53 protein-coding genes and 2 tRNA genes (2 of these 55 running past the window's edge) are annotated in these 57,671 nt (G+C 43.6%); 39 read left to right on the top strand and 16 right to left on the bottom strand.

Translation table 11 applies throughout. The annotated features are described in order from the left end of the window. On the bottom strand, nt 1-168 hold the start of the coding sequence (locus tag QWZ04_RS14230) for a porin (protein ID WP_290328935.1). Its footprint begins 837 nt before the window's first position; 168 of the gene's 1,005 nt are visible here — the first part of the coding sequence; its start codon is at nt 166-168; its stop codon lies beyond the left edge, outside the window. A gap of 561 nt (nt 169-729) precedes the next feature. On the opposite strand from QWZ04_RS14230, the gene greA reads away from it, so the two are divergent. Then, nucleotides 730-1,203: a transcription elongation factor GreA gene (gene greA / locus QWZ04_RS14225; protein WP_102522215.1), complete on the top strand. Its 474-nt coding sequence runs from the start codon at nt 730-732 to the stop codon at nt 1,201-1,203. A gap of 221 nt (nt 1,204-1,424) precedes the next feature. On the opposite strand, the gene yhbY is transcribed toward greA, so the two are convergent. Next, nucleotides 1,425-1,721: a ribosome assembly RNA-binding protein YhbY gene (gene yhbY, locus QWZ04_RS14220; RefSeq protein WP_102523932.1), complete on the bottom strand. Its 297-nt coding sequence runs from the start codon at nt 1,719-1,721 to the stop codon at nt 1,425-1,427. Between the two features lie 113 nt (nt 1,722-1,834). Here yhbY and rlmE point away from each other — a divergent pair, with 113 nt between their 5' ends. The 15 genes from rlmE (at nt 1,835) to nlpI (ending at nt 18,334) form a co-directional block, all read left to right on the top strand. Continuing rightward, nucleotides 1,835-2,464 (top strand): 23S rRNA (uridine(2552)-2'-O)-methyltransferase RlmE, encoded by a 630-nt coding sequence (rlmE, locus tag QWZ04_RS14215; protein ID WP_290328934.1) that lies wholly within the window; start codon nt 1,835-1,837, stop codon nt 2,462-2,464. Nucleotides 2,465-2,590: 126 nt separating this feature from the next. Continuing rightward, nucleotides 2,591-4,591: an ATP-dependent zinc metalloprotease FtsH gene (ftsH, locus tag QWZ04_RS14210; protein WP_290328933.1), complete on the top strand. Its 2,001-nt coding sequence runs from the start codon at nt 2,591-2,593 to the stop codon at nt 4,589-4,591. A 92-nt stretch (nt 4,592-4,683) separates the two neighbouring features. Then, the gene (folP, locus tag QWZ04_RS14205; RefSeq protein ID WP_435433619.1) at nt 4,684-5,517 is read left to right on the top strand and encodes a dihydropteroate synthase; all 834 of its coding nucleotides are present in this window, start codon (nt 4,684-4,686) and stop codon (nt 5,515-5,517) included. A 25-nt stretch (nt 5,518-5,542) separates the two neighbouring features. Next, nucleotides 5,543-6,880, top strand: a complete 1,338-nt coding sequence (gene glmM / locus QWZ04_RS14200; RefSeq protein ID WP_290328932.1) for a phosphoglucosamine mutase — start codon at nt 5,543-5,545, stop codon at nt 6,878-6,880. Nucleotides 6,881-7,149: 269 nt separating this feature from the next. Continuing rightward, nucleotides 7,150-7,485: a preprotein translocase subunit SecG gene (gene secG, locus QWZ04_RS14195; RefSeq protein WP_290328931.1), complete on the top strand. Its 336-nt coding sequence runs from the start codon at nt 7,150-7,152 to the stop codon at nt 7,483-7,485. Nucleotides 7,486-7,495: 10 nt separating this feature from the next. Then, nucleotides 7,496-7,580: transfer RNA gene (locus tag QWZ04_RS14190), tRNA-Leu, on the top strand. 54 nt (nt 7,581-7,634) lie between these two features. After that, nucleotides 7,635-7,711 (top strand) — tRNA-Met (locus QWZ04_RS14185). Between the two features lie 260 nt (nt 7,712-7,971). After that, nucleotides 7,972-8,427 (top strand): ribosome maturation factor RimP, encoded by a 456-nt coding sequence (gene rimP / locus QWZ04_RS14180; protein ID WP_290328930.1) that lies wholly within the window; start codon nt 7,972-7,974, stop codon nt 8,425-8,427. Nucleotides 8,428-8,462: 35 nt separating this feature from the next. Beyond that, nucleotides 8,463-9,950 (top strand): transcription termination factor NusA, encoded by a 1,488-nt coding sequence (nusA, locus tag QWZ04_RS14175; RefSeq protein WP_290328929.1) that lies wholly within the window; start codon nt 8,463-8,465, stop codon nt 9,948-9,950. 23 nt (nt 9,951-9,973) lie between these two features. Beyond that, complete coding sequence (gene infB / locus QWZ04_RS14170) at nt 9,974-12,670, top strand: translation initiation factor IF-2 (protein WP_290328928.1); 2,697 nt, start codon at nt 9,974-9,976, stop codon at nt 12,668-12,670. A 97-nt stretch (nt 12,671-12,767) separates the two neighbouring features. After that, nucleotides 12,768-13,163, top strand: coding sequence for a 30S ribosome-binding factor RbfA (rbfA, locus tag QWZ04_RS14165; RefSeq protein WP_290328927.1), 396 nt, complete (start codon nt 12,768-12,770; stop codon nt 13,161-13,163). Continuing rightward, nucleotides 13,163-14,131, top strand: coding sequence for a tRNA pseudouridine(55) synthase TruB (gene truB, locus QWZ04_RS14160; RefSeq protein ID WP_290328926.1), 969 nt, complete (start codon nt 13,163-13,165; stop codon nt 14,129-14,131). The genes rbfA and truB overlap by 1 nt, the downstream gene beginning before the upstream one ends. Nucleotides 14,132-14,473: 342 nt before the next feature. Then, nucleotides 14,474-14,743: a 30S ribosomal protein S15 gene (gene rpsO / locus QWZ04_RS14155; RefSeq protein ID WP_102522204.1), complete on the top strand. Its 270-nt coding sequence runs from the start codon at nt 14,474-14,476 to the stop codon at nt 14,741-14,743. A 425-nt stretch (nt 14,744-15,168) separates the two neighbouring features. After that, a complete protein-coding gene (gene pnp / locus QWZ04_RS14150) occupies nt 15,169-17,301 on the top strand; it encodes a polyribonucleotide nucleotidyltransferase (protein WP_290328925.1) in 2,133 nt (710 codons plus the stop codon). A gap of 136 nt (nt 17,302-17,437) precedes the next feature. Then, a complete protein-coding gene (gene nlpI, locus QWZ04_RS14145) occupies nt 17,438-18,334 on the top strand; it encodes a lipoprotein NlpI (protein WP_290328924.1) in 897 nt (298 codons plus the stop codon). 100 nt (nt 18,335-18,434) lie between these two features. Here the strand turns inward: nlpI and QWZ04_RS14140 are convergent, their stop codons facing one another. The 3 genes from QWZ04_RS14140 to QWZ04_RS14130 all read right to left on the bottom strand — a co-directional run bounded on the left by QWZ04_RS14140 (nt 18,435) and on the right by QWZ04_RS14130 (nt 22,665). After that, nucleotides 18,435-19,307 carry a U32 family peptidase gene (locus QWZ04_RS14140; RefSeq protein ID WP_290328923.1) on the bottom strand — a complete coding sequence of 291 codons (873 nt, stop codon included), beginning with the start codon at nt 19,305-19,307 and terminating at the stop codon, nt 18,435-18,437. Between the two features lie 12 nt (nt 19,308-19,319). Continuing rightward, the gene (ubiU, locus tag QWZ04_RS14135; protein WP_290328922.1) at nt 19,320-20,333 is read right to left on the bottom strand and encodes a ubiquinone anaerobic biosynthesis protein UbiU; all 1,014 of its coding nucleotides are present in this window, start codon (nt 20,331-20,333) and stop codon (nt 19,320-19,322) included. Nucleotides 20,334-20,625: 292 nt separating this feature from the next. Continuing rightward, complete coding sequence (locus QWZ04_RS14130) at nt 20,626-22,665, bottom strand: EAL domain-containing protein (RefSeq protein WP_290328921.1); 2,040 nt, start codon at nt 22,663-22,665, stop codon at nt 20,626-20,628. Nucleotides 22,666-22,863: 198 nt separating this feature from the next. On the opposite strand from QWZ04_RS14130, the gene ubiT reads away from it, so the two are divergent. From ubiT to rimI, 4 genes are all read left to right on the top strand, one after another. Further along, nucleotides 22,864-23,391 (top strand): ubiquinone anaerobic biosynthesis accessory factor UbiT, encoded by a 528-nt coding sequence (ubiT, locus tag QWZ04_RS14125; protein WP_290328920.1) that lies wholly within the window; start codon nt 22,864-22,866, stop codon nt 23,389-23,391. Then, complete coding sequence (locus QWZ04_RS14120) at nt 23,375-23,881, top strand: GNAT family N-acetyltransferase (protein WP_290328919.1); 507 nt, start codon at nt 23,375-23,377, stop codon at nt 23,879-23,881. The genes ubiT and QWZ04_RS14120 overlap by 17 nt, the downstream gene beginning before the upstream one ends. A gap of 166 nt (nt 23,882-24,047) precedes the next feature. Then, a complete protein-coding gene (locus tag QWZ04_RS14115; protein WP_290328918.1) occupies nt 24,048-24,470 on the top strand; it encodes a DNA polymerase III subunit psi in 423 nt (140 codons plus the stop codon). Beyond that, entirely contained in the window at nt 24,463-24,909 is a 447-nt protein-coding gene (gene rimI / locus QWZ04_RS14110; protein WP_290328917.1) for a ribosomal protein S18-alanine N-acetyltransferase, read from the top strand. Before QWZ04_RS14115 ends, rimI begins: the two co-directional genes overlap by 8 nt. Nucleotides 24,910-24,950: 41 nt before the next feature. On the opposite strand, the gene QWZ04_RS14105 is transcribed toward rimI, so the two are convergent. Continuing rightward, on the bottom strand, nt 24,951-27,368 hold the full coding sequence (locus QWZ04_RS14105; protein ID WP_290328916.1) for an EAL domain-containing protein: 2,418 nt from the start codon (nt 27,366-27,368) through the stop codon (nt 24,951-24,953). A gap of 9 nt (nt 27,369-27,377) precedes the next feature. Beyond that, the gene (locus QWZ04_RS14100) at nt 27,378-28,118 is read right to left on the bottom strand and encodes a transporter substrate-binding domain-containing protein (RefSeq protein WP_290328915.1); all 741 of its coding nucleotides are present in this window, start codon (nt 28,116-28,118) and stop codon (nt 27,378-27,380) included. A gap of 456 nt (nt 28,119-28,574) precedes the next feature. Between QWZ04_RS14100 and prfC the strand changes: the two genes are divergently transcribed. From prfC to deoD, 9 genes are all read left to right on the top strand, one after another. Continuing rightward, the gene (gene prfC / locus QWZ04_RS14095) at nt 28,575-30,164 is read left to right on the top strand and encodes a peptide chain release factor 3 (RefSeq protein WP_290328914.1); all 1,590 of its coding nucleotides are present in this window, start codon (nt 28,575-28,577) and stop codon (nt 30,162-30,164) included. Between the two features lie 156 nt (nt 30,165-30,320). Beyond that, a complete protein-coding gene (locus QWZ04_RS14090; RefSeq protein WP_290328913.1) occupies nt 30,321-30,473 on the top strand; it encodes a DUF5363 family protein in 153 nt (50 codons plus the stop codon). Continuing rightward, the gene (locus QWZ04_RS14085; protein ID WP_290328912.1) at nt 30,466-31,251 is read left to right on the top strand and encodes a TatD family hydrolase; all 786 of its coding nucleotides are present in this window, start codon (nt 30,466-30,468) and stop codon (nt 31,249-31,251) included. Before QWZ04_RS14090 ends, QWZ04_RS14085 begins: the two co-directional genes overlap by 8 nt. 206 nt (nt 31,252-31,457) lie before the next feature. Continuing rightward, a complete protein-coding gene (locus tag QWZ04_RS14080) occupies nt 31,458-32,720 on the top strand; it encodes a NupC/NupG family nucleoside CNT transporter (RefSeq protein ID WP_290328911.1) in 1,263 nt (420 codons plus the stop codon). A gap of 349 nt (nt 32,721-33,069) precedes the next feature. Then, nucleotides 33,070-33,240: a XapX domain-containing protein gene (locus tag QWZ04_RS14075; protein ID WP_290328910.1), complete on the top strand. Its 171-nt coding sequence runs from the start codon at nt 33,070-33,072 to the stop codon at nt 33,238-33,240. A 266-nt stretch (nt 33,241-33,506) separates the two neighbouring features. Beyond that, nucleotides 33,507-34,283, top strand: coding sequence for a deoxyribose-phosphate aldolase (gene deoC, locus QWZ04_RS14070; protein WP_290328909.1), 777 nt, complete (start codon nt 33,507-33,509; stop codon nt 34,281-34,283). 92 nt (nt 34,284-34,375) lie between these two features. Beyond that, nucleotides 34,376-35,722, top strand: a complete 1,347-nt coding sequence (gene deoA, locus QWZ04_RS14065) for a thymidine phosphorylase (protein WP_290328908.1) — start codon at nt 34,376-34,378, stop codon at nt 35,720-35,722. Nucleotides 35,723-35,740: 18 nt separating this feature from the next. Next, complete coding sequence (locus QWZ04_RS14060) at nt 35,741-36,961, top strand: phosphopentomutase (RefSeq protein WP_290328907.1); 1,221 nt, start codon at nt 35,741-35,743, stop codon at nt 36,959-36,961. A 93-nt stretch (nt 36,962-37,054) separates the two neighbouring features. Continuing rightward, nucleotides 37,055-37,768 (top strand): purine-nucleoside phosphorylase, encoded by a 714-nt coding sequence (gene deoD, locus QWZ04_RS14055; RefSeq protein WP_290328906.1) that lies wholly within the window; start codon nt 37,055-37,057, stop codon nt 37,766-37,768. A 126-nt stretch (nt 37,769-37,894) separates the two neighbouring features. Here deoD and QWZ04_RS14050 read toward each other — a convergent pair whose 3' ends face one another. The 5 genes from QWZ04_RS14050 to QWZ04_RS14030 form a co-directional block, all read right to left on the bottom strand. Further along, the gene (locus QWZ04_RS14050; protein WP_290328905.1) at nt 37,895-38,629 is read right to left on the bottom strand and encodes a thioredoxin domain-containing protein; all 735 of its coding nucleotides are present in this window, start codon (nt 38,627-38,629) and stop codon (nt 37,895-37,897) included. Between the two features lie 68 nt (nt 38,630-38,697). Continuing rightward, nucleotides 38,698-39,222 (bottom strand): protein disulfide oxidoreductase, encoded by a 525-nt coding sequence (locus QWZ04_RS14045; RefSeq protein WP_290328904.1) that lies wholly within the window; start codon nt 39,220-39,222, stop codon nt 38,698-38,700. Further along, nucleotides 39,215-41,335, bottom strand: a complete 2,121-nt coding sequence (locus QWZ04_RS14040; protein WP_290329177.1) for a protein-disulfide reductase DsbD family protein — start codon at nt 41,333-41,335, stop codon at nt 39,215-39,217. Before QWZ04_RS14040 ends, QWZ04_RS14045 begins: the two co-directional genes overlap by 8 nt. Nucleotides 41,336-41,410: 75 nt before the next feature. Continuing rightward, the gene (locus tag QWZ04_RS14035) at nt 41,411-41,857 is read right to left on the bottom strand and encodes a hypothetical protein (protein WP_290328903.1); all 447 of its coding nucleotides are present in this window, start codon (nt 41,855-41,857) and stop codon (nt 41,411-41,413) included. Between the two features lie 215 nt (nt 41,858-42,072). After that, nucleotides 42,073-42,684 (bottom strand): YtjB family periplasmic protein, encoded by a 612-nt coding sequence (locus QWZ04_RS14030; RefSeq protein WP_290328902.1) that lies wholly within the window; start codon nt 42,682-42,684, stop codon nt 42,073-42,075. 124 nt (nt 42,685-42,808) lie between these two features. Here QWZ04_RS14030 and serB point away from each other — a divergent pair, with 124 nt between their 5' ends. Next, nucleotides 42,809-43,768: a phosphoserine phosphatase gene (serB, locus tag QWZ04_RS14025; protein ID WP_290329176.1), complete on the top strand. Its 960-nt coding sequence runs from the start codon at nt 42,809-42,811 to the stop codon at nt 43,766-43,768. A 69-nt stretch (nt 43,769-43,837) separates the two neighbouring features. Here serB and QWZ04_RS14020 read toward each other — a convergent pair whose 3' ends face one another. Then, nucleotides 43,838-46,180 (bottom strand): PilZ domain-containing protein, encoded by a 2,343-nt coding sequence (locus QWZ04_RS14020; RefSeq protein WP_290328901.1) that lies wholly within the window; start codon nt 46,178-46,180, stop codon nt 43,838-43,840. A gap of 122 nt (nt 46,181-46,302) precedes the next feature. On the opposite strand from QWZ04_RS14020, the gene radA reads away from it, so the two are divergent. Both radA and fusA read left to right on the top strand, forming a co-directional pair. After that, nucleotides 46,303-47,682 carry a DNA repair protein RadA gene (gene radA, locus QWZ04_RS14015; protein ID WP_290328900.1) on the top strand — a complete coding sequence of 460 codons (1,380 nt, stop codon included), beginning with the start codon at nt 46,303-46,305 and terminating at the stop codon, nt 47,680-47,682. Between the two features lie 295 nt (nt 47,683-47,977). Continuing rightward, nucleotides 47,978-50,062 carry an elongation factor G gene (gene fusA / locus QWZ04_RS14010; protein ID WP_290328899.1) on the top strand — a complete coding sequence of 695 codons (2,085 nt, stop codon included), beginning with the start codon at nt 47,978-47,980 and terminating at the stop codon, nt 50,060-50,062. 167 nt (nt 50,063-50,229) lie between these two features. Here the strand turns inward: fusA and QWZ04_RS14005 are convergent, their stop codons facing one another. Both QWZ04_RS14005 and QWZ04_RS14000 read right to left on the bottom strand, forming a co-directional pair. Next, entirely contained in the window at nt 50,230-50,442 is a 213-nt protein-coding gene (locus tag QWZ04_RS14005) for a VF530 family protein (protein WP_102522176.1), read from the bottom strand. A gap of 66 nt (nt 50,443-50,508) precedes the next feature. After that, a complete protein-coding gene (locus QWZ04_RS14000) occupies nt 50,509-51,444 on the bottom strand; it encodes a LysR substrate-binding domain-containing protein (RefSeq protein WP_290328898.1) in 936 nt (311 codons plus the stop codon). 99 nt (nt 51,445-51,543) lie between these two features. Between QWZ04_RS14000 and QWZ04_RS13995 the strand changes: the two genes are divergently transcribed. After that, complete coding sequence (locus tag QWZ04_RS13995; protein ID WP_290328897.1) at nt 51,544-51,756, top strand: DUF1127 domain-containing protein; 213 nt, start codon at nt 51,544-51,546, stop codon at nt 51,754-51,756. 67 nt (nt 51,757-51,823) lie between these two features. Here QWZ04_RS13995 and QWZ04_RS13990 read toward each other — a convergent pair whose 3' ends face one another. Next, a complete protein-coding gene (locus QWZ04_RS13990; RefSeq protein WP_290328896.1) occupies nt 51,824-53,509 on the bottom strand; it encodes an AMP-binding protein in 1,686 nt (561 codons plus the stop codon). 562 nt (nt 53,510-54,071) lie between these two features. On the opposite strand from QWZ04_RS13990, the gene QWZ04_RS13985 reads away from it, so the two are divergent. The 6 genes in view from QWZ04_RS13985 to QWZ04_RS13965 are tightly spaced (at most 33 nt apart) and all read left to right on the top strand, a layout consistent with a single transcriptional unit that may run on beyond the window. Beyond that, a complete protein-coding gene (locus tag QWZ04_RS13985; protein WP_290328895.1) occupies nt 54,072-54,266 on the top strand; it encodes a Flp family type IVb pilin in 195 nt (64 codons plus the stop codon). Between the two features lie 33 nt (nt 54,267-54,299). After that, nucleotides 54,300-54,728 carry a prepilin peptidase gene (locus QWZ04_RS23495; protein WP_353958861.1) on the top strand — a complete coding sequence of 143 codons (429 nt, stop codon included), beginning with the start codon at nt 54,300-54,302 and terminating at the stop codon, nt 54,726-54,728. 14 nt (nt 54,729-54,742) lie between these two features. Then, the gene (gene cpaB / locus QWZ04_RS13980; RefSeq protein ID WP_290328894.1) at nt 54,743-55,540 is read left to right on the top strand and encodes a Flp pilus assembly protein CpaB; all 798 of its coding nucleotides are present in this window, start codon (nt 54,743-54,745) and stop codon (nt 55,538-55,540) included. Nucleotides 55,541-55,563: 23 nt separating this feature from the next. Further along, nucleotides 55,564-56,883 carry a type II and III secretion system protein family protein gene (locus tag QWZ04_RS13975; protein WP_290328893.1) on the top strand — a complete coding sequence of 440 codons (1,320 nt, stop codon included), beginning with the start codon at nt 55,564-55,566 and terminating at the stop codon, nt 56,881-56,883. Beyond that, on the top strand, nt 56,880-57,377 hold the full coding sequence (locus tag QWZ04_RS13970; RefSeq protein WP_290328892.1) for a hypothetical protein: 498 nt from the start codon (nt 56,880-56,882) through the stop codon (nt 57,375-57,377). Before QWZ04_RS13975 ends, QWZ04_RS13970 begins: the two co-directional genes overlap by 4 nt. A 7-nt stretch (nt 57,378-57,384) precedes the next feature. Further along, nucleotides 57,385-57,671: the 5' end (the start) of a CpaE/TadZ family protein gene (locus tag QWZ04_RS13965; RefSeq protein ID WP_290328891.1), read on the top strand. 949 nt of this gene lie beyond the right edge of the window; the window shows 287 of its 1,236 coding nt (coding positions 1-287); it begins with the start codon at nt 57,385-57,387; its stop codon lies beyond the right edge, outside the window.

Below are 57,671 nucleotides of genomic sequence, written 5' to 3'. Positions count from 1 at the left end.
ACGAACGCGAGACTGATCTTCAGTTTTGCCGTCTTGGATAGCTAGACGCGCTTCAACACGGCCGCCCATTTCTAGAGAAGAAGTGTCGTTTTTTGCGATTTCAGCAGCTGATGCGCCAGTAGCGGTTGCAGCAGCAGCGATTGCTAGAGCGATAAATTTCTTGTTCATTGGTTTCTAAGTCCTAATTTATAGTCCATAACAAGCAGTAGAGGGTGGTTCCTCACTACTTATAGATGCGAATGATATCAGTGGCAGTGGACTGCGTGATGTCTCTCGCATTTCAAGGTGGTTATGTTGTACCTCTAAAGTTCACTCTTCAGGTAGTAAAATGATATAAAAATATCAACTGCACACTGTTTTATTGTGTTGTTTTATGTTTAATTTTTAATTAAAACAGTGCTTTGCTTATTTTTGTGAACTATTGATGACAAAAATGTTTTATATCTTTTTATGTTGATTTTGAGAGTGATTCGTTGTTTTGTGCGAATTTATATTTTTTTTATGTGTTGGGTGTTGACGAGATAAATCATTGACTAGATGGGAAATGTGATCACGATCTAGGTTTTTAGATGACCTATTTGGTTAGTTTGATTACACTAGAACAAATGTTGAAATCCCCCTTACTTCGATGAATCGCATCGGAGTGGGGTTGTATTGTCTGAATGTAGTTAAAAGCACAAAGCCCACCTAACCGGTTAACTCTGCCTGCTTTTACGTTAGAGGTTTAAAATGGAAAAAGTCCCTATGACTGCGCGTGGCGAAGAAAAGCTACGTGAAGAACTTGATGTGTTGATTAAGCGTCGTCCTATTATTTCACAAGCTATCGGTGAAGCTCGTGAGTTGGGTGACCTAAAAGAAAACGCAGAGTACCATGCAGCACGTGAAGAGCAGGGTGTATGTGAAGCGCAGATCCGAGATATCGAATACAAGTTGTCTGTTGCTCAGGTTATTGATGTCACTAAAATGGAAAATACGGGTAAAGTGATTTTCGGCACAACCGTAACCTTGATTGATATCGATACTGATAAAGAAGTGACTTACCAAATTGTTGGTGAAGATGAAGCCGAGATTCGCGCTGGCAAAATCTCAGTAAGCTCGCCAATTGCTCGTGGTTTGATTGGTAAACTAGAAGGCGACGAAGTTTCTATCAGCACCCCTGGTGGTGATAAAGACTACGAGATTGATAAAGTAGCGTATGTTTAGAGTACTAAAAGCTAAGTACTAAAAGCTAAGTAGAAGAGCAAGAGCACCATCGCTGTTGCTCTTTTCTTTTATAGTCTCTAGTAGCAAAGCGCTCTAGTTTTTAGAAAGGTGCTTCTGAGCGTTCTGTACTCTGGCTTAAAAAACAAAAAAGGTCGCAATTTAAATTGCGACCTTTTTTTGCATTGTAAGCAGACAGTTGTCTATGCTTACTAGCGAGTATCCTACTTGCGAGGGATTTCGATTTTACGCGCTTCTGATTGGCGGAAAAGTACCAGTGTTTTACCAATGGTTTGTACTTTTTCTGCTTTGGTTTCGCGAACAATTGCATCGATAATCAATTGTTTAGTATCACGGTCTTCTGATGCAACTTTAATTTTGATCAGTTCGTGATGGTCGAGTGCTAACTCTATTTCCGCTAGCACAGCCTCAGTTAATCCGTTTGCGCCCATTAGCACGACAGGTTTTAAACTGTGAGCTAGGCCTTTGAGATGCTGTTTTTGTTTTGTGCTTAGGTTCATTACGCGGCCAATTTTATTTATCATAGGGTTGAAAAGAAGACATTCTACCGCCATCTAATCCCGAAGACTATAGTTTATTGGGTAACGATAATTACCGTTTAGTTAGGAATCGAATGAGCAAGCAAAAGCACTCGGCCAGTTCAGGTCGTTGGTTGAAAGAACATTTTGATGATAAATACGTGAAAGAAGCCCAAAAACGCGGCTATCGTTCTCGTGCCATTTTTAAAATAAAAGAGATTCAAGAAAAAGATAAGCTACTTAAACCTGGCATGACGGTTGTCGATTTAGGGGCCGCGCCTGGTGGCTGGTCTCAATACGCGACAAAAATCGTCGGTGATGAGGGGCAAGTGATTGCTTGTGATATCTTACCGATGGACCCAATTTCAGGGGTTTCGTTCTTGCAGGGTGATTTCCGTGAAGAAGCGGTATTAGATGCATTGCTTGAGCGCATTCAACCGAATATGGTTGATGTGGTGATGTCTGATATGGCGCCAAACATGGCGGGTAACCAATCTGTGGATCAACCTCGCGCGATGTACTTGATTGAGTTAGCGCTGGATATGTGTCGACAAGTCTTGATACCTGGCGGTAGTTTTACTGTGAAAGTGTTTCAGGGCGAAAGTTTTGAGCAATACGTAAAAGAAGTTCGTGCTATGTTCAAAGTAGTGAAAATTCGCAAGCCAGATTCCTCACGAGCCCGCTCACGAGAAGTCTATATTGTAGCAACTGGTTACAAAGGCTAGCAGTTAGTCACTAAAGAGTGAAGTACAGCAACAATGAGCAAGTTAACACTGTAGCTACAGGTTTTAAACTGTAGTACCCTACCTTTAATTACAATCAGTTATCGAGAGGCTGCCACCTTGAGTGATATGGCAAAAAATCTAATATTGTGGCTAGTAATCGCAGTAGTCTTGATGTCGGTTTTCCAGAGCTTTGGCCCTGGAGAAAGCAACGGAAAAGCTGTGGATTACACCACATTCGTACAGGAAGTTGGCCAAGGCCAGATTCGAGAAGCGCAGTTTAACGATAGAGAAATTACATTCTATCGTCGTGATAACTCACGTTACGTGACGTACATGCCTGTCTATGACAGCAAATTACTGGACGATTTGATCAATCAAAACGTAAAAGTAATGGGTACGCCACCGGAAGAGCAAAGTCTACTCGGTACTATCTTTATCTCATGGTTCCCAATGATCTTGTTGATCGGTGTATGGATATTCTTCATGCGTCAGATGCAAGGCGGCGGTGGCGGTAAAGGCGCAATGTCATTTGGCAAAAGCAAAGCCCGCATGATGAGTGAAGAGCAGATAAAAACTACTTTTGGCGACGTCGCAGGCTGTGATGAAGCAAAAGAAGATGTAAAAGAGCTCGTTGATTACTTACGTGACCCAAGCCGTTTCCAAAAATTGGGTGGTAAAATTCCAACGGGTGTCTTGTTAGTCGGTCCTCCGGGTACGGGTAAAACCTTGCTAGCGAAAGCCATTGCTGGTGAAGCAAAAGTACCATTCTTTACTATTTCAGGTTCTGATTTCGTTGAAATGTTCGTTGGTGTTGGTGCATCTCGTGTGCGTGACATGTTTGAACAAGCGAAAAAAGCCTCACCATGTATCATCTTTATTGATGAAATCGATGCCGTAGGTCGCCAACGTGGCGCTGGTGTTGGTGGTGGTCACGATGAACGTGAGCAAACATTGAACCAAATGCTGGTTGAAATGGATGGTTTTGAAGGTAACGAAGGTATCATTGTTATTGCTGCGACTAACCGTCCAGACGTACTTGACCCGGCGCTACTTCGTCCTGGACGTTTTGACCGCCAAGTTGTTGTAGGTCTACCGGATGTTCGTGGTCGTGAGCAGATCTTGAAAGTTCATATGCGTAAAGTTCCGCTGTCGGGTGATGTTGAACCATCTCTGATTGCACGTGGTACACCTGGCTTCTCTGGTGCAGATCTTGCCAACCTAGTTAACGAAGCTGCATTGTTCGCCGCTCGTGGCAATAAGCGCAACGTCTCCATGGTTGAGTTTGAACTTGCTAAAGATAAAATCATGATGGGCGCAGAGCGTCGTTCAATGGTGCTATCTGAAGATACTAAAGAGTCAACGGCATACCATGAAGCGGGTCATGCCATTGTTGGTCGCCTTGTTCCTGAGCATGATCCAGTTTACAAAGTGTCTATCATCCCGCGTGGACGTGCACTTGGTGTGACTATGTACTTGCCAGAACAAGATCGCGTTAGCATGAACAGACAACACTTAGAGTCTATGATTTCTAGCCTATACGGTGGCCGTTTGGCCGAAGAAATCATCTATGGCGTAGATAAAGTGTCGACGGGTGCATCAAACGATATTGAACGAGCAACGGATATCGCGCGTAAAATGGTTACGCAATGGGGTTTCTCTGAAAAGCTAGGTCCATTGTTATACGCAGAAGACGAAGGAGAGGTTTTCCTTGGTCGTAGCGTAACGCAGACTAAGCATGTGTCTAACGATACGGCGAAGCTGATTGATGAAGAAGTACGTATCATCATCGACCGTAACTATGACCGTGCACGTAAAATCTTGGAAGAAAATATCGACATCATGCACACCATGAAAGATGCATTGGTTAAGTTTGAAACTATCGATGCAGGTCAAATTGATGATTTGATGGAACGAAAAGAAGACATCCGTGATCCTGCAGGCTGGGGTGACCACTCAGCTGCGCAAGAAGCTTCGAATGCGAAAGCTGAAGAATCTGCTAAAGCGGATGCTCAAAAAGACGATGAATCTAAAGCTACTTCGCAAGAAGTTCAGGATGAAGCGTCAAAATCGGATGATCAAAAATCTGATGATGTAGCAGAAGAAAAGAAAAACAAAGACGCAGAGTAATTATCGTCGTTGTTTCAAGCCCCGAGGAAACTCGGGGTTTTTCTGTTTCAGAAAGTAAATAATTTTAGTCGAATAAACGTAAGTGTTTAATTATGCTCGAAGCCAATGGTAAAAAGTTAAGTCTAGAGACTCCACAAGTCATGGGCATACTCAATGTCACTCCGGATTCCTTTTCTGACGGTGGTCGTTTTTGTGCGGTTGAAGATGCAATAAAGCAAGCACAAGCCATGATCAAGGCGGGTGCAACAATCATTGATATTGGTGGTGAATCAACCAGGCCGGGAGCACCTGATGTTCAATTAGAAGAAGAACTCGCAAGAGTCGTTCCTGTAATTGAAGCATTGCGAAGTATATCGGATGTTTGGATATCTATTGATACCAGTAAAGCTGAAGTGATGCGCCAAGCGGTACAAGCCGGCGCAGATATCATCAATGATGTCAGAGCCCTGCAAGAGCCTCATGCCCTAGAGGTTGCTGCGAGTGCGAACGTTCCTGTTTGTCTTATGCACATGCAAGGCCAGCCCAGAACGATGCAGTCGGCACCAAGTTACGAGAACCTGCTGCAAGATGTCTCAAATTTTTTAGCTGACCGAACTCAAGCGTGTGAAGCGGCAGGCATCGATAAAAGTAAACTTATCTTAGACCCTGGGTTTGGCTTTGGTAAAACGTTGGAACACAATTATCAGCTGCTGGCTAACTTGGAATATTTCCATCAATTTGGATTGCCTATTCTTGCCGGAATGTCACGAAAGTCGATGATATTTAAGTTACTTGATAAAGCCCCTGCTGATTCTGTTATTGGCAGCGTTACCTGTGCCAGTATTGCTGCACTAAAAGGCGCTCAGATTATTCGAGTCCACGACGTAGAAGAAACCGTCGATGCGATAAAAATAATCAAGATGATCAGCGCCAATCAAATTAATTAAATCTAATAATTAGAAAGGAAATTCTATGTCTACAAGACGTTATTTTGGTACCGACGGTGTGCGCGGTAAAGTTGGCCAATACCCAATTACCCCAGACTTCGTATTAAAATTAGGCTGGGCTGCTGGTCGTGTTTTAGCTAAGCAGGGCACCAAAAAAGTTATTATCGGTAAAGATACGCGCATCTCTGGTTACATGCTGGAATCTGCACTGGAAGCCGGTTTGGCCGCTGCAGGTCTTAAAGCGACCTTTACTGGCCCAATGCCAACACCAGCTGTTGCGTATTTGACACAAACTTTCCGTGCCGAAGCCGGTATCGTGATTTCTGCCTCTCACAATCCTTATTACGATAACGGCATTAAATTCTTCTCTTCAGAGGGCACTAAGCTTTCAGATGAAATTGAATTAGCCATTGAAGCTGAACTTGATAAAGATATTGAGTGTGTTGAATCCGCAGATCTCGGTAAAGCAGTTCGCCTTGATGATGCTGCTGGTCGTTACATTGAATTTTGTAAAGGCACATTCCCAAGTGAACTTAGCTTAGCTGGCATGAAAATCGTTATCGATTGTGCGCATGGTGCAACTTACCATATTGCACCGAGCGTATTCAGTGAGCTAGGGGCGGATGTTGTTGCGATGGGCTGTGAGCCAAACGGTACTAATATCAACCATGAAGTGGGTGCCACCGATGTGCGCGCACTGCAGAAGCGTGTTGTAGAAGAGAAAGCTGCACTCGGCTTAGCCTTTGATGGTGACGGTGACCGTATCATCATGGTTGATGAACTTGGCAACAAAGTTGATGGTGACCAAATTGCTTACATCATTGCTCGTGACGCGCTTCGTCGTGGAGAGCTAAAAGGCGGCGTTGTTGGTACATTGATGACTAACTTAGGTATGGAAAATGGCCTTAAGCAATTAGGTATCCCATTCGTACGTGCATCTGTTGGTGACCGCTACGTAATGGAACAGTTGATAGCAAAAGGTTGGAAGATCGGTGCAGAAAACTCAGGTCACGTTATCTTACTTGATAAAGTCACCACTGGTGATGCTATCGTCGCTGCTCTACAGGTACTTGCTTCTGTCATTGGTAGTGAAATGACCCTGAATGAGTTATCACAAGGTATGACGCTTTACCCACAAGTATTAATTAATGTGAGATTTAGTGGTGACTCAAATCCTTTGGACTCTGAAGCAGTAAAAGCGGCGGTTCAAGCGGTGGAAGCGAATTTGGGCGATAAAGGCCGAGTATTATTACGTAAGTCAGGCACCGAGCCGTTACTTCGAGTGATGGTTGAAGGTGAAGATGGCGAGTTAGTACAGCAATCGGCGACTGATATTGCCGAGGCGGTAAAAGCCAGCTGTTAAAGGAGTCGGCAGCAGGGGAGGGCTAACTCTTCTGCTGTGAGTTCTTTCTATTCGTATTTAAAATAACCTTCTTTGTGCTATTTTTAGCCAAACGCGCTTAAAAGGTTACATTTTCTTGAATTTTTACTTGTCAGCGCATAAGGCTTTCGCTAGTATTGCTCGGCCTTCAGGAATGAAGGTGCGCTAGCCTTGTCTCTCGAATCTAATTTTATGTAGATTAGTTCAATACGACGGCGCTGGCTCAACAATTTTGAACATAGGTGGAAGGCATGTATACAGTTCTACTTGTGATTTACCTGTTGGCAGCGGTTGGTGTAATTGGCCTAGTGTTGATTCAACAAGGTAAAGGCGCAGACATGGGAGCTTCGTTCGGAGCGGGTGCATCAAATACAGTATTTGGCGCCGGTGGCTCAGGAAATTTCCTAACCCGAACAACTGCAATTCTTGCAACAGTATTTTTCATCGCTAGCTTAGCGTTAGGTCGTATGTCTACGCACACGACTGAGTCTCAATGGATTGACCCAACTTTAGGTCAAACTGTTGAACAAGCTACTGATGTATTGAGTGAGTTACCCGCTGAGAAAAGCGACGAGATTCCTCAGTAATAGAATAGATGCCGAGATGGTGAAATTGGTAGACACGCTAGCATGAGGTGCTAGTGCCTTAGGGTGTGGGGGTTCAAGTCCCCCTCTCGGCACCATGATTTACAAACTTGTAAAAAACTTGTTCGAGCGTATAATGCTCGACAGTCGGACGCGGGATGGAGCAGTTTGGTAGCTCGTCGGGCTCATAACCCGAAGGTCGTCGGTTCAAATCCGGCTCCCGCAACCAATTCTCAACTTGGTTTATCTGAGTTTGAGTAATGGATGCAAGTTTGCGCGATACGTTAATACTATATGTTGATAACGGATTGCGAGCTAAGTGAAATCGTCGCTTAGCAATATCAGGGTCCAGCAGCAAAAACCCCGACTAATTCGGGGTTTTTTGTTATCTGTATTTTAGTTTTTTTAAAGTACAGGGTGCGCTTGGTAAAATCGATAGGGCTATATGCCCTTTTTTTGTTTCTAGAGTGGTTATCTAAGGGTGGTATCATGACTGGTTTAGAGAGACAACTAACAGAATTACTTGAGGCGCCAGTGGCTGCTTCAGGTTATGAATTGGTTGGATTAGAGTTTATCCGTGCGGGTGAACACTCAACGCTTCGTGTCTTTATTGATCACGAAAATGGCATCTTTGTTGATGATTGTGCGGAAGTAAGCCGTCAGGTTAGCGCAGTGATGGACGTTGAAGACCCAATTACCGTTGCTTATAACCTAGAGGTCTCATCACCTGGTTTAGAGCGACCACTTTTCAAAGTAGAGCATTACGAACAATTTATTGGTCACGAGGTCAATCTTGTTTTGAAAATGGCTATGAGCAACCGTCGCAAGTGGAAAGGTGTGATTGAAACCGTAGAAGGTGAGACAATTACACTAACAGTAGATGGTGAGAAAGAAGAATTTGCTCTTAGCAATATTTCGAAAGCTAACCTGATCCCTAAATTTTAGTTCTCATAGAGAAAAGAGCTTAAGAGGCTAGATTAATGAACAGAGAAATTTTAGCGGTTGTAGAGGCTGTTTCAAACGAAAAAGCAGTACCTCGTGAGCGTATTTTTGAAGCGCTTGAAATCGCATTAGCGACAGCTACAAAGAAAAAACACGAATTAGAAATCGAAGTACGCGTCGAGATCGATCGCAAAACAGGTAACTTCGATACATTCCGTCGTTGGTTGATTGTTGAGGAAGTAGAAAGCCCAACAAACGAAATCTCAATTGAAGCGGCGCAATACGAAGACCCTGAATTGCAACTGGGCGACTACGTTGAAGATGACATCGATTCAGTAACGTTTGACCGAATTACGACTCAAACAGCTAAGCAAGTTATCGTACAGAAAGTACGTGAAGCTGAGCGTGCACAAATCGTTGAGCAGTTTATTGACAACGAAGGTGACCTAGTTACTGGCGTTGTTAAAAAAGTGAACCGCGATACCGTTATCCTTGATTTAGGTAATAATGCAGAGTCCGTTATCCTACGTGATGACCAACTTCCGCGTGAAAACTTCCGTCCGGGTGACCGTGTTCGTGGTCTTCTTTACAAAGTTGCTCCTGAAGCGCGTGGTTTCCAACTGTTCATCACACGTTCTAAGCCTGAAATGCTTTCTGAGCTTTTCCGTGTTGAAGTGCCAGAAATTGCAGAAGAGCTTATCGAATTAAAAGCGGCAGCTCGCGATCCAGGCTCACGTGCTAAAATTGCAGTTAAGACTAACGACAAACGTATTGACCCTGTTGGTGCTTGTGTTGGTATGCGTGGTGCACGTGTACAAGCAGTTTCAAGCGAACTTGGCGGTGAGCGTATTGATATCGTGCTTTGGGATGATAACCCAGCACAATTCGTTATCAATGCAATGGCTCCTGCTGATGTAGCATCTATCATTGTCGATGAAGACGCGCACTCAATGGACATCGCAGTAGAAGCAGATAATCTTGCTCAAGCGATCGGCCGTGCTGGTCAAAACGTTCGTCTAGCGTCTCAGCTTACTGGCTGGGAATTGAACGTAATGACTGTTGCTGACCTTGAGAAGAAGCACCAAGAAGAATCTGTTGCTGCTATTGAAAACTTCATGAAGTACCTAGACATCGAGCAAGACTTTGCTGAGTTGTTGGTTGAAGAAGGTTTCTCTACGCTTGAAGAAGTGGCTTACGTGCCAGTGAACGAGTTGATGGAAGTTGATGGCTTGAACGAAGAAATGGTAGAAGAGCTTCGCCAACGTGCGAAAGATGCGCTTACTACTCTTGCTCTTGCTCAAGAAGAAACATTCGACGGCGTTGAGCCAGCTGAAGACCTACTAGGTCTGGAAGGTTTAGAGCGTGAAATGGCGTTCAAACTTGCAGCAAAAGGTGTTGCAACGTTAGAAGACCTTGCTGACCAAGGTGTTGACGAATTAGAAGGTATTGAAGGATTGACCGAAGAACGTGCTGGTGAGCTTATCATGGCTGCACGTAACATCTGTTGGTTCGGCGACGAAGAATAATTGATTCAGCAAGGAGTAGCGGCATGACAGAATTGACAGTTAAAGCACTGAGTGAAGAAATTGGTACGCCAGTGGACCGCTTGATTGAACAACTTGCTGACGCAGGCATGAAGAAATCGGGTCAAGACCAAGTTAACGATGACGAGAAGCAACAGCTTCTTACTCATCTTAAAAAAGAGCACGGTGATACCTCTGGTGAAACAGAGCCTACTCGCCTAACTCTACAGCGTAAAACCCGCAGCACGCTTAGCGTAAATGCAGGTGGTGGTAAGAGTAAAAATGTTCAAGTAGAGGTGCGTAAGAAACGTACCTACGTAAAACGCAGTGCAATTGACGATGAAGCCAAACGCGAAGCTGAGGAAGCAGCGAAACGTGACGCCGAAGAGCTAGCAAAGCGCGAAGCTGAAGAGCTAGCAAAACGTGACGCTGCAGAGAAAGCACAACGCGAAGCCGACGATAAAGCAAAACGTGACGCTGAGGATACAGCAAAACGTGAAGCCGATGAGAAAGCGAAACGCGTACAAGCTGAAAAGGCTAAAAAAGACATGAACACGAAGAATTCAGATGTAAACGCACAAGCGAAAAAAGATGCTGACGAACTTAAACGCCGTCAGGAAGAAGAAGCGCAACGTAAAGCTGAACAAGAAGCTGCAAAGCTTGTTGAAGAAGCACGTAAGCTAGCGGAAGAAAACCAAGAGCGCTGGACTGAAGAAGAGAAGAAGAAGAAAGCCATGGAGAACTCAGATTACCATGTGACTACTTCTACTTATGCTCGTGAAGCTGAAGATGCTGCGGATAAGAAAGATGAGAAAGCTCCTCGTCGCCGTAAGAAGAAAGCTGCGCCAGCGGGTCAAACTGCTAACAATAGCCGTGGTGGTCGTAACCAACGTGGTCGTGGTGGTAAAGGCAAACTTGCTAAACCAACTTCAATGCAACATGGCTTTGACAAGAGCGCATCGGTTGCAAAATCTGACGTAGCAATCGGCGAAACAATCGTAGTTTCTGAGCTTGCTAACAAAATGTCAGTTAAAGCGACTGAAGTTATCAAAGTAATGATGAAGATGGGTGCTATGGCAACCATTAACCAAGTGATCGACCAAGAAACTGCTTCACTAGTAGCAGAAGAAATGGGCCACAAGGTTATTCTTCGCAAAGAAAACGAATTAGAAGAAGCGGTACTGTCTGACCGTGATAACGATTCAGCTGTAGAGCCTCGTGCTCCAGTTGTTACTATCATGGGTCACGTTGACCACGGTAAAACGTCTACTCTTGATTACATCCGTAAAGCACACGTTGCATCGGGTGAAGCGGGCGGTATTACACAGCACATCGGTGCTTACCACGTTGACACTGACAACGGCATGATCACTTTCCTTGATACTCCAGGACACGCCGCGTTTACCGCAATGCGTGCTCGTGGTGCTCAAGCGACGGATATCGTTGTTCTTGTTGTTGCGGCAGACGATGGCGTAATGCCACAAACAATCGAAGCAATCCAGCACGCGAAAGCGGCCGGTGTTCCTCTGATTGTTGCTGTGAACAAGATTGATAAAGAAGATGCGAACCCAGATAACGTTAAGAATGAGCTAGCTCAATACGACGTTATTCCAGAGGAGTGGGGCGGTGAGAACATCTTCGTTCACATCTCTGCGAAACAAGGTACTAACATCGATGGTCTACTTGAAGCTATCTTGCTTCAGTCTGAAGTTCTTGAACTAACGGCTGTTAAAGAGGGCATGGCCTCTGGTGTTGTTGTTGAATCTCGTCTTGATAAAGGTCGCGGTCCTGTTGCAACAGTACTTGTACAGTCTGGTACACTTAACAAGGGCGATATTGTTCTTTGTGGTCAAGAGTACGGACGTGTTCGTGCAATGCGTGATGAAAATGGTCAAGACATTGTTACTGCTGGCCCATCTATCCCAGTAGAGATTCTTGGTCTATCAGGTGTTCCTGCTTCTGGTGATGAAGCAACGGTTGTACGTGATGAGCGTAAAGCACGTGAAGTAGCTAACTACCGTCAGGGTAAATTCCGTGATGTTAAACTGGCTCGCCAACAAAAATCGAAACTAGAGAACATGTTCGCGAACATGACCGCTGGTGAAGTTGCTGAGTGTAACGTAGTACTTAAAGCAGACGTTCAAGGTTCTGTTGAAGCTATCGCTGATTCTCTACGTAAGCTTTCTACTGAAGAAGTTAAAGTGAACATCATCGGTTCTGGTGTTGGTGGTATTACTGAAACTGACGCAGTTCTTGCAGCCGCTTCTAACGCTATCATCCTTGGTTTCAACGTTCGTGCTGATGCGACGGCTCGTCGTACTATCGAAAACGAAAACCTAGACCTTCGTTACTACTCAATCATTTACCAATTGATTGACGAAGTGAAACAAGCGATGGGCGGTATGCTTGCTCCTGAGTTCAAGCAAGAGATCATTGGTCTTGCTCAAGTACGTGACGTATTTAAGTCGCCTAAACTTGGTGCTATCGCAGGTTGTATGGTTACTGAAGGTACTATTAAGCGTAATAACCCAATTCGCGTTCTTCGTGAAAACGTGGTTATTTACGAAGGTGAGCTAGAATCACTTCGTCGCTTTAAAGATGACGTACAAGAAGTTAAGAACGGCTACGAGTGTGGTATCGGCGTTAAGAACTACAATGATGTTCGCGTTGGTGACCAAATCGAAGTATTCGAAATCGTTGAAATCAAACGTACTCTCGACTAATTGACTAACATTACTGAGTCTTAATAGACGGTAATGGGTTGTTGAATACACCATGGGGGGCTTTTGCCCCCCATTCTTTCTATAGTGAGAAAAGAAAATGGCAAAAGAATTTAGCCGCACACAACGTGTGTCGCAACAGCTGCAAAAAGAGCTGGCGTTGATCCTACAACGTGAGGTTCGTGATTCTCGTATCGGTATGGTAACCATCTCTGATGTTGAAGTGTCTCGTGATCTTGCATACGCAAAAGTATTCGTTACTTTCCTTTGTATTGGTGAGCAAACACCTGAATCGTGCTTAGCTGCTCTTAAAGAGCATGAAGTACCGGTTCGTATGGCGTTAGGTAAGCGTATTCGTCACCGCCTAACTCCTGAAGTTCGCTTTACTTACGATGATACACTGGTTGAAGGTATGCGCATGTCTAACTTAGTGAGTGAAGTGCTTAGTAACGACAAGCAGAAAAAACAAGAAGCAGGTCGCGAGGACGAAGAGTAATGGCTCGCCGTCGTAAAGGTCGTCCAATTAATGGTGTTTTGCTACTTGATAAACCAACGGGCATTTCGTCAAACGATGCTTTGCAAAAAGTAAAGCGCATTTACTTTGCTCAAAAAGCAGGTCATACAGGTGCACTTGATCCTTTAGCGACAGGGATGCTGCCCATTTGTCTTGGTGAAGCAACGAAGTTCTCTCAGTTCTTGCTCGACTCTGATAAACGTTATGTTGTAATTGCCAAACTTGGCGAGCGCACTAACACGTCAGATTCCGATGGCGAAGTGGTTGAAACACGTGATGTCAATGTGACTCAAGAACAGCTTGAAGAATGCATTGCCAAATTTCGTGGTACGACGGACCAAATCCCTTCAATGTTCTCTGCACTCAAGTACCAAGGTCGCCCTTTGTACGAATATGCTCGAGAGGGCATTGAAGTGCCTCGTGAATCAAGAAAGATCACCGTTTACTCTATCAAACTTCTTCGCTTTGAAGGTGACGAAGTCGAGATGGAAGTGCACTGCTCTAAAGGCACTTACATCCGAACCATCACTGATGATTTGGGTGAAATGTTAGGTTGCGGTGCGCACGTAACGTATTTACGCCGTACTGGTGTTGCTAAGTACCCGTATGAGCGCATGGTAACTCTTGAGCAATTGAACGAGCTTGTTGAGCATGCCAATGATCAAGGCCTCGCGCCGAAAGACTTGTTAGATGCATTGCTACTACCAATGGATACCGCGGTTGAGGATTTACCAGAAGTAAATCTTGATGCTGAGCTCACCGATTTGGTACAGCATGGTCAGCCGGTGCAAGTTTCCGGTGCGCCAACTGAAGGCACCGTTCGCATGACCAGTGGAGAAGAAAAACTCTTCATTGGTGTTGCTGATATGGATGATTCAGGACGCGTAGCGCCAAAGCGTTTGGTTGTCTTTAGAGACGAAGAAGCCGAACTGGAAAGCGTGAAAGGCTAAGTGCGAAGTACTAAAAGCGAAGTTAGAGATTTAGGAGCAAAAGCGGGTGTCGCTTTTGCTCTTTTTTATTTATAGCACTGAGGCGATTTAGTTTGGCCTTTCGAGAAGAAGCCCAGATACTCCCGTAACCCGTAACCCGTAACCCGTAACCCGTAACCCGTAACCCGTAACCCGTAACCCGTAACCTTCATTCTCATGACTCGGGCGAACGCTTTATATATTCCTTCTTTTAAACCGCTTGTGTTTACTAAATACTCCCGTATAATTCGCGCTTCACGTGTCGGCTGAATCAGAGATTGGCTGACACACTTTTAAAAACCTAACTCTTATTAGGAGAGATATATGTCTCTGAATGCAGAAACTAAAGCAGCAATCGTTGCAGAATACGCGCAAGTAGAAGGCGACACTGGTTCACCTGAAGTACAAGTAGCACTACTTACTGCTTCTATCAACCACCTACAAGGTCACTTCAAATCGCACATCCACGATCACCACAGCCGTCGTGGTCTGTTACGTATGGTTTCTCGCCGTCGTAAGCTTCTTGATTACTTGAAAGGCAAAAACCTTTCTCGTTACCAAGACCTAATCAAACGTCTAGGCCTACGTCGCTAAGATCTGTTTGTACAAAAAAGGGGCTATATGCCCCTTTTTTGCTATCTAAATTTTGCTAGCAATAGCAATCCCTCGATTAAGTAGTTTATACTACGTCCCATTAAAGTAACTTCGGTTATTTTAATCGCATACTACCTTTGCATTACAGTCACCGATGTCGACCAAAAGGTCGCGGCTATTAAAAGCGGGCTTGCGCTAAGAGCGAAGTACTAAGAGCTAAGTACTAAAAGCTAAAAGCTAAAAGCTAAAAGCGAAGTAAGAGAAGATAAGTGCTTAGCGTAGAAAGTGATGCTTTTAGCTCTTAACACTTAGAGCTTAGCACTTAGCTTTTCGTACCTCCTAAGCCCTTTTTTACTAGTCGCGATTCGTAATGTTTTGGTTATTTTAACTCCAATCTAGGGCCTCCCTAGACGAAAGGAAATACAATGTTCGAAAAACCAGTTGTTAAGTCGTTTAAATACGGCAACCACACCGTTACTCTAGAAACAGGCGTTATGGCTCGCCAAGCGACTGCAGCAGTTATGGCTAGCATGGACGATACATCAGTATTCGTTTCTGTTGTTGCTAAAAAAGCGGCTGTAGAAGGTCAAGACTTCTTCCCGCTAACAGTTAACTACCAAGAGCGTACTTACGCTGCTGGTAAAATCCCTGGTGGTTTCTTCAAGCGTGAAGGTCGTCCTTCTGAAGCTGAAACACTAACGGCTCGTCTTATCGACCGTCCAATCCGTCCACTTTTCCCAAGTGCTTTCAAAAACGAAGTACAGGTAATTGCAACGGTTGTTTCTATCAACCCTGAAGTTAATCCAGACATGATCACTATGATCGCTACGTCTGCGGCGCTGTCTATCGCTGGTGTTCCATTCAATGGTCCTATCGGTGCAGCACGTGTTGGTCACATCGATGGCGAACTAGTACTTAACCCTTCAAACACTGAGCTTGAAAGCTCTAAACTAGACCTAGTTGTGTCTGGTACTGAAGGCGCGGTACTTATGGTTGAATCTGAAGCAGACAACCTGTCTGAAGAAGAGATGCTAGCAGCGGTTGTTTACGGTCACGATCAACAACAAGTAGTTATCCAAGCAATCAATGAGTTTGCAGCTGAAGTTGCTACTCCGTCTTGGAACTGGGAAGCACCTGCAGTAAACACTGAGCTTAAAGCTCTTGTTGCTGAAAAAGCAGAAACTCGTCTTTCTGAAGCTTACCAAATCACTGAAAAAATGGCTCGTTACGAGCAAGTTGGCGCAATCAAAAATGAAGTGGTTGCTGAGCTTCTAGCGTCTGACGAAACTCTGGATGAGCGCGAAGTTCGCGGTATGCTAGGTTCTCTTGAGAAAAACGTTGTACGTGGCCGCATCATTGCTGGTAACCCACGTATCGATGGTCGTGAAAAAGACATGGTTCGTGCACTTGATGTTCGTACTGGCGTTCTTCCGCGTACTCACGGTTCTTCTTTGTTCACTCGTGGTGAAACTCAAGCCCTTGTTACAGCAACGCTTGGTACGCAACGTGATGCTCAAATCATCGACAGCCTAATGGGTGAGAAGAAAGATCACTTCCTTCTACACTACAACTTCCCTCCATACTGTGTAGGTGAAACTGGTTTTGTTGGTTCTCCTAAGCGTCGTGAAATTGGTCACGGTAAGCTTGCTAAACGTGGTATTGCTGCAGTAATGCCTTCTATTGAAGAATTCCCATACACAGTTCGTGTTGTATCGGAAATCACAGAATCTAACGGTTCTTCTTCAATGGCTTCTGTATGTGGTACGTCTCTAGCTCTTATGGATGCTGGTGTTCCAATTAAAGCATCTGTTGCTGGTATCGCGATGGGTCTAGTTAAAGAAGGTGACGACTTCGTTGTTCTTTCTGACATCCTAGGCGACGAAGATCACCTTGGCGACATGGACTTTAAAGTAGCAGGTACTAACGAAGGTATTACTGCTCTTCAAATGGACATCAAAATCGAAGGTATCACTAAAGAGATCATGCAAATCGCTCTTAACCAAGCTCAAGGTGCGCGTAAGCACATCCTTACAGTGATGGATGAAGCAATTTCTGGTGCTCGTGAAGATATCTCTGAGTTCGCTCCACGTATCCACACGATGAAGATCAACACTGATAAGATCCGTGACGTAATCGGTAAAGGCGGCGCTGTGATCCGTTCTCTTTGTGAAGAGACTGGTACTACGATCGAAATCGAAGACGACGGTACAGTTAAGATTGCTGCAACTTCTGGTGAGCAAGCTGAAGATGCGATCAACCGCATTAAAGCACTAACTGCTGAAGTTGAAGTAGGTACTATCTACATGGGTAAAGTTGCGCGTCTTGCTGATTTCGGTGCATTCGTAACGATTCTTCCTGGTAAAGATGGTCTAGTACACATCTCTCAAATCGCTGATAAGCGTGTAGAGAAAGTATCTGACTACCTAACAGAAGGCCAAGAAGTACCTGTTAAAGTACTTGAAATTGACCGTCAAGGCCGTGTACGTTTGAGCATGAAAGAAGCAGTAGAAAAGCCAGCTGAAGAAGCGGCATCTAGTGACGAAGCAAGCGCTGAATAACGAATACTGAATAAGTAACTCGCTTACGCAATTAAGCAAAAGCATGTTATAAAGGGAGGAGCGAATAAGCTCCTCCCTTTTTTTATACAAAAAATACGTCAAATCAATGAGGCGAGGAGAAAACAGGAGAATCAGTTTGGTTAAATGGTTAAAAATAGCAGGAGTTAGTGCGCTTCTACTGCTGACAGGATGTGCATCTAACAATAGCCAATGGGTTTATCCACCTATGGCCGTTCCGCTTCAACCTAGCTTGCAACAAGAAGTTCAAATTGCTCGCCTTTCTCAGTTACTCACTCGTCAAGATTTGAACAACGATGTCCGTGCAAAAATGTATTACGAACGCGGCAATTATTACGATAGTGTTGGTTTGCGCGATTTAGCTCGATTGGACTTTGAACGTTCACTTAAGCTGAATCCTCGTCAACCGGATGTCTACAATCTGCTAGGGGTTTATTTCACAGAGAAACGTGAATTTGATGCCGCTTATGAATCCTTCGACTCTACTTTAGAGCTTGACCCAGGAAACGAATACGCGGAGCGTAACCGCGCTATTGCTCTTTATTACGGTGGCCGCTACGAGCTCGCCTTTGAAGAAATGAGTAAGCACTATTCAGATGATAGCCAAGACCCATTTAGAGCGCTGTGGCTCTATGTGATAGAACTTGAAATTGATCCTGTAGCCGCTGCGAATAAACTTAAACAGCGTTACGACGAAAGAGGGGATCGCTGGGGTTGGTTAATGGTTGCCATTATGTTGGAAGAAATCAGTGAAGAACAGGCTTACAAAGCCATTGTTGATGGATCCACAGGTAATGAAATCCTAGCTCAACGTTTAACAGAGATTTATTTCTACTTAGGTAAACGTCACCAACTGAAGGGAGACTATGCAAATGCGATCTCACTTTATAAGTTGTCTTTAGCATTCAATGTTTTTGAGTACGTAGAGCACCGATATTCTTATCTCGAGCTTGGCAATATGTACACAATTCTTCGAGAAGCAAGGCAGAACGAGCTAGGGCAAGATCAGAAGTAAGCTTAAACGCTGAATTCAAGCGGTTAGCGCTAGATAAAACAATAAAGTCACTCATGTTATGGGTGACTTTTTGTTATTAAGGAAACCGACCTATTTGAATTTACTTTACTTCTAAACCGGCTAATTGGTGCCAGAAGCCATTACATTGGCGGCTTTCTAGTTTGATTGGGTTCAACCCTTGTTCGTTGGCTTTAAATTGATCTATATGCGAGAACGTCTCTAACCCTAGAGGGCTCAGTCGCACAACGTCAACCAATCCTTCCATGCTGGTCAAGTCATTGACTAGGTTATAGCAATACCCTGATTGTGTTTGAATTCCATTGAGGTTAAAGACTTCTTGACCCTCTTGGCTTTCCACTTTTAACCCTGTTGGGTAGCGAATGCAGCACGTTTCACATTCGTCTTTTGGTTTATTTTCTGCACGAGCGGTAAAGCAACGTGCTGAATATGCCAATGGCAAATAGCCGTGGCTAAACACTTCGACTTCAAATTGGTTGCGGATGCCAAGTTGCTCGCACTGAGTCATCACTTGTAATAGCCACTCTCGCGATAATTCAACAGGCATACACCAACGAATCATCCCTTGTTTTAAAAACAATTGCAGTGTTTGGGCGTTATAAGCATTGACTGCAGGGCCAACAACAAACGGAACTTTGCTGTCACTGGCAAGTTGAATGGCCGAAACATCATTGGCTTCGATGGTGAAATCACCATTATCAATGTACTTCTTCATGACATTGACTTCACTTGCCGCCTCTAACAAAGCCATGGTTGAAAGCACCACCTGCTTACCATCGGCTGCGAGTTGTTTAGCAACTTCAAACCAATGTGCAGGCTTCATCTCACGCCTTTTTGAACAAACACTTTCACCAAGGTAAATGATATCTGCTTGGCTGTTTGCCGCTTGTTGATAAAAACTCTCAACATCATGTTTTGGCCAAAAGTAAAGAAGAGGGCCTAGTGCGTATTTCATATCAATCTCTCTTTATTGCCATTTACGGTGATAAGCACCCAAAGTGGTTTGTGTACCCTCAGAAACGTTTGCCAACGCGGCATCCCATTGCTTGGCAACTTGATATTGCTCGGGGTTAGCTAAGTAGTGGTCGATCGCTTCACGCCATGTTCGAGTGACCTGCTCAACATAGGCGGGGCTACGCTGACGGCCCTCGATTTTTACTGAAGCCACATTAGCGGCAAATAAATCGGGCAGCATTGAGAGGGTATTCAGGCTGGTTGGCTCTTCAAGTGCGTGATAACGCTTTTGTTCGCCATCAATGTTCACATCAAAGCGGCCTTTACATAATGTAGGGTAGCCAGCGTTTTCACCTTCCGCGTATCTATCTATCAAAATCTCGTTCAATCTTGATTCCAGGCCATTTTCAGTTTCTTGCCAGCGAACATATTTCGCGGGAGAGCAAGCACCTACCGTGTTTGGCGATTCACCAGTCATATAAGATGATAAGTAACAGCGGCCTTCAGCCATGATGCATAAACTGCCAAAAGCAAATACCTCAAGCTCCACACCTTGTGGAATGTTGCGAGACAGTTGTTTTACTTGATGAATTGACAGTACGCGAGGCAATACCACCCGCTTAACATTGAAATTATTGGTATAAAACTGGATGGCAGCGACATTGGTTGCCGATGCCTGTACAGAGAGGTGTAACTCCATCTCTGGGTACTTAGTTGCGGCGTAGTCTAATACAGCAATGTCAGCCACAATCAATGCGTCAACGCCGATAGCCGCCGCGTTATCCACAGCATTGGTCCAGCGTTCAAACCCATTAGGGTGTGCAAACGTATTCAATGCAACATGAATTTTTTTATTGTGGTCATGAACATACTGCACCGCTTTATCGAGCTTCTTCCCCGTAAAATTGAGGCCTGCAAAATGGCGAGCATTAGTATCATCTTTGAATCCGATGTATACCGCATCAGCGCCACAATCGATTGCAGTTTTTAGAGCAGGTAAGTTACCAGCTGGGCAAAGGAGTTCCATGCGCTTGTTACCTAGTTGTTATTATTTGTAGGCAGCATTTTATGAACAATTATGAATGCTGAGTTTGATACAAGGCAGGTTTTTGTTGATTAGGTTGAGGGAAGTGCTAAAGGCGAGGTGCTAAAAGCGAAGTACTAGAGGCGAGGTACTAAAGGCTAAGTACTAAAAGCGAAGTACTAAAAGCGAAGTACTAAAAGCGAAGTACTAAATTTTACTTAGGGAAGCTTAGAGTTAAAGATTTATGGACGACAGAATCGGCAGAACAAAAAAGAGCTCACGGGGAGCTCTAATTTTAGTTTTTGTGTCTTCTATTTTGCACTAATAATTCTTCCACTTCTTGTTTTGGCTGTGGTCGGTAAAAGTGAAAACCTTGAATTGAATGGCAATCTAGATTGGATAATAACGTGGCTTGGTGGCGTGTTTCTACCCCTTCAGCAACGACGGTTAAATTCAGCGATTTACCAAGATTGATGATGTTTTCAATGACCGTGATTTGTTTGGGGAGTGTGTCGATATCGGTGATGAATGCTCGGTCGATTTTTAACTCATCAAGAGGAAAACGAGCAAGGTAAGATAACGACGAATAGCCAGTGCCGAAGTCATCTATCGACAAAGCAAAGCCAAGTTTCTTGATGGCATTTAGCATTTGTAGCGTGTGGTCACTGTTACTCATTACCGCACTTTCAGTGAGTTCGAAGGTGATGCAGCTCGGGTCGAGTTCTGTGGTATGAAGTAACTTCTCCATGTAATTAATGAGCTTTGGATTACCAAATTGTTCCGGAGATAAGTTGATGGCGACACGACCGGGTAAAATACCTTGTACCTTCCAGCGTTTAACTGTTGAAAATACCTCTCGCATCACCACTCGGCCAAGTTGTTCAATGAGCCCTGCCTTTTCAGCAACAGGAATAAATGCGCCTGGGCTAATGTAGCCTTCAACAGGATGTTTCCAGCGAACTAAAGCTTCAGCGCCATTAATACTGAAGTCTTTGGCGTTTACTTTTGGTTGATACCAAACTTCTAAACCATTTTGTTGCAGTGCTTTTTGAAGTTCAATTTCAAGCCAAAGTCGCATGCGCGCTTCTTTGTTCATTTGATCATTGAACTTGATTAAGCGGTTACGTCCGCGGTCTTTGGCTTCGTACATCGCGGTATCGGCATTTTGCAGCAAGATACGCGCATCTTGGCCGTCACCCGGAAAGCCGACGCTACCGATAGAACACGCCAAGCGCTTGCTGAAATGGTGGAGATCGAATGGCTGGTTGATCAAAGAAATGATCCGCTCTCCTAAAAGATCCACCGTTCTGTTGTGATCAGGGTCGGGCAGAATTATACCAAACTCATCACCACCCAGGTGGCTCAATACTGCCTGAGAGGGCAATAGTCGCTGCAGTCTTTCCGAGACTTCTTTAATGACTTTGTCGCCAATATGGTGGCCCAAAGAGTCATTAATGTTTTTGAAGTTATCTATGTCGAGGTACAACATGACTAAAGGCGTTTCATTTTGAATGAATTGCTCTAGTCGTTTTGTAAAGCCAAACCGATTGTACAGGTTAGTGAATGAATCGATATGAGCATCTTCGCCGCGGATTTGAGAGCTACTCAGATCAGTTTCGGTTAAATCCTCAATTAAGATGATATGAGATTGGCTACCAAGAATGCTGGTGGCTTCTGACTTAAGCTTAACGCGTCTTTCTATACCGCAACGAGCACCGGTTAAACAGTGGATGCTGGTTTCAGAGAGTAGGTGGATCAACTGAGAGCCAAAAGTGCGTTTGCTTTTTTCGTCGACAAATAGTCGAGAGAACTCTTCGCCTAACAACTCGGCGGGGCTATTAAAGCCCAAAAGTTGCGATGACGCTTGATTGGCTGAGATGATGCAACCATCTTCCACCAATAACAAGCCATTTGGCAATAATTCCGTTAGCCGAGCAAACTTGTTTTCAGACTCTTCTAGTGAGCGAACGAGAATCTGTTTTTCGGAGGTATCAATCGCATGGAAAGTAATGAACTCCACCGCGCCCTTGCTGATGATGGGCGATATACTGAAGTGTAAGCTCGTTTCTAAACTGTGATCGTTAAGCGTAATTTCAGCTTCAACGGTTTCGCCATTAAAAGCGCGTTGGTAGTAAGGTTGCAGGTTTTTATAAAACAGCTCACCAAGGATCTGTTTGTCACACATGCCTATCATTTCGGTTTTATCTAGCCCCGAAATTTCACAATAGCGATCATTCACCATGCGATAGTTGTGCGCGTTGTCCAATATTGCAAAGAAAAACGGGCTATTATCCGTTAGCTTTGAAAACCAGAGTTGTAGTTGTTCTGTTGGCATCAATATTTTACCGAAATGTCTGCAATCGCTCTGCATGTACTTAGAATGCGTGATCTCAATAACTATAACCTTGAAAACTCAGATGTAAAAGGTCTCGAAAGTCTAGCGATGATTTTTTTGACGCATAACATGATTTGAGTCCGAGAATCCTCTACTATGGGCACTAGAAAACCAACCATTAACTGAAGAGATTTTAGCGTGTTAAACAAGATTCGTGCCCAGCTGGTACACAATGCAGCATCAATTTTGAGATCTCCAGTCCATTTACTTCCTCATGCGCTGCAAAAACGAGCGCTGCTTGAAGCGCTAAAACAGGTATTCAAAGAAGCGTTGGAAGATGGAGACTTTGAGTTCTTAGAAGGTAAATGGTTGAAAGTAAAAATTAGTGACATGGACTTGGCTTGGTACATAAGTTATCAAGACGAAGCGCTTATTGTTGCCGACTCTCCAAAGGAATCCGATGTTAGTTTTAGCGGTCAGCTGAACGATTTAGTTTTAATTGCTGGTCGCAAAGAAGATCCGGATACGTTGTTTTTTCAACGTCGCTTGAGTATTGAAGGTGATACAGAACTTGGCTTAGAAGTTAAAAACTTGATGGACAGTGTCGATTTAGATGCTCTACCAAGTGCGATGAAAACCATGCTAGATCAACTTGCGGATTTTGTTCAAAAAGGCCTGCAAACTCAGACTGAAACTCAAGAGGTTACTAATGCTTATTCGAACTGAGGCTCCTGCCGACATATTACCGATTCAACGTCTTCTCGATGAGGTGTTTCCCGATAGTGGGGAAGCAGCCCTAGTGATGCAATTGCGAGAGAATGGCCAAAGAACCTTGTCTCTTGTTGCATGTAACGATGAGGGGGAATTGGTAGGGCATGCTATGTTTAGCCCGGTAATGGTTGGTGATGCTGATTTGAATTGGCAAGGGCTTGCTCCTGTGTCTGTTCGAAAAGACTATCGTAATAGTGGAATTGGCTCTCAACTCATCCGTGAGGGGCTAGAATCATTAGCTGAGTTGGGGTATCCAGTGTGTGTTGTGTTAGGCGATCCTAATTTCTATGGCCGTTTTGGCTTTGGGTCCGCAACTGACCATCAATTGAATTGTCAGTGGGAAGTACCCGAGGGTGCGTTCCAAGTAATGTCATTATTAGACGGTGAATTAAACGGACACACTGGCTTGGTGAAATACAGCGAAGAGTTTCTAGCTCTTACCTAATGTGAGTGGTTCTGGTTCTGGTTTTGGTTTTGGTTTTGGTTTATTGCATGCAGATGACCAAACTTGATACTCATATGAAGTGCAGTGGAAGTGATGTATTTGCACTGCGCTAGATTTACCATTATTCTCACCTCCTCGCTTTTTATCTACTCTTTAAGAGCTTTCCATGTCGCAGCAGCACTCATACCTTGAAGAAATGCAAATAGATCAGTGGCTCGTGCATCGGCCAGATAATTTGGTCTATGGAAAACAGCAAGATGCTATCTCTTTATCTAACGATTGCCGCTTGTTGCTGGTTGCAACGAAACTTCCTGTTGGTAGTGATGCGGCGTTTTTCGCTAAAGTGGTGCAAAGCTTTGGTGTCACGCTTACTCAAACTCTGTTTATTGAGGAATGTACATTAGGCAATGTTGAAATGAATGAAGAGACAGAATGGATTTGGTTAACGGATATGTCAGAAACAGCGACAGAGGCGGTAAAGCAGCGTTGGCCAAACAAGAAAATTTTATCATCATTGCCGTTAAATCAAATCAATGGCAACAATATAGAGCGTCGAGCTTTATGGCAGCAGATTAAATCCTATGAGTAATCACTTAGTACCGATTGACGCCTCTTTTTTAGACCGTATTTGGCAAATTGAAAACCAGGCCCATACTCACCCTTGGAAAGAGTCCATGATTCGTGATTTGGCCTCCCGAGGTGCATGTCATTACATGTTGCTCAAAGAGAATCAAGTCGTGGGGTATTTTTATGCCCAGAACATCGTCGGTGAAATGACACTATTGAACTTTGCTATTGATCCTGAAGTTCAAGGTCAGGGGTATGGTCGTCAATTGTTGGACGGGTTTCTAGAGGTTTGCCAGAGTAATAAAGCTGAGTCAGCTTGGCTTGAAGTAAGAGAAAGCAATCAAACCGCATTTAACCTGTATGAGACAGGAGGGTTTAATGAAGTGGATAGGCGCCGTAATTACTACCCAACAACCAATGGCAAAGAAGACGCCATTGTGATGAGTTACTTCTTTTTCTAACGGCCTATTGGTTTTAACGACTTGCAAGCGTAAGTGGCGATTTAATCTCGCAAATTTGAGGCGATACGTTGCTGTGAAAATCGTTGGGTTATTTCTTGTGCAGTCAATGGCTTATCAAAGAAGTAACCTTGGAAATTCTTACACCCTAATGCTTTTAAGCGAGCCAGTTCCTCTGCTTGCTCGACTCCTTCGGCGATAACATCGAGCCCTAATCGTTTCGCCATGATAATCATGGTATCAACAATGGCTTCATCACTTTTTTCTTTGTGTAAATCCGTGATGAACGATCGATCGATTTTTAACACATCCAAATCTAACCGTTTTAAATACTTTAGCGATGAGTAGCCTGTGCCGAAGTCGTCGATGGCGATGGCAAAGCCGGTTTGTTTCAGTTGCGCCATTTTTTGGGCACAATGATCGATGTTATCTAGCAACATGTTTTCGGTGAGTTCTAATTCAATATCATGGGGACTAACGCCGTGACGGCTGAGTATTGATACGATTTGTTCAACAAAGTCTTTTTGTTCGAATTGCATCGGGCTAATGTTGATCGCAAGTCGATTAAAGTGCTTGGGTAATTGTTGATTGTTTTGCCAAAAAGCCAACTGCATACATGCTTGCTCGATGATCCAGTTGCCGATAGGGATGATCTGGCCTGTTTCTTCTGCTATTTGGATAAAGACAAAGGGAGAGAGTAGTCCTTTTTCTGGATGGCGCCAGCGAATGAGGGCTTCAGCACCTATCGTCTGCGCAAGATCATTCACTTGAGGTTGATAGAACAGTTCGAACTGATTTAAATTCAACGCATCATGCAGCCCTTTTTCTATTGAGAGATAAGAGCTGACTTGGTTTTGCATTTCAGGTTCATACCAAACATGAGTATTACTGCCCTGAGCTTTTGCCCGATACAAGGCGGTATCTGCCTGACGCAGCAGATCTAAGGGGCTGCTATTGGCAGTAGGAAATATAGCTAAGCCGGCGCTAACACTGCAATATAAGTGGTGTGATTCAATCGTGTATGGGGTGCTGGTAATATCCAAAAGGTTGAGAATGAACGGCTCTGCTTGCTCTAAATTCATATTTGGAGCAATGATGACGAATTCATCTCCTCCTATACGTGCGCAGCACTGCATAGGGTCTAAGGCTTCTGTCAATCGGCTAGCCACCGATTTAAGCAGTAAATCGCCAATGTTGTGGCCAAGGGAATCGTTAATGGTTTTAAAGCGATCAAGATCTAGATAAATCAGTATTCCTGGCTCACTGGTACGGAAGGATTTCTGTATCGTCTCTTCCAGAGCATCAAGCAACTGCTTTCTGTTTGGCAGCCCTGTTAAACTATCGAAATAAGCCAGATCATGGATTTGGCGTTCCGCTTGTTTTCGGCTCGATATGTCTCTGGCTTGTAGCAATATGAGTGAATCACCATCAAGTTCCAACTCAATAGCTGTGACTTCAACCGGGTAATTGCCGTGAGCATGAGTCCGATGGGTAGCTTCGAAGAGCGTGACGTCACCAGAATGGCGTTGCTTGAGCTTGAACTCTAAATAATCAATGGAATAACTGACGCTGATCTCGACGGATTTCTTCCCCAACATTTCGAGGCTGGTATATCCTAAAGTAGCACATGCGTGTTTGTTGGCATGGGCAATAATCCCACTCCTATTGATGAGCAGTAGTGCGTCGCCTGAGTTATTCATAATTGTACTGGCAAAGTGCTCACTTTTTGCGAGTGCTTCAATGTGTTTATTGAGTTGTTTAGTTGCATTTTCGCGTTCATTCCACAGCGACTGGAACGATTGCGCGAGTTGGCCAAGTTCGTCGTTCCTTAGTTGCCCAGGCAGCGGCTTATTAGCACTTTTGTGTTGTAGTGACCGTACCCAATAGGTGAGGTCGATGACGGGTTTAGATAGTTTGTGATAAAAGAAAATTAGCAGGATGCTCGCAAGTAATATATTACGAAAAAGATCGAACAATAGGATATTGCTGGCTCTGGCTGCAAACTCTTGAGCTGCCGCGATGCCATTAACACTAAAAGTAAGTTCGCCAACTTTCTTTCTTGTATCTGGTTGATGAAGTTCCGTCGTGAATATTCTATTTTCAGGAAGTAGGAAATGAGAAAGAAAGGCTGTTGCTCCTCCTTTGTTTGGGATCACTCGTGATTCAACCGCTAACACATCATTGAAGTCATCTTTCAATACTACTTTTTGGATCGCCGGATCAGACATCAAGCTAGAAACGACCTGTTTGGCCATCATTGGACTGATGTGGTAAGCGGCTTGGCTACCGTTACTGTAATTCTGCAGCAGTTTGTAGTTGTACTTATCAAACAGTCGAGTTTGTTCTTGGTGTAGGTCGAGTACAATTTGATAGAAGCTAAATAGTAATCCGAGCAGAAGCGCGACAACAAAAACAGTGCCAGATTGATGTGTTGCAAGAGAACGGTGTTTTTTGTTTTCCACAACGGAGCCTTATAGATTGTATTGTTCTAAAATCGAATCGAGCTGACCCGTCTTTTTAAGTGTCGTTAAGCCCGCATTGAACTTATTAAGTATCGTGAGTGCATCCGGTGTTTTTTTTCCTATGCACAGATAAAGGTTTTGTGGCGGCTTAGAAGCTAGCTTATGTGTTCTTATTTTATTACCAATATCGGCTTGCTTTGCATAATATTCAATGCTTTCTATGCCGCTGTATATGGCGTCAAAATCCCTCATCAATAACATGTCTAATGCTTGAGGAATGGTATCGACTTGCGTGTGCTTGATGCCGTTAGATTCCAATTCTGTCTGTGTGCTCCACTTTCTAATAGCAATGATTTTAAGGTGCGAAGCTTGTTGTAACGTGCGAATGTTTTCTTGAGGATGATTGGCTTTTAGAATAAGCCCACGGTTGATTGCATTAATAGGCGATGAAAAATATAGGTACTGGCTACGTTGTTGGTTTTTTGTGCAGCTCAAAAGGCCATTAGTTTTACCGTGTTCTACGCTTTTTAGTGCCCTGACCCAAGGTGGTGTACTGACACTGATTTTGATGTTCTGTAGAGAGAACGCTTCCTTAACGATTTCAGCGTCAACGCCGCCCACAGCGCCGAATTGCTGAATAATTGTATAAGGAGGGTAATGAGTGGCCGCGAGTGTGATTGGATCCGTCTGCGCAGATGAAAGTGCAGGTAAGCTGAGAACTGTCAATAGAAGAACAATTTTATAGAACATATTCGGCACCTCTCATCCGTGTGAAGTGAAATTGATAAAATGGTAAATAAAATGCGTTAATTCAGTGCCCTTTTTATCATGTTAATCAATAATTTTGCGGCGCATGTTGGTAGGATGCGCGATCGACGGTTTTATATGCAATCTCATTTTAGTGGAATGTGATGTGTCTCTCTTTTCTACTGGGCTCATGACCGGAATTTGGTTTTGCGAATTGTTCACACTATGCTGGAAAGCAGCGCTGTAATCTCATACAATTGCGCCACTCGCTCACACCAGAAGATACGAACCGATGTAAAAGACGTTATTAAGCTCGTCTTACCTTGATATACCCACACCTAGAAAACATAGGTGAGGTGGTTCGTTGGTGTCAAAGCCAAATTAATTTCAAATGTTAGGTGCTGTGATTACGTATGGTAATTGCCTAGAGCACCATGACTTAAAAAGAAGATTACATTGATGTCTAATTCTCCATTTGTTCAAGAAGTGTCTAAACGTAGAACCTTCGCAATCATTTCTCACCCGGATGCGGGTAAGACCACCATCACAGAAAAAGTGTTGTTATTCGGAAACGCAATCCAAAAAGCGGGCACAGTAAAAGGCCGTGGCTCGAAACAGCACGCTAAGTCTGACTGGATGGAAATGGAAAAAGAGCGTGGTATCTCGGTGACGACGTCAGTCATGCAGTTCCCATACAATGAATGCTTAGTTAACTTACTTGATACTCCAGGACACGAAGACTTCTCGGAAGATACTTACCGTACTTTGACTGCAGTAGATTCATGTTTGATGGTGATCGACGCGGCTAAAGGTGTCGAAGATCGTACTCGTAAATTGATGGAAGTAACGCGCTTGCGTGATACACCTATCGTTACCTTTATGAACAAACTAGACCGTGACGTGCGCGACCCAATGGAAGTGCTAGACGAAGTCGAAAGTGAGTTGGGCATGGCGTGTGCACCGATCTCTTGGCCTATTGGCTGTGGTAAAGAGTTTAAAGGTGTTTACCACATTCACCGTGATGAAACGATTTTGTATGAATCTGGCCACGGTCACGAAATTCAAGAAGTGCGCACGATTAAAGGGCTAGATAACCCAGAGCTGGATGCAGCGGTTGGCGAAGATTTAGCGTCAAGCGTGCGTGATGAGATTGAACTTGTTGTTGGTGCATGCCCCGAGTTTGATTTGGAATTGTTCTTAGCTGGTGAACTTACGCCTGTTTACTTTGGTACAGCACTGGGTAACTTCGGTGTAGACCATATGCTCGATGGCCTAACGAAATGGGCTCCTGGTCCACAAACGCGTAAAGCGAATGAGCGTGATGTAGCTGCAACAGAAGAGAAGTTCTCTGGTTTTGTCTTTAAGATCCAAGCAAACATGGATCCTAAACACCGTGACCGTATTGCCTTTATGCGTATTGTATCGGGCACATACAATCAAGGCATGAAGATGAACCACGTTCGTACTGGCAAGAATGTCAGCATTTCGGACGCAGTAACCTTTATGGCTGGTGACCGTTCTCGTGCAGAACAAGCCTTTGCCGGCGACATTATAGGTTTGCATAACCACGGCACCATTCAAATTGGTGATACCTTTACTCAAGGTGAAAACTTGAAGTTTGCTGGTATCCCTAACTTTGCGCCAGAATTGTTCCGTCGCATCCGCCTAAAAGATCCACTGAAGCAAAAGCAATTGCTGAAAGGTTTGGTGCAGCTTTCTGAAGAAGGTGCGGTACAGGTGTTCCGTCCGTTGCAAAACAACGACCTAATTGTGGGTGCGGTTGGTGTGCTTCAGTTTGATGTGGTTGTGGCTCGTTTGAAATCTGAATACAACGTTGAAGCGATTTACGAGGGCATTAACGTAGCAACAGCACGTTGGGTTGAATGTGATGATGTGAAAATGTTAGAAGAATTTAAACGTAAGAACCAAACCAACTTAGCATTGGATGGCGGTGATAACCTTTCTTACGTGGCACCGACCATGGTGAATCTAAACTTAGCCAAAGAGCGTTTCCCAGATGTCGAGTTCCGAGCTACTCGTGAGCACTAATTAAGACAGAAAAACGCAGCTGAGCTATGATTAACGCCTATTGATTCGTCAATGGGCGTTTTTTTTGGTGAAAGGCATAAGGCATAAGGCATAAGGCATAAGGCTAAGAGCTAAGCTCTAAAGCTAAGGTAAAAGCAAAAGTCGAGGGGGCTGTTGATGAGTGGTTGGTTTAAGAAGTGGTTGAAGCGGTATGATGACTGGTGTGAGTCTATGGGGCTGACACCAGAAAATAAGCGCTCTTGTGTTCCGTATAAAGCCGATCCTGCTAATGCTGAGGATAACTCCAAAGACAAAGTATCTAATGAGTAGCGAACTTTCGTTGTTCGATACACATTGTCACCTGGACTTTGAGAGGCTAGGAGATCCAGCACAAGTCTTATTGGAAGCCAAGCTTGCTGGTGTTGAAAAAGTCATGGTGCCAAGTGTTGGTTTATTTAACTGGCAAGCCGTATCTGATTTATCCTGTCAGTTTGATAACGTTAGTTATGCCTTAGGCCTGCACCCTTATTTTAGTCATGATCATAAAGACGAACATCTATTAGAGCTAGAACGGCGATTATCAGAAAAACAAGCCAGTTGCGTTGCGGTCGGTGAGTGTGGTTTAGATTTCGCGATTGCTGATCTTGATAAAACAAAACAACTGCATTTATTTGAAAGCCAAATTGCACTTGCTGCGACACATAGCTTACCCATGGTTGTGCATCAGAGAAAATCTCATCAAGAATTAATCAAACGTTTAAAGGCGAGTCAATTTTCATGCGGTGGTGTGATTCACGGATTTAGTGGTAGCTTGCAGCAAGCTCATGACTGGATAGATTTAGGTTTTTCCATTGGTGTTGGCGGCACAATTACTTATCCAAGGGCTAAAAAGACAAGAGAAACCGTTAGCCGATTACCACTGGATAGTGTGCTACTAGAAACCGACGCGCCAGACATGCCTATATTTGGCCATCAAGGTCAAGTTAATCATCCCAAAATGTTGCGCTTAGTGTTAAAGGAATTTAACAATTTGAGAGCCGAATCAAAGCAAACGATTGCAGCGCAGATCTGGTCTAAAAGCAATAATCTCTTCTCAAAGTGTGAATAAGTTCGATGTTCAATGTGAAATGGACCGAGCATACGTTTGCGTATTGTGATTTTGGTCACATATATGGGTAATTGGAGGTAAAAAGTTACGCTGAAGTGTGACTCTAGCATTACTTTATTATGTCATTGGCGCTTATAATTACCACGGATTTAATAAACCCCATTTTGTAACACGCCAATCAATAACTAATAAGGAAGTCATAAACTATGAGCCTGTTTATGAGCCTCGTCGGCATGGTCGTACTGATTTTAATTGCAGTACTACTGTCAGACAACCGCAAAGCTATTAATATCAGAACAGTGGCTGGTGCTTTTGCCATCCAATTTTTACTCGGTGCATTCGTTCTTTACGTACCGTGGGGCCGCGACCTTCTAGCAGGATTCTCTGCTGGTGTTGCTAACGTTATCGACTACGGTAAAGACGGTACTGGTTTCCTTTTCGGAAGCTTAGTTAACTTCTCTGTAGACGGCATCGGCTTCATTTTTGCTTTCCAAGTACTACCAACATTGATTTTCTTCTCTGCACTTATCTCTGTACTTTACTACATTGGTGCAATGCAGATCGTAATCAAAGTTCTTGGTGGTGGTCTTCAAAAAGCACTTGGCACTTCTCGCGCCGAATCAATGTCTGCAGCAGCTAACATTTTCGTAGGTCAAACTGAAGCACCACTAGTGGTACGTCCGTTTGTTCCTAAGATGACACAGTCTGAGCTATTCGCAGTAATGTGTGGTGGTCTTGCATCGGTTGCTGGTGGTGTACTAGCGGGTTATGCATCTATGGGTGTTCCACTAGAGTACTTGGTTGCAGCGTCATTCATGGCAGCACCAGGTGGTCTATTGTTCGCTAAAATCATCAAGCCAGAGACAGATACTCCAGATGAAAATCTAGGTACTGACATCGACGGCGGTGACGACAAACCTGCTAACGTTATTGACGCAGCAGCAGGCGGCGCAGCAGTTGGTCTTCAACTTGCTCTAAACGTTGGTGCAATGCTACTAGCATTCATCGGTCTTATCGCTCTAGTTAACGGTATCCTTGGTGGCGTTGGCGGTTGGGTTGGTATGCCTGAGCTAACTCTAGAAATGCTTCTAGGTTGGATCTTCGCACCTCTTGCGTTTGTTATCGGTGTTCCATGGGAAGAAGCAACTATTGCTGGTACTTTCATTGGTCAAAAAACCGTTGTTAACGAATTCGTAGCTTACTTGAACTTCGTTCCTTACGTGGGCGACAACGCTCAAATCGTAGCGGAAACAGGTAAAGTAATGTCTGAGAAGACGCAAGCAATTATCTCGTTCGCACTATGTGGTTTCGCAAACCTTTCTTCTATCGCGATTCTACTAGGTGGTCTAGGTGGTATTGCTCCTAACCGTCGTCACGACATCGCTAAGATGGGTGTGAAAGCGGTAGCAGCTGGTACTCTATCTAACCTGATGGCAGCGACAATTGCTGGCTTCTTCCTATCTTTCTAATTGAATAGTTAGAATTATATAGACGCCACTTTATAAAAAACCTCGTAGCAAGAAATTGCTGCGGGGTTTTTTTGTTTAAGGGATGTGAAGTGCTAAAAGCTAAGTACTAAAAGCTAAGTACTAAAAGCTAAGTATGAAAAGCTAAGTATGAAAAGCTAAGTATGAAAAGCTAAGCGCTAAGAGTCAGGCGGTGAACGCTGTTTTTAGGGCTTTAGGCTTAGAGTTTCGAACTTAAAACTTCGTACTTCACATATTTTTGAGATACAAACCGTTTGCGCCTCATATAGCACTACAGTTTTTGAAGGAATAACTATAATGTATATATCTATGGAGACTAGGGTACAAACTGATGAACGAAGTTATCCTTGCAACCCTCGCTGGGTTTGTTGTTGGAGTCCTGTTTTCAGCCATTAAGTTACCGATTCCTGCGCCACCGGTATTGTCTGGTGTCATGGGTATTGTCGGTGTTTACTTTGGTGGCATCGCCTATCAATGGATCATTGAAAGGTTTTTTAGCTAAGACATTTTTACAGGAAGTAAAAATGGCGACCAAAACTAAAGGTAACTTTATTTTGGCGCTTAGCTAGTTATATACGTTAGACACAACGAATGAAATTGTTGTGCCATAGGCCAAACTGGTACTGTGCGGTGACAGGGATAGCAATTAGACCTACTTGATAGGTCTGAGTCTTCAAGGAACCAAGTCCGTTCATGTTGTGACAAAGTTGATCCCGAATTGTTTGGGCTAAATTGTTTACTAATTGAATATACTGATCGGAGATAGAAATGAGCGATTTAAAAGCAGCTGCTCTACGTGCGCTAAAATTGATGGATTTAACAACGCTAAATGACAACGACACTGACGAAAAAGTGATCGCACTTTGTCATGATGCGAAAACAGCGGTAGGCAACACAGCTGCAATCTGCATTTACCCTCGCTTTATTCCTATTGCGAAGAAAACTCTACGCGAGCAAGGCACACCAGACGTGCGCATTGCGACAGTAACAAACTTTCCACACGGTAACGACGATATTGCTATCGCAGTTGCTGAAACCAAAGCGGCTGTTGCTTACGGCGCCGACGAAGTTGACGTTGTATTCCCTTACCGTGCTTTGATGGCGGGTAATGAAGAAGTTGGCTTTGAACTGGTTAAACAATGTAAAGCGGCGTGTGGCGATATTTTATTGAAAGTAATTATCGAAACAGGCGAGTTGAAAGAAGAAGCGTTGATCAAGAAAGCATCTCAAATCTGTATTGAGGCCGGTGCTAACTTCATCAAAACTTCGACTGGTAAAGTGCCAGAAAACGCAACCCCAGAATACGCACGCATGATGCTTGAAGTTATCCGTGATATGGACGTAGCAAAAACAGTTGGCTTTAAGCCTGCTGGTGGTGTTCGCACTGCTGAAGATGCTGCGCTATACCTAGCGATGGCTGATGAGCTGTTAGGCGCGGATTGGGCTGATAGTATGCACTACCGTTTCGGTGCTTCAAGCCTACTAACAAGCCTACTAAATACATTAGAAGTCTCAGACCAAGTAGCGGATCCAGCCGCTTACTAATTTGATGCTTACAAAATGGGGTTAACAAGCCCCATTTTGTCTCTCATACCCTACAAATTTATTATTCAGCCGATCGAGCTGAGGAGTAGCTAATGTCTTTATCAAAAACATACTTACCACAAGAAATTATCCGCAAGAAACGTGATGGCGAAGTGCTAACAAAAGAAGAGATTGACTTCTTTATTCAAGGTGTCGCTAAAGACACGGTGTCAGAAGGCCAAATCGCGGCTTTCGCAATGACCATCTTTTTTAATGAAATGACCATGCCTGAGCGAATTGCGCTGACTTGTGCAATGCGAGATTCTGGTATGGTTATCGATTGGAGCCACATGAATTTTGATGGCCCAATTGTTGATAAACACTCTACTGGTGGTGTTGGTGACGTCACTTCTTTAATGCTTGGCCCTATGGTAGCAGCATGTGGTGGTTTCGTTCCTATGATCTCTGGTCGTGGTCTTGGCCACACAGGTGGAACTTTAGATAAACTAGAGTCAATTCCTGGTTATAACATCACGCCAAATAACGATGTATTTGGTGAAGTAACAAAAGATGCGGGTGTGGCTATTATTGGTCAAACGGGTGATTTAGCCCCTGCCGATAAGCGCGTCTACGCGACTCGTGACATTACGGCAACCGTAGACAACATTTCGTTGATCACTGCATCAATTTTATCTAAAAAGCTAGCCGCAGGCCTAGATTCACTTGTGATGGACGTAAAAGTGGGCTCTGGCGCGTTTATGCCAACCTACGAAGCTTCTGAAGAGCTAGCAAGATCTATCGTAGCTGTTGCCAATGGCGCAGGGACGAAAACAACCGCAATTTTGACTGATATGAACCAAGTTTTGGCCTCGTCAGCGGGTAATGCGGTAGAAGTAAGAGAAGCGGTTCAGTTCTTAACTGGCGAATATCGCAACCCTCGTTTACTCGAGATTACGTTGGCTTCTTGTGCCGAAATGCTGGTACTTGGAAAGCTAGCAACAGATTCAGAAGATGCTCGTGACAAGCTTATGACTGTGTTAGATAACGGTAAAGCGGCTGAGTGCTTTGGCAAAATGGTAGCAGGCCTTGGCGGCCCGGCTGATTTTGTAGAAAATTACGACAATTATTTGGATAAAGCGGAAATCATTAAACCAGTATTTGCTAAACAAAGTGGTATTGTTTCAGCAATGGATACGCGTGCAATAGGCATGGCAGTTGTAGGTATGGGCGGTGGTCGCCGTGTTGCCTCAGACAGTATCGATTACGCAGTAGGTTTTGATGGCTTTATTCGTTTAGGTGAAATCGCAGATGCGAATAAGCCGTTAGCAATGATTCATGCTCGCACAGAAGAGCAGTGGCAAGAAGCAGCAAACGCACTGCAAGAAGCAATAACTGTGGGCGACACCCCTTATAACCCAACTCCAGATGTTTACCGTCAGATCCGTGCGGAAGACGTATAAAGTTTGGTGGAGAGAACGATGAAAAGAACATTTATATTAGTATTAGATTCATTTGGTATTGGCGCGACAGCTGATGCGGTTAAATTTGGTGATGTAGGTTCAGATACACTTGGCCACATTGCAGAGCACTGTGCGAAAGGCTTAGCGGATAACGCTGATCGTAGTGGTCCACTAACCTTGCCTAATTTGTCAAAAATGGGTTTGGGTTTGGCTTCTAAAGAGTCAACGGGCAACTTTCCTGCAGGCTTGGATGAAAACGCTGAGATCATCGGTGCTTACGGGCATGCTGCTGAAATCTCTTCAGGCAAAGATACGCCGTCTGGTCACTGGGAAATCGCTGGTGTACCGGTTCTGTTTGATTGGGGTTACTTTACTGAAAAAACCAACAGCTTCCCGCAAGAGTTACTTGATCGCATCGTGAAGCGTGCAAATTTACCGGGCTACCTAGGTAACTGCCACGCATCAGGAACACAAGTTCTGGATGACCTTGCAGAAGAGCACATGGCTTCTGGTAAGCCAATCTTCTACACATCGGCTGATTCTGTGTTCCAAATTGCGTGCCATGAAGAAACTTACGGTTTGCAAAATCTATTGGATCTTTGTCAGATCGTTCGTGAAGAGCTAGCGGACTACAATATTGGTCGTGTTATTGCTCGTCCATTCCTTGGTAATAAAGTCGGTGAATTTGCACGAACCGGTAACCGTCGTGATCTTTCGGTTGAGCCACCAGCTAAAACTGTGTTGTCTAAACTGGTTGAAGAGAAAAACGGTGAAGTAGTTTCTATCGGTAAGATCTCTGATATCTATGCTGGCTGTGGTATTACTCAGAAATTTAAAGCAACGGGTATTCCAGCGTTATTTGAATCAACTTTAGAGCAAATTAAAGTAGCCGGTGATAACACCATCGTATTTACAAACTTTGTAGATTTCGATTCAGCCTACGGCCATCGCCGTGATGTGGCTGGTTATGCCGCAGCACTAGAGTATTTCGATAAGCGTCTACCTGAAGTATTAGAACTGATGGAAGAAGAAGACGTATTAATCATGACGGCTGATCACGGTTGTGATCCGACATGGCCTGGCAGCGACCATACACGTGAGCACATCCCTGTCCTTGTGTACGGTAAGCAAGTTCCTGCTGGTTCACTTGGCCTGCGTGATACATTCGCTGATATTGGCCAGAGCTTAGCAAGTTACTTCGGTACTTCAGAAATGGATTACGGAAAAAGCTTCCTATAAATTAGGTACGAAATTCTAAGTACTAAGCGCTAAGTGGCTTAGTACTTAGCTCCCCCCGAATTTAGAATTTCATTTTCAACAAGGACAATTTCAATGGCTACTCCACACATTAACGCTGAAATGGGTGCATTTGCTGACGTCGTACTGATGCCGGGTGATCCACTACGTGCTAAATACATTGCTGAGACGTTTCTTGATGATGCGGTTCAGGTATGTGATGTTCGCAGCATGTACGGTTACACAGGCACATACAAAGGTCGCAAGATCTCAGTCATGGGTCATGGTATGGGCATTCCTTCTTGTTCCATTTACGTAACAGAACTTATCAAAGACTTTGGTGTAAAAAAAATCATTCGTGTTGGTAGTTGTGGCGCCGTTAACGAAGACATTAAAGTTCGTGATGTGGTTATTGGAATGGGGGCGTGTACAGACTCTAAAGTTAACCGTATTCGTTTTAAAGACCATGACTTCGCTGCTATTGCGGACTACGAAATGGTGCGTAATGCTGAAGATGCCGCTAAAGCTCGTGGTATTAACGTAAAAGTGGGTAACTTGTTCTCCGCAGAACTGTTCTATACCCCGGATCCTGACATGTTTGATGTGATGGATAAATACGGTATTGTTGGCGTTGAGATGGAAGCGGCAGGCATCTATGGCGTTGCTGCAGAGTACGGCGCAAAAGCTTTGGCTATTTGTACTGTATCTGATCACATTAAAACCGGTGAACAGACAACATCTGAAGAACGTGCAACCACATTCAATGAAATGATGGAAATCGCATTAGACTCAGTATTGCTTGGCGACTAGTTTAAAAAGATCGCTCTTGAATAAATATGCCGCGGTTCGCATTCAATGTGAACCGCGGCATTTTTTTGCTAATTAACCTGATATTAGCTGCCGTTATGCTAACTACCCTAATGTAAATCGCGTGCGCTATTTTTTAGGAAGTTCCTTTTCAACAACCAGCTTCAAGCTCTCGTATGGGAGATACCCAGCCAACACTTGATTGTTGATTAACATGGCGGGAGTGCCTCTTAATCCAAGATCTTGGAATACTTGATAATTCCTTTCAACGGCCTGTTTTAGCTTATTATCGTCCACCAATAACGACTCGGTATCCGTCACCTTGGCTACTTTCTTTACTGAATCTTCCGTGTGCATATTTCGGTTAGCAAAAAGAAGCTTATCGACTTTAGCGTAATCATCCGGCGACTGTTGCCATACATTCAGGGCGTATTGTGCGGAGCTTAACGAACTCTGCTGGCTCATCATGTGCTTTATTGGTACATAGATGTTGATGACCTTGAGATCGCTTCTATCCTTAACCAACTGTTCTAATGCGCTTTCAAGCTTCTTACAGTAAGGGCAATCGTGATCGGTAAAGTTAATGATGACATTTTCTGCATCAGCATTGCCGTAAAATGGTTGTATTGGATTATTGAACAGCCAGTCATGGTGTTGTGATAGATTGCTATCAAATTTCTGCTGAGTTTGAACGTAGCCAGTCAAGCTTTGGTGTAGCTGTTCAATCAATTGAGGCTCATTATGTAAGATGACTTCGATCTCATTGAGTTGGGCCTTTTGTGTGCTAGTTAAGGTGCCAGCCAGCGTGGCACCTGATTGGCTAAGTAGAATAAACAGTGCTGTAGTACGAATTATGTTCTTCATTTTGTATTCCTAAATAAGAGAATATCTGTTGGTTGAGTCTTTGTATTCAAAGTCATGTTTTCATGGTGCTACATGAATAACGATCGGAACCACACCGAAATTGCAGCCGTGATACCTGTTGATATGCTGCGGATTTCCCCATCTTCAATAATAACGGCGGTTGGTGTCACGCTGATGTTCCAAGCTCGGCTTAGTTGGCCACTTTGGTCATTAATAACCGGGAATTGATAAGTTTTGGCGTCTATGTATTGTTGTACTCGAGCGTCAGAACCGGACGAAAGCGCGACACTTAATACGTACCGTTTCTGCTGCGAATTGCTTTGTGCTAAGTGATCAATCATTGGGCTAACGAAGCGACATACACCGCACCAGGTTGCCCAAAAATAGACGATGACCGGCTTGTCATAGCTGAGTTGCTGCACGTCTAAATTCTTTCCATTCAGAGTATGACCTTGAATGTGAGGCGCTTGCCCTGATGGCATGTCTCGCGTTAAGTACGCATTAACGGCAACCGAGATAACAGACATTAAGACAAACATGGTCCCTAATTCTTTTAGCCACCCTTTAACGCCTTTCTTGGGTTTACTATTCATTGATGTTGCTCTCTTGATTTGGTGTTAACGCGCTGCTCGCTTGATTAATCGCCGCGATTACTTCGTCACTGTTTAGAACCACTGGTAGTGGAATTCCAGTTGGATTAGATGGGCCATAAACAATATTAAAAGGAACGCCGTAGCGCTGGTGGCTTTGTAAGAACGCCGTTACCTTTTTACTTGGCGTTGTCCAATCTCCTTTCATCAATACGATATCTTGTTGTTTGAGTTTTTGATAAACAGGATCTTGCAAAATAACGCCAACCTTATTGGCTTTACAGGTAATGCACCAATCTGCGGTGACGTCGACAAACACGGTTTTGCCCTCTTCAACTAAGCGTGGGATTTGCTCAGCATCCAGAGCTTTCCAGTTGAGATCATCAACAATAGGGGAGGCCCAGTGTTTTGCTGTCATGCTGCCAATTAGGAGCCCACTGCCTAATGCCAATGTAATGACTGAAAGTAAAACAATGACGACTTTCGCACCGTGTTTTTTGGCAATCCAAGTCAACACAGAGATAACGATGAAAGTGATGAGTGCAATGGTCGAAAAAGAACCAATAAATGGTTTAAGTAGGCTTGCTAACCACAAGGTAGTCATGAGCATAAAGAAGCCGAATAGGGCTTTTACTTTGTACATCCAAATACCGGGCTTGGGTAGGTATCTCACTAATTGTGGCTTGATGGCAAAAATCAACCAAGGAGCACTCATCCCCAAACTAAGAGCAAAGAAGATTAACCACAGCTCTAAATAGGATGAGCCTAACGCATAGGCGACGGCGGTCCCCAAAAACGGAGCGCTGCACGGTGTTGCGAGTAAGGTTGCAAACATGCCTTGTAGAAAATGACCCGCATAGGATTCTCCCCCTTTAAGTGCCATCCATGTGTTGAAAGAGGAAGGAAGCTGAAATTCAAACAAACCAAAAAGATTAATAGTGAACAACAGAGTTACAATGAAAATAAAGGCGATGAACCAAGGGCTTTGAAATTGGATCCCCCAACCGATAGCATGACCGCCCAGTTTTAACAAACTGATGCCTGCCGCCAAAATCATAAACGATGTCATGATGCCAAGAGCGGACGCAACAAACGAACGGCGAACTCGATTTAAAGGCAAATCTTGAGTACCTAGCATGCTATTGAGCTTCATGCCGAGAACGGGTAATACACAAGGCATAATGTTAAGGATAAGCCCACCAATTAGCGCAAAACCTATCATTGATAGCATGCGGTAGACATCGCTTTGCTGTGACATCGAGGCTTCAAATGGTGTGGTGCTAACGACGGTATTGAGCTCAGTAGCTATGGTGTCGTCGGTCACCGTTATGGTAATGGTTTTACCCGCAATATCCGCTTCACCAAGCCAATTACTTACCTTGAATGCGGCAAAAAGAACATCATCTTCAGTTTGTAATGTTGGTGTTTCGAAATAGTCATCAACCACTTCTACTCCATCAATAAACAAGTTTGGTGATTGCCATTGGCCTTTATTGCTAATTTTTAAACTAAGGCTTTGATTTTCTTGGTCCCAATAAGAACCCAGTAAGGCTACTTTTTCTGATGGCTTCGGGGTATGGCTCATCCCTTGACTAAAAAGAAACAGTGCGTCTTCATCTAGTTGTAGGTTTGCTGCATTGATTTCTAGATTGATCGGGTAGTCGGTGATCACGCATATTGTGGTACAAGTCGCCATGCGAAGGTTTGCCTTCAATAAAGCGGGTTTTGACTTGTCTTTCAGAGTGATAGTGAGCGGAAACGCAACCGAGGACTGATAACCTAGGGTGGTAACCCCAAGCAATTCATAATAGTTAGGCACAGGCCAGTGCCATTGTACATCGGCAATGTTGAGTGAATCAGACCAATCTAACGTGGGTGCGACACCGCCTTCACCCGGGCTGCGCCAGTACGTTTTCCAGTCTGAATCTAACTGAACTTCTAGTACAGATTCAACTTTGTTTTGGGCTGTATTTTGCTCGCCAGTTAACATCAACCGAAGTTGCACTGGTGGATGAGTTGGATCCTTGATCCAGCCTGTGGTTTGTTCTGTTTGCGAAGCGCTAACTGCAAAGCTGGTCAGTAGAACCAGCAGAAGCAGGCACCATGATTGAGTCATGGTATAGAATGCATTTTTTTGTCGTAACACGAATTTTCTCCAGTAATAAAAAGATAGAACGGTAAAACCGCCTTTTTATTCCCGAAAAACGCAATGAGTGATATGAATTCTATTTTTTTGAGGGATATCGGACGTTAGTTTTAGAGTTGTGGGTTGGAGGCTTTTGACGGCAGCCACAATAATAAGGAAAGCAAAAAGTAAAAAGTCTACGCTACCATCTGAGTGCGGGCTGGCTAAGTTGAGCAGCTGCTGGCTTTTCTCACATAGCGTCGGTGTTGATTCCGCCTTGTCCACTCCGGTGTTGCTCACGGTTATAGGGCTAACCGCGATGTGACTCATTTCATCGTGTTGGTTGGTATTTTGAACAGTCGACAATAGTGGGATAGTGAAAACAGTCGATATGGATGCTTGAGGCGCACTGTTGCTCAAGGCATTAATGGTATGAGACAGGCAACCTAATATCGTCAACCCTACCAGCATTAATGACCATAAAACTCGGCGATGTTGAATGCGTGTGTGCAAAGCAATCCCTGTAACGGTACGAGCGGCAATGTTGCTCAGAGTAAAGAACTCTGAGCAAGGATGCAATCAAAGAAAAGTCAGTGAATTGTAAAATTCAATTGCGGTGATCAAGTCGATACAGTGGCTGAACATAGCTCATCCACTGTGCTTGAAATAACGACTGTGTTTGCACTTTCTTTTGGTGGAGAATACTCGCTAAGTTTTGATTAGCGGAGTTAATTGGCATTTTTGAGCAGCAAGTTTTCACCAGAACGGCTTTTTCTTACCTGTCGACGCAGCAAAAAGCTGATAAGTAACCCACTGAAAAAGCTCATGAGTAGCATAATGTACATCATGCGATCGCTATTACGATAGTGGTGATCTGAAATCGCGGTGACTCGCCCTTTTTCAAAGGTTATTCGAACAAAGCCAATTTGGTTGTCTTCATGGTAAATCGGCTCTACTAACTGTTGACGACCGATATTTGCGGTTCCAAGTGGCGTGTCGAGCCCTAATGTTGCCCTAACGGCTTGTGCATTTTGGCTTGAAGCCAGTTTTACACCTTCGGCATCATAAATAGTGGCGTCTAACACTAAGGCATCTTTAGATAATTGGTCCGTTAGCTGCAATAACCGGTCTTGCTCTTCATTATTGATCATACTGCTGGCAGAAAGCGCGGCTTGGGAGATAAGGATATTGGTTAGCGTTTCTAGCTGTCGCGTTTGAATCTGCTCGTTGCCTTTGCTTATGACGACACTGTTTTGAATCATGATCACAAACAGTGCAGCAAGTGCCGCCATGGCAAGGATGCGCAAAAAAGAGCGAAATGAAAACAAAGAGGTACTCATATAAATCCTTATTAGCGTTCAAATAAACCTATTTTGAACTTTAAGCATATTGTAGCTTGCCTTTCTAAATTGCAATAGGTTAACGTTCTTGTATCGTATTAATGGATCAATACTCACGGACGAAATGATGACATTCTCATTTACTAAACGAATATCGCTACTTAATCGCTTTCCTGAAGTGCTCAACGCGACACAACTGGATAAAAGCAAAGCGAATTGGATTATCTTCGCACCTTATCTCTCTCCTAAACAACTTGAAGACATCGACTTCTATACTGGCCAATACAATGCAATGCTTTCTGTTTGGCAAGTCGGTCCTTATGAAGTCGCGCTGATGGCTGGCGAACTGACGTCTGCCCATGAAGAAATATTACAGGGGCTTAAGCTCGATTACGCTAGCCTAAACGACATGCCTGACTTATCTCGGCCCGGTCTTATCGTCATGGATATGGATTCGACCGCAATTCAAATCGAATGTATCGATGAAATCGCTAAGTTAGCGGGTGTGGGGGAAATGGTCGAAGAAGTGACCGAGCGTGCCATGCAAGGTGAATTGGACTTTGAACAGAGTTTACGCCAACGTGTTGGAGCGCTAAAAGGAGCGAACGAATCTATTTTAGAAGAAGTACGTTCAACTTTGCCGTTCATGCCAGAGCTGGAAGTGTTGGTTGAAACGTTAAAAACGTATGGCTGGAAAACGGCCATCGCCTCAGGTGGCTTCACGTATTTCTCGGATTATTTACAAGACACGCTAGACCTTGATCATGCACAATCAAATACGTTAGAGATTGTCGATGGAGTACTGACAGGTAAAGTGCTCGGTGATGTGGTGAGTGCACAAACGAAAGCAGAAATTTTGCAGCAGTTGGCAGAGCAATACGATATTGACCCTTATAACACGATTGCTGTTGGCGATGGAGCTAACGATTTAGTGATGATGGCGAGTGCCGGGTTAGGGGTGGCGTATCACGCTAAACCTAAGGTTGAGCAAGTGGCACAAACGGCAGTGAGATATGCAGGCCTCGGGGGTATTTTGTGTATTCTTAGTGCCGGGCTTGCTAAGCAGCGTAAAGTGAATTGGTAATGTCTTGCTATTAGTGAGTTAAAGATGGTTCGGCTTTCGTTCTAGTGAACGGAAGCCGGCTCTTCATCACTAAGTAAGCTCTAATCGGATGAGTACTTCATCGGTGATATCAACTAACTCTCCATAACCCACCAAGTTGTTAAACTCTTTTTCGAGTGCGCGCGCATGATGCATAGTTGCTTTTGCAAGATCGCCCAATTCGAGGTTTAGTAAGTTGGACGTGGACTCAAAAATAGGCATCCCAGATAGTCTCAAGGCATAGAACCTGCCTTTCAGTTTTGCTTTCTTCACGAATAAAATTCGTTCTTCAATACTCTCAAAATCACTATGCAGTTTGGTTGCAAATTGTTCAATCTGTTTACCGTTTTGCACAATCCCAATATACAGATCATGGAATTGAGGTTGCGCACCCTCTACCGGGCGCATTGGGGATGCCAATAACGTATTGGTCCGATTTTTAAACAGAGGCTCCAACGATACTTTGCCCGCATGGCCCAGTGATTGTAGGATTTTCGCTAAAGAATGCAGAGGGAAGTTAACACCTACCGCCTTTGGCTGAAGAATTCTGTCTTTCTTTTCAATATAAAATGGAATACTCACCATTCGATTCAATAGCAAAAGGTGCATTGCATTGAGTAGCTCTTTGGATGGTAGCTCTTCTGTATCTTCAACCAGTTTTGATTGGTTGTGGCTTATTAGCCTTTTTAAGAAATTAATGCTGCGATTCGCTTGTTGACTGTCGATGATGGTCAACTGAATTTCTTTGCTATCGGGGCTTAACCTGATCACCTGATAGCTCACGTCAGACAGTGGAACATTCGTGTCATAACGTTGTAATTCAAGGTAGTTGATACGAACTTCGTCACCCGCTTTTGCCGACAGTGGCGACTCTAGGGTTAAGTGAATACCTCGGGTCGAAAAGTTAACACTTTGTCCCTTAATGGCCTCGGCACCGTTCGCTGTCACTTCTACTGGGGAGTCAAACATGAAGCGAGGCTCTTTACGTTGAGCGCTGGCATCAAAGTAGACCCCTTGAGGTGTTCCCACGACGGATCGAGAATGACGATACTGATTAAGTTCTGAGCTTGGCAGCGTTGGTTTTTCGGTTAGCAAATAATCCGAGCTGTTCGTTGCGTCACTGATTTCTTGCAAGATACCAATATGAGTGAGCGTATTGAGCGATTCTTTCATCTCTGGAGCGACTTCAAGCAGGTGCTCGATATCGTCTTTAGTTAACTCAAACATATGTAGCTTGTGAACGCGCCAGCTATCACGTCTAGCACCGACATGCCAAAATAATTGACGTTGAGCAATGGTGGCTTCAGGAAGCATCATGCTATAGAACAGCGTTTTATCTTGGTGGTCGTGGGTAAAAGAATACACAAAGTTACTGCTTTCTTTCATTCCTGGCTGGATAAGTGGCGCCATACGGTCGTTAGTAAACAAAGTACCAAAGGCTTGTTGGTTTCGTTCATCGTGCCAGTAATTCCAAATAGGCTGGTTGGCATCGGTGAGTAAAGCGTAGCGTAAGTTAGCCCCACTAAAAAACAGCGGTAAATTGGTAGTGTGGCGTAAATAGCAGTGTTCATATCCGCGAGATCGAGCGCGCAAGATATGGTCTTGGTTATCGTGTTTCGCACGTTTACTGCTTTTTTGTAGCAGTTCTTCGATGGCGTGGGCAATGACGTCAGTGTCTGTTAGCCTTTTTAATCTCAGCCAGCGGACGCTATTATTTTCGTAGCAATCATCGACACCTAAAATTCGGTATTCCAGCGCTTCTTCCAATTGAGGGTCGTTTACTTCCTTAGCAATTTGTACAAACGTGGCTTGTATGACTTCACCTAAACGGTAGTCAAACGCACTCGGCACTTTAAAACGTGCACCTGAACAGGAAAGATCAACACTTACCCCGTGGATCTCTTGACCAGAGCTCAGCTTGATATTGACTTGGCTAGCCATGCGTAAGCGATTTTCTTGACGGCGAAGATCGTACCCCAACCGAATGAATTCTGCCTCGTATGGGCTTTCTGGGTCAGTAATGCTGTAGGGCATATTAGAGCGAACTTTACTCATCACTCTAAAGTTATTGCGGGTATTCACCAGAGCTTCCCAAACACCTTCCGTATAACCGCCATAACGCTTCACCTTTTTATGGTAAGCATTGATGGCCACATCATCGAACCAGTGGCGGATACCATTTAGGTTGTATTCACGACAGTCCCCTTGAACACGGCCTCGCAAATCAATGGATTTACTGCATGGCGCCATGACGCGTTTCAGCTCCATCTTAATGATGATTTTGGCGGAAGGGTGCTCCCCCTCTGTCATCTGAGACAACACAAGGTCAAAATCACCGGAATGATATGCGGGAATTAGTCGTTCTACGAAAGAGAGTATTTCTGCCTGTTCCATGGTTTCTGTTAAAGTGTTTATCCTTAGTGAGTTATCGGCGAGGTACGTTGTACCTTTAGTAGATTATACGCTTAGTCTAGTTTTAGATATCTTTAAGTATAGTTTTTAAGAAGTGGAATGGTATGGCGAAAGCAAAACGCGCGTATGTTTGTAATGATTGTGGCGCGGATTTTCCCCGCTGGCAAGGTCAGTGCAATGCTTGTGGTGCATGGAATACAATTTCAGAAGTTCGTCTGGCGGCGTCGCCACAAGTGGCACGCAATGAGCGAATCTCTGGGTATGCGGGGGCAGCGACTGATTCTCAAGTTCAAGTGTTGTCTGAAATCGATTTACAAGAAGTACCGCGTTTTAGTAGCAGTTTCAAAGAGCTAGATCGAGTTCTTGGAGGCGGAATTGTGCCGGGTGCTGCGATATTGATCGGGGGAAGTCCTGGTGCGGGTAAGTCGACCCTATTATTACAGACCATGTGCCGTTTAGCCGGTGAAATGCCGACCCTGTATGTGACTGGAGAAGAGTCGTTACAGCAAGTTGCAATGCGTGCATCTCGATTAGGGCTACCTAAAGATAACTTAAAGATGTTGTCTGAAACGAATGTCGATAAGATTTGCCAGATCGCAGAGAAAGAACAGCCTCGTATTATGGTGATCGATTCAATTCAAGTCATGCACGTTGCAGATGTACAGTCCTCCCCAGGAAGTGTGGCGCAAGTGAGGGAGTCCGCTACTGCGTTAACTCGCTACGCTAAACAAAACAATGTCTCCATATTTCTTGTTGGCCATGTTACCAAAGATGGTAGCCTGGCTGGCCCTAAAGTTCTTGAGCATATTATTGACTGTTCTGTGTTATTGGATGGCAGTAATGACAGCCGATTTAGAACGCTTCGTAGCCACAAAAACCGATTTGGTGCGGTGAATGAGTTGGGTGTTTTCGCCATGACAGGGCAGGGACTTAAAGAAGTCAGTAACCCATCCGCTATCTTTTTATCCCGTGGCGAAGAAGAAACCTCTGGTAGTTCAGTCATGGTGGTGTGGGAAGGTACACGGCCATTGTTAGTCGAGATACAAGCGCTGGTGGACTATTCGCAACTGTCTAACCCGCGCCGAGTGGCTGTTGGTCTAGATCAAAACAGGTTATCGATGTTGCTTGCGGTATTGCATAAGCACGGGGGCTTACAAATGGCAGACCAAGATGTCTTTGTTAACGTGGTTGGCGGCGTAAAAGTGACGGAAACCAGTGCAGACCTAGCATTATTGGTCGCACTTCTATCCAGTTTTCGAGATCGCCCGTTACCAAAAGATGTGGTTGTATTTGGTGAAGTTGGGCTGGCTGGAGAGATCCGCCCAGTACCTAGTGGGCAAGAGCGTTTGATGGAAGCATTCAAGCATGGTTTCAAAAAAGCGATAGTGCCTGCAGCGAACATGCCAAAAGGTGGGATTGAAGGTATGCAAATTCATGGTGTTAAAAAGCTTTCTGACGCGATAGAAGCTTTTGATGAACTTTAGTGTGTTTTTTCTATTCAAACCCATAACAAAAATGGCTATAATCGGCGCAAACTTTTAACCCTAGTACGCGAGACGTAGTATCCGAGCTGAAAAATGCGCAGAGATTGTCACGTAGAGGAACTATTTTAGCTATATAGAATAGAAAACCGAACTGATCGCTACTAAAGTTTAAACACATAACTTTCCACGCTATGCGCGGCGAGTTTTTTTCTATCGAATGCACGCAATACTATTAGTCTTGACAGATTGTGGTATACTTTGCGCGCATTTTATATCCTATTAATAGAGTAAAACGATGACTGATTTATCAAAATACAGAAACATTGGTATTTTCGCGCACGTTGATGCGGGTAAAACCACGACAACTGAGCGTATCCTAAAGCTTACTGGCCAGATCCACAAAACTGGTGAAGTTCACGATGGTGAGTCAACTACTGACTTCATGGAACAGGAAGCTGAGCGCGGAATTACTATCCAATCTGCAGCGGTAAGTTGTTTCTGGAATGATCACCGTTTTAACGTTATCGATACTCCGGGACACGTTGACTTCACAGTAGAAGTTTACCGTTCTCTTAAAGTTCTTGATGGCGGCATCGGCGTATTCTGTGGTTCTGGTGGTGTTGAACCACAATCAGAAACTAACTGGCGTTACGCGAACGAATCTGAAGTTGCACGTATCATCTTCGTTAACAAACTAGACCGTATGGGCGCTGACTTCTACCGTGTTGTTAAGCAAACTAAAGACGTACTAGGTGCTAACCCACTAGTAATGGTTCTACCTATCGGTATCGAAGACGGTTTCGTTGGTGTTGTAGACCTTCTTACTCGTAAAGCTTTCGTATGGGATGACACTGGTCTTCCAGAAAACTACGAGCTTCAAGACGTTCCAGCTGACATGGTTGATCAGGTTGAAGAATACCGTGAGATGCTAGTTGAAACTGCTGTTGAGCAAGACGATGACCTAATGGAAGCTTACATGGAAGGCGAAGAGCCGACTATCGAGCAACTTAAAGCTTGTATCCGTAAAGGTACTCGCACAATGGCATTCTTCCCAGCTTACTGTGGTTCTGCGTTCAAAAACAAAGGCATGCAACTTATCCTTGATGCTGTAGTTGATTACCTGCCTTCTCCAACTGAAGTTGATCCACAACCTCTAATGGACGAAGCAGGCGAAGAAACTGGCGAGCACGCGATCGTTTCTACTGAAGAAACTTTCAAAGCGCTAGCATTCAAAATCATGGATGACCGTTTCGGTGCTCTAACGTTCGTACGTATCTACTCAGGTGTATTGAACAAGGGTGACACTATCCTTAACTCATTCACGGGTAAAACTGAGCGTGTTGGCCGTATGGTTGAGATGCAAGCAGACGACCGTAACGAACTTACTCGCGCTCAAGCGGGTGATATCATCGCTATCGTTGGTATGAAGAACGTTCAAACTGGTCACACTCTGTGTAGCCCTAAAGATTCAGTAACACTAGAGCCAATGGTTTTCCCTGTTCCTGTAATCTCAATTGCTGTTACGCCTAAAGATAAAGGCGGCTCTGAAAAAATGGGTGTTGCAATTGGTAAAATGGTTGCAGAAGATCCGTCTTTCCAAGTTGAAACTGACGAAGAAACTGGCGAAACTATCCTAAAAGGTATGGGTGAGCTTCACCTAGACATCAAAGTAGACATCCTTAAGCGTACTTACGGTGTTGACTTGACTGTTGGTGCTCCTCAAGTTGCTTACCGTGAAACTATTACTCAAGCAGTTGAAGATAGCTACACGCATAAGAAACAATCTGGTGGTTCTGGTCAGTTCGGTAAGATCGACTACACAATGAAACCAGGTGAAGTTGGTTCAGGTTTCTCGTTCAAGTCTTCTGTTGTGGGCGGTAACGTTCCTAAAGAATTCTGGCCTGCAATCGAGAAAGGCTTCAAAGGCATGATGGATACTGGTGTTCTAGCTGGTTTCCCTGTTCTTGATGTTGAAATCGAACTTTTCGATGGTGGCTTCCACGCAGTCGATTCATCTGCAGTAGCATTTGAAATCGCAGCAAAAGGCGCATTCCGTCAATCTATGCCAAAAGCTGGTGCACAACTTCTTGAGCCAATCATGGCTGTAGACGTGTTCACTCCAGACGATCACGTTGGTGATGTAATCGGTGACCTTAACCGTCGTCGTGGCATGATCAAAGACCAAATGGCTGGCGTAACTGGTGTTCGTGTTAAAGCTGACATCCCTCTTTCTGAGATGTTCGGTTACATCGGTTCTCTACGTACAATGACTTCTGGTCGTGGTCAGTTCTCTATGGAGTTCTCTCACTACGCACCATGTCCAATGAACGTAGCTGAAGAAGTTATCGCTAAAGTTAAAGAAGAAAAAGCGAACAAATAATCGCTTTCTCTAATTAACTAAAAAGCCCCGCAAGTGAAAACTTGCGGGGCTTTTGTTTTAAAGCAGGTTAAGAAAAGGCCTAAGGCCGCTACACTCGAAGGCCAAAGTCGCTTTTAAGCTCTTACTTCGTTTTTCGAACTTAGCTTTTAGTACTTAACTTTTGGTACTTATCTCTTCAAATCAATATAAATCTTTTCTACTTTTTCTCGAGCCCAATCGGTTTTACGTAGAAATTTTAGGCTTGAGTTTATGCTCGGATCACTTTTGAAACAGTTGATGTTGACCATATAACTGAGTTCTTCCCAGCCATAATGATCGACCAACTCGGTCAGTAATTTCTTTAGCGTGATCCCATGCAATGGGTTATTTTCTTGTTCCATGATAGGTGCATCTACTTTGTTTCAGATTATGGCTGTCAGTATAACACCATTACTAAATAGCAGGACTTAATCTGACGTGTACTCAGCTTCGATGATATCCAATTCTTCTCGGCCCAGCATGGTCGATTGTTCTATTTGTTGCTTGATCCAGTGACAGAATATTTTGACCTTTTCTCGCTTGAAGTAGCCCGCAGGGGCACACAAATAGTAGCTATAAGCTGGTTGAATCGCGACGTTGCCAATCCGTACTAACTTGCCCTCTTGTAAGTACCGATAGGCCAGAGAGTGTTTCACTAAAGCTACGCCTTGAAGGGACAGAGCAGCCTCTAATACGAAATGTGAGCCATTGTACTGTAAGGTGGGTTTTCCCGCTTCTAAGCCAATATTGCGCAGCCATATCCCCCAATCGATGTCGGGCCAGGTGTCTTCTATGAGATCGGCATTTGCCAAATCCGACAATTGATAGATATTATGAGCTTTTTGGTAAATAGGATGACAGACAGGATATAAAACTTCATCAGCAAGCCAGTGTGACTCAACATTGTTATAGCCACCTTTGCCGTATCGAATGCATATATCGACACTGGAATCATGAAAATTCACCAAGCGATTAGTCGGTTCAATTAGCATGGCAATGTTGGGGTGTTGAGATCGAAAATCGACGATTCTTGGCACAAGCCAATGTTGTGCGAAAGAGGGGAGGGTCGAGATTGACAGTTGATTCGGGTTCCTATCTTGATTGATCTGCCGAATTCCATCTTGCAAATGATCAAAGCCCTTTTTAGCTTGCTGAAAAAGGATTTCTCCCTCGTGAGTCAGCACTACCTTTCTGTGTTGCCGTATAAATAGCTCTGCGCCTAACCAGTCTTCTAGTTGTCGAATTTGTTGGCTGATAGCCGCAGAAGTGACAAACAGCTTCTCAGCGGCCAGTTTAAAGCTTCCTAGTTCAGCTGCTCGACAAAAATAGTAAATCCCCTGAAAAGGTGGAGTACGCTCCATCACATTAGTTTTCCTTAACTCAATGCCAATTTGTATCGTTTGAGAGATACGCTCTATTGGTTAATTATTAACCATGAGTTCGAACTAAAGCAAGGAGTACATATGGAAAACGTTATTTCTAAGTCTAACCAAGTCAGAATCAATACGAGAACATTATCAGCGATGATTAAGAATATCTTATCAATTGCTCTGACGTGGAGGAGAAATGCCAAGACCAGGCGTCACTTAGCGCAATTGCCAAGCCATCTTCTTGATGATGTGGGTATCGATAGAGTGAGTGTTCAGAAAGAAAGTAACAAACCATTTTGGAAATAAGACGATGAAAAATGCCAGATAGAGCGCTGAATTCAAGAAGAATTCAGTGCTCTTTTTTATATTGGATTTATTCTTCCCACACCACAAGTTGCCCTTTCGGCCATTGTGCACATTGATCGTGATACTTCTTCTCTAACACGTGGCGTTTAATTTTTAGTGTGGGCGTGAGGATGCCATTCTCGATACTCCAAGGGTCTTTAATCATCAAGACGCCTTTGATTTGTTCATGGGATTCAAGAGTTTCGTTCATTCTCTTGATCACTTTCTTAGTCGTACGTTCATAACGAGCGTGATCAAAGTTTGTGAATTCGTGCGGAACAACAAGCAAAACAGGCGCAGGCAAACCAGAACCTATTAAACACATCATTTCAACACGGCTGTATTCGAAAAGTTTATTCTCAATTGGTACAGGGGCGACAAACTTACCTTTTGCCGTCTTAAATGTATCTTTCTTACGGCCGAGGATAGTGAGGTAGCCATCGCTATCAATATGGCCTATATCCCCAGTGTATAACCAGCCGTCGCTATTAAAAGATTCAACGGTTGCTTCATCATTTTTGTAATAGCCAGAAAATAGACCTTGCCCGCGCACAAGAATTTCTTCATCTTCGGCGATCTTAAGTTCGATACCTGGTCCAGCGTTACCTACAGTACCAATTTTGTTCGCCTTAAATGGATAATTTAGTGTGCTGTAAGCGAAAGACTCTGTCATGCCCCAAGCTTCGGTGATGTTGATTCCGACCGAGTGATACCATTCGAGCAGTGATGGCGAAACAGGCGCAGAACCACAGCCCAAGACTCGCGCTTTATCTAAGCCAAGCCCATCAATCAGTTTCTTCTTAATGATCCCGTTGATGAAAGGGATCTTCAATAGGATATTTAATTTTCGTTGCGGTAACTTGTCTTGAATTCTTTGTTGGAACAGAGTCCATAGGCGCGGCACCGAAATAAACAGTGTAGGGCGGTGCATTTTAACGTCTTCTATAAAGGTATCCAAAGACTCAGGAAAGGCCGTTTGAACACCTCCCATAATAGATGACCCAAAAACATAGACTCGCTCAGTAATGTGAGCAAGAGGTAAATAAGAAAAGAGACGATCGCCGCCCTGAATACCTATATGGTCTATCAAGCGTTGAACTGACCAACTGAAGCCGCCATAAGTCAGCATGGCACCTTTAGGTAAGCCAGACGTACCGGATGTGTATACCAAGGACATGAGTTTGTCGTCATGGTGCTCAGGTCTAAACTCACTAGGCTGAACGTCGCTAATGAGTTCAGTGAATTGGTATTTACATGGAGGAGCACTGTCGTAGGGCAGAGCGATAGTGACTAAGTCAGGTAAGGTGCAAATAGCATCAACACTTGCTTTAGAGTCATCTAGTTTTCCAGCGATGAGAATCTTACTTTCACTGTGCGTTAAGCAGTAAGCAATGGTGTCACTTCCTGCGGTTGGGAAAATAGGCACGCTGACAAAGTCACCAAGCATGAGTGCTAAGTCCACGATAAACCACTCGGCGCAGTTTTTAGAAATCAGCGCAATTTTGTCGCCAGGTTGAGCGCCAAGATCTTGCAGAGCGGTTACTAATTTAAGCGCTTGATCTGCAACTTCTTGGAAAGTGAAGTCGATGAACTGACGATCTTTGATCTGTCGGAGGTAAACCTCATTTGGGCGTTCTTGCGCCCACTTTAAGATCATCTCATTAGGAGGAGGAAGAGAGCAGGTTGGGTTCAATGTGCTTACTGGCTGAATCATCGTGTGACTCCATGTCGTTATGATTTTGTTTTTATGTTGCTTATTTGTTAAATTTAAGTGATCCGACCATTGGTCGTCAATAGAAATTTAGTCTAAGTTGGTGAGTTTTGCTTAGAAATTAACTGTTGATACAACGAATGAGCAATCCAGTGTAATTGTAATTTGTGAGCGGTTGACTGCAATAATATGTCTGAAAACCGTAGTAATGGGTTGTTATTTTATAGATTCTATCAACTAAATTTTTTTAAAAAAACAAGTAAAACTTATGATCTAAGTATTTGTTATTAAATGTTAATGTCTCATTTAATATGAGGCAATATAAATTCCTCAACCTTAACATGAGCTGAATATGAAAACTTGTAGTGACCAATATCTCAAACTAAAGTTCTTTGGTGAACTAAGTTGCTGATATTAAAGGTTTTAATTTATGGGGGTTAGATCTCGTTTTGAGTTAAATAAAATCAAGTTAAATATTTGAAGGTACTAATATTCACTGCTAATATTAATTAACGCTGATATCTAATTGGTAGTTATATCAGTAAAATATTAAATGGAGTTAGTTATGGAAAATTTTACATGCCTATATGTTAGAGCCGCCATTTCACGTTTTGTTAAAGATGAACGAGGCGTAACCGCTATCGAATACGCTATTATTGGTGTTGCAATTGCGACAACAGTTGCTGCTGTATTTGCTGACACGGGTGGACTTAAAACGGCGTTAGACAAAGCAATGACTACTATTACCAGTAAATTATAGCTCTCGAAACGCGATTTAGTTATAAGGTATTACTTGTTATTCGCTATAGTTATATTAATTATTTGTGCAAGAATTTGCTATACAGATATTAAATTTAGAAAAATTGAGAACTGGGTACTTACATTTTTTTTAGCTGTGATATGTATCTCATCAATATTTAAATTAGGTGTCCAAGTCTCTGTTTACCAAGTGTTGTATGGGTTAGCTTTCTCAATATTTGGTATGTTCTTTCTTCATCGGGTAATAGGGTCTGGTGATATAAAGCTAATATCTATTTTCTTATTTGTTATAAACACAAATTATTATCATTTGTTTTTTTTGCTATCTCTTTTTTTTGGGGGAGCCTTAGCTATAGTCTATGTAGCATTAAATATTTGTATAGGAAAAAGTAATACCGAAGGAATACCCTATGGCATTCCCATCTCTATTAGTGGCTATTTTTTGTTGCTTGCTTCCCTTTAGTATAAAGGTCAACTATGAGATTAAAAATTTTACTTCCTGTTACTTTGATATTAACTGGAGCTGCATTGTTCAGTTTGTCAAAGTCGTATTTAAATCAGGTGAAACCAACGGTGGATCTTGTAGAAGAAAAACCACCAGTTATGGTCGAGATATTTGTAGCCAATAAAACGATGACATTCAAACATTTGGCATTGAGAAGTGACATAAAATCAATATCTGTACTCGAAAAAAATGCGTTTGAAATGGGCTATGTGCCAGTTAAGCAATTTGAATGGCAGGATGGTTTACTTGTTAAATCTGTTGTTGCCGAGGGGCAGTTTATTACTCAGGAGTTGTTTGTGTCTCCTGGTGATGATGAATACATCGATTTTATTATTGAAAAAGGTTATGTCCCATATCCAATATCGGTATCGGAAAATGCCATAGTTGGTGGGCTGATACGCAACGGAACTTTAGTAGACATCGTTGCCTTGTCTTCTGTTAATCAAAATTTAGCGAATGATGACCAAGTTGGTACATTTCAAAGTGTCTCAATATCACCCGTTTTAATGGCCGTAAAAGTTCTAAAAGTTGAGCAAGAGATCACCCCAGCGACAAAAAACACCTCAGAAAGGAAAGAAACGAGTTTGATTCTCGAGCTGACTCGAAAGCAAGTAGCCAAACTTGCTATTGCAAAAAACATCGCGCAAATCGAAGTTCATAAATCATTGGGTAGAGAACAAGCTGAGCAGCTGCACGCGGATGCGGGCGATGTGCTACCTGACTACCGAGCAATCAAAGAGTATCGCGCGGGTAAAGTGAGTATTCGATAAAATGTTTATCAAAGGGAATTTCGATGATTACAAAAATGATCAAGACGATTGCTCTAGTCATTACGCTTATTAGTAGTTGTGCGTACGCCGCGAGAATCGTGAATTTAGCAGAGGGTGATGCGACAACGATTGATGTCCCATCAGGTATTAGTTCTGTATTTATTTCCAACCCAGATATTGCTGACTATCAGGTGATCGATCAAAACAAAGTGGTGGTGTTTGGTAAGCAGATCGGCAGTGCCACCATGATGGTATTTGATGATGAAGGTAATACTCAAGTCGCTAGGAAGTTGATAGTAAACAAAAGCCTGGTTCATATTCAGCAGCAAATACAGCTTCGTTATCCAAAGGCAGATGTCAGTATCTACAATCTGGCAGAACAAGCTGTATTAAGTGGCACAGTTGCGACTCAAGAGCAGAAAGATGGCATTTACAATTTGGTTGGAGAGCTACTAGGTAAAGATGCTGAAGTAACTAATGTGGCATGGAAACTCGGTAGTGAAAGCTACAACATGGATTTTATGCAAAAAACCAAGTTTAAGGGAATAGTTAACAATATCGATGTTGTTTCTACCAAACAAGTGAATGTTAAAATATCTGTAGCAGAAGTATCCCACTCCTTTTTAGAAAACTTTGGAGTTGAAATAGGAACCACTGAGCCTGGTGTCTTTGTCGATCAACTTACCAATATAAGCGCAAGTGACATCATTTCTGTTATTACCGCATTAGGCGATGACAACGTAGGCCAAGTGTTGGCTGAACCAAACCTTTCTGTTATTTCTGGTGAAACAGCCAGCTTCCTTGTTGGTGGTGAACTGCCAGTAGTCACAATCGTAGACGGTGGGACAAACGTTCTCTACAAAGAATATGGCATTCGCTTAGAGTTAATGGCTAAAGTACTGCGTGACGACAAAATAAAACTGTCATTGATGCCAGAAGTCAGCTCCCTTGATAACCAGTACGAAAATGCCACTTACAACCTACCAGCGCTAAAGACAAGGCGAGCACGGACCACCATCGAATTAGGTGATGGGCAAAGCTTTGTTTTAGGTGGTTTGCTTAATACCGAAGACAGAGAATCATTGCGAAAAATACCCTATATCGGAGACATCCCTATTTTAGGCGCTTTGTTTCGAAAAACAGGCACCGAGCGTAAGAAAACCGAATTGGTGATTGTCGCGACGGTTAACCTTGTTGAACCTGTTAAGGCCTCTCAGATTCAATTGCCTATGATGGAAAGAACCACTAACTTGAGCCGCTTCTTTGCGATAGATACAAGTTACCCCAAGTCAGAAGAGAAATGGTTACAACAGGTATTGGCTAGCGGAGGGTTCAAGCAATGAAGCAATTTATAGTGAGTATTTTATTATTTGCAATCAGTGGCTGCGCTGACTTGGTTGAAGAACGTCAAGGTACCGCTATCGAAGTCGTGCCGATTACTTATAGCCTCCAGCTAAATATCAAAAATAATGATGTGAAAGCGGTGAAACAAAAGTTGGATGATTTTGTGGAACAGCATTGGAATATGGTTTCCAATCAATCGGTGTCGCTAACGTGGAATTCAAAAAAAGCCGAAAAGCTATCGAAAGACTATCTGCAATATCTTATTTCTTTAGGATTAGATCGGGAGAAACTCTCACTGAGTAAGCAGGAATTTAGTGCAGATGATGAGCGTGAGTTTGACATTAAGATCGACGTATTAACCCACAGTGCCGTCGTGCCCTTGTGTGATTACTATCGACTAGATCAATCTAGCCAACAACGCAACGAAGGATGTTTTGCGGAGACGAATCGTTGGATATCGATGACTAACCCTGAAAAGCCGTTAGAAGAGTAGGTGGGCTATGTTTGATTTAGTTGATGTACTAAAAAAAGGCGAAAAAAAGGCCCCTGAAGAAAAGTCAGACATTTCATCGGTACTGTTTTATCAAACAGACCAGTGTCGCTCAATGGTAAAAGAAGCGTATAAATTTGAAGGTTATGTCCCACCTACATTGAGCGAGAATACCGATGATTTGATATCTGATCATGTGCGTGGTGCAAATGTTGAAATTATCATTGTTGAGCTAAACCAAAGTCAAAATGTCACCCAAGATGCTGAGCGAATCAGCCACCTACTGCCTAATGACGC

This window comes from Vibrio tapetis subsp. quintayensis, assembly GCF_030409945.1.
GTDB lineage: Bacteria > Pseudomonadota > Gammaproteobacteria > Enterobacterales > Vibrionaceae > Vibrio > Vibrio quintayensis.
The sequence above is the reverse complement of the archived record's forward strand: the minus strand, read 5'-3'. Positions and strand labels throughout refer to the sequence as shown.

Bases quoted from the DNA above. Each gene is read 5' to 3' on its own strand.
- greA (WP_102522215.1), top strand. From the start codon at position 730: ATGGAAAAAGTCCCTATGACTGCGCGTGGCGAAGAAAAGCTACGTGAA.
- yhbY (WP_102523932.1), bottom strand. From the start codon at position 1,721: ATGAACCTAAGCACAAAACAAAAACAGCATCTCAAAGGCCTAGCTCAC.
- rlmE (WP_290328934.1), top strand. From the start codon at position 1,835: ATGAGCAAGCAAAAGCACTCGGCCAGTTCAGGTCGTTGGTTGAAAGAA.
- ftsH (WP_290328933.1), top strand. From the start codon at position 2,591: ATGGCAAAAAATCTAATATTGTGGCTAGTAATCGCAGTAGTCTTGATG.
- folP (WP_435433619.1), top strand. From the start codon at position 4,684: ATGCTCGAAGCCAATGGTAAAAAGTTAAGTCTAGAGACTCCACAAGTC.
- glmM (WP_290328932.1), top strand. From the start codon at position 5,543: ATGTCTACAAGACGTTATTTTGGTACCGACGGTGTGCGCGGTAAAGTT.
- secG (WP_290328931.1), top strand. From the start codon at position 7,150: ATGTATACAGTTCTACTTGTGATTTACCTGTTGGCAGCGGTTGGTGTA.
- rimP (WP_290328930.1), top strand. From the start codon at position 7,972: ATGACTGGTTTAGAGAGACAACTAACAGAATTACTTGAGGCGCCAGTG.
- nusA (WP_290328929.1), top strand. From the start codon at position 8,463: ATGAACAGAGAAATTTTAGCGGTTGTAGAGGCTGTTTCAAACGAAAAA.
- infB (WP_290328928.1), top strand. From the start codon at position 9,974: ATGACAGAATTGACAGTTAAAGCACTGAGTGAAGAAATTGGTACGCCA.
- rbfA (WP_290328927.1), top strand. From the start codon at position 12,768: ATGGCAAAAGAATTTAGCCGCACACAACGTGTGTCGCAACAGCTGCAA.
- truB (WP_290328926.1), top strand. From the start codon at position 13,163: ATGGCTCGCCGTCGTAAAGGTCGTCCAATTAATGGTGTTTTGCTACTT.
- rpsO (WP_102522204.1), top strand. From the start codon at position 14,474: ATGTCTCTGAATGCAGAAACTAAAGCAGCAATCGTTGCAGAATACGCG.
- pnp (WP_290328925.1), top strand. From the start codon at position 15,169: ATGTTCGAAAAACCAGTTGTTAAGTCGTTTAAATACGGCAACCACACC.
- QWZ04_RS14140 (WP_290328923.1), bottom strand. From the start codon at position 19,307: ATGAAATACGCACTAGGCCCTCTTCTTTACTTTTGGCCAAAACATGAT.
- ubiU (WP_290328922.1), bottom strand. From the start codon at position 20,333: ATGGAACTCCTTTGCCCAGCTGGTAACTTACCTGCTCTAAAAACTGCA.
- QWZ04_RS14130 (WP_290328921.1), bottom strand. From the start codon at position 22,665: ATGCCAACAGAACAACTACAACTCTGGTTTTCAAAGCTAACGGATAAT.
- QWZ04_RS14120 (WP_290328919.1), top strand. From the start codon at position 23,375: ATGCTTATTCGAACTGAGGCTCCTGCCGACATATTACCGATTCAACGT.
- QWZ04_RS14115 (WP_290328918.1), top strand. From the start codon at position 24,048: ATGTCGCAGCAGCACTCATACCTTGAAGAAATGCAAATAGATCAGTGG.
- rimI (WP_290328917.1), top strand. From the start codon at position 24,463: ATGAGTAATCACTTAGTACCGATTGACGCCTCTTTTTTAGACCGTATT.
- QWZ04_RS14100 (WP_290328915.1), bottom strand. From the start codon at position 28,118: ATGTTCTATAAAATTGTTCTTCTATTGACAGTTCTCAGCTTACCTGCA.
- prfC (WP_290328914.1), top strand. From the start codon at position 28,575: ATGTCTAATTCTCCATTTGTTCAAGAAGTGTCTAAACGTAGAACCTTC.
- QWZ04_RS14090 (WP_290328913.1), top strand. From the start codon at position 30,321: ATGAGTGGTTGGTTTAAGAAGTGGTTGAAGCGGTATGATGACTGGTGT.
- QWZ04_RS14085 (WP_290328912.1), top strand. From the start codon at position 30,466: ATGAGTAGCGAACTTTCGTTGTTCGATACACATTGTCACCTGGACTTT.
- QWZ04_RS14080 (WP_290328911.1), top strand. From the start codon at position 31,458: ATGAGCCTGTTTATGAGCCTCGTCGGCATGGTCGTACTGATTTTAATT.
- QWZ04_RS14075 (WP_290328910.1), top strand. From the start codon at position 33,070: ATGAACGAAGTTATCCTTGCAACCCTCGCTGGGTTTGTTGTTGGAGTC.
- deoC (WP_290328909.1), top strand. From the start codon at position 33,507: ATGAGCGATTTAAAAGCAGCTGCTCTACGTGCGCTAAAATTGATGGAT.
- deoA (WP_290328908.1), top strand. From the start codon at position 34,376: ATGTCTTTATCAAAAACATACTTACCACAAGAAATTATCCGCAAGAAA.
- QWZ04_RS14060 (WP_290328907.1), top strand. From the start codon at position 35,741: ATGAAAAGAACATTTATATTAGTATTAGATTCATTTGGTATTGGCGCG.
- deoD (WP_290328906.1), top strand. From the start codon at position 37,055: ATGGCTACTCCACACATTAACGCTGAAATGGGTGCATTTGCTGACGTC.
- QWZ04_RS14050 (WP_290328905.1), bottom strand. From the start codon at position 38,629: ATGAAGAACATAATTCGTACTACAGCACTGTTTATTCTACTTAGCCAA.
- QWZ04_RS14045 (WP_290328904.1), bottom strand. From the start codon at position 39,222: ATGAATAGTAAACCCAAGAAAGGCGTTAAAGGGTGGCTAAAAGAATTA.
- QWZ04_RS14040 (WP_290329177.1), bottom strand. From the start codon at position 41,335: ATGACTCAATCATGGTGCCTGCTTCTGCTGGTTCTACTGACCAGCTTT.
- QWZ04_RS14030 (WP_290328902.1), bottom strand. From the start codon at position 42,684: ATGAGTACCTCTTTGTTTTCATTTCGCTCTTTTTTGCGCATCCTTGCC.
- serB (WP_290329176.1), top strand. From the start codon at position 42,809: ATGATGACATTCTCATTTACTAAACGAATATCGCTACTTAATCGCTTT.
- QWZ04_RS14020 (WP_290328901.1), bottom strand. From the start codon at position 46,180: ATGGAACAGGCAGAAATACTCTCTTTCGTAGAACGACTAATTCCCGCA.
- radA (WP_290328900.1), top strand. From the start codon at position 46,303: ATGGCGAAAGCAAAACGCGCGTATGTTTGTAATGATTGTGGCGCGGAT.
- fusA (WP_290328899.1), top strand. From the start codon at position 47,978: ATGACTGATTTATCAAAATACAGAAACATTGGTATTTTCGCGCACGTT.
- QWZ04_RS14005 (WP_102522176.1), bottom strand. From the start codon at position 50,442: ATGGAACAAGAAAATAACCCATTGCATGGGATCACGCTAAAGAAATTA.
- QWZ04_RS13995 (WP_290328897.1), top strand. From the start codon at position 51,544: ATGGAAAACGTTATTTCTAAGTCTAACCAAGTCAGAATCAATACGAGA.
- QWZ04_RS13990 (WP_290328896.1), bottom strand. From the start codon at position 53,509: ATGATTCAGCCAGTAAGCACATTGAACCCAACCTGCTCTCTTCCTCCT.
- QWZ04_RS13985 (WP_290328895.1), top strand. From the start codon at position 54,072: ATGGAAAATTTTACATGCCTATATGTTAGAGCCGCCATTTCACGTTTT.
- cpaB (WP_290328894.1), top strand. From the start codon at position 54,743: ATGAGATTAAAAATTTTACTTCCTGTTACTTTGATATTAACTGGAGCT.
- QWZ04_RS13975 (WP_290328893.1), top strand. From the start codon at position 55,564: ATGATTACAAAAATGATCAAGACGATTGCTCTAGTCATTACGCTTATT.
- QWZ04_RS13970 (WP_290328892.1), top strand. From the start codon at position 56,880: ATGAAGCAATTTATAGTGAGTATTTTATTATTTGCAATCAGTGGCTGC.